The 56,489-nt window shown below is 71.7% G+C and carries 52 protein-coding genes, 1 tRNA gene and 3 pseudogenes (1 of these 56 cut by a window edge); 36 read left to right on the top strand and 20 right to left on the bottom strand.

From position 1 onward, the window contains the following. Nucleotides 1–253 carry the final stretch of a type VII secretion integral membrane protein EccD gene (gene eccD / locus AB0B76_RS31035; protein ID WP_360382101.1) on the top strand. The gene continues 1,079 nt to the left of window position 1, outside the view, so only the last 253 of its 1,332 coding nucleotides appear in the window; the start codon falls outside the window, past its left edge; its stop codon occupies nt 251–253. A 76-nt stretch (nt 254–329) separates the two neighbouring features. Here eccD and AB0B76_RS31030 read toward each other — a convergent pair whose 3' ends face one another. Further along, nucleotides 330–869, bottom strand: coding sequence for an inorganic diphosphatase (locus tag AB0B76_RS31030; protein WP_360382100.1), 540 nt, complete (start codon nt 867–869; stop codon nt 330–332). 81 nt (nt 870–950) lie between these two features. On the opposite strand from AB0B76_RS31030, the gene dacB reads away from it, so the two are divergent. The 7 genes and pseudogenes from dacB to folE all read left to right on the top strand — a co-directional run bounded on the left by dacB (nt 951) and on the right by folE (nt 10,638). Continuing rightward, nucleotides 951–2,354: a D-alanyl-D-alanine carboxypeptidase/D-alanyl-D-alanine-endopeptidase gene (dacB, locus tag AB0B76_RS31025; RefSeq protein ID WP_360382099.1), complete on the top strand. Its 1,404-nt coding sequence runs from the start codon at nt 951–953 to the stop codon at nt 2,352–2,354. Nucleotides 2,355–2,442: 88 nt separating this feature from the next. Further along, a pseudogene (locus AB0B76_RS31020) lies at nt 2,443–3,483 on the top strand (zinc-dependent metalloprotease); the annotation flags it as partial. A 1,033-nt stretch (nt 3,484–4,516) separates the two neighbouring features. Beyond that, a complete protein-coding gene (tilS, locus tag AB0B76_RS31015; RefSeq protein WP_360382221.1) occupies nt 4,517–5,416 on the top strand; it encodes a tRNA lysidine(34) synthetase TilS in 900 nt (299 codons plus the stop codon). A 48-nt stretch (nt 5,417–5,464) separates the two neighbouring features. Beyond that, a complete protein-coding gene (locus AB0B76_RS31010; protein WP_360382097.1) occupies nt 5,465–7,066 on the top strand; it encodes a gamma-glutamyltransferase family protein in 1,602 nt (533 codons plus the stop codon). Nucleotides 7,067–7,146: 80 nt separating this feature from the next. Beyond that, complete coding sequence (hpt, locus tag AB0B76_RS31005) at nt 7,147–7,722, top strand: hypoxanthine phosphoribosyltransferase (RefSeq protein WP_360382095.1); 576 nt, start codon at nt 7,147–7,149, stop codon at nt 7,720–7,722. Nucleotides 7,723–7,948: 226 nt separating this feature from the next. Continuing rightward, nucleotides 7,949–9,940 carry an ATP-dependent zinc metalloprotease FtsH gene (gene ftsH / locus AB0B76_RS31000; protein ID WP_360382093.1) on the top strand — a complete coding sequence of 664 codons (1,992 nt, stop codon included), beginning with the start codon at nt 7,949–7,951 and terminating at the stop codon, nt 9,938–9,940. A 62-nt stretch (nt 9,941–10,002) separates the two neighbouring features. Beyond that, entirely contained in the window at nt 10,003–10,638 is a 636-nt protein-coding gene (folE, locus tag AB0B76_RS30995; RefSeq protein WP_360382219.1) for a GTP cyclohydrolase I FolE, read from the top strand. A 37-nt stretch (nt 10,639–10,675) separates the two neighbouring features. Here folE and AB0B76_RS30990 read toward each other — a convergent pair whose 3' ends face one another. Then, nucleotides 10,676–12,637: a hypothetical protein gene (locus AB0B76_RS30990; RefSeq protein WP_360382091.1), complete on the bottom strand. Its 1,962-nt coding sequence runs from the start codon at nt 12,635–12,637 to the stop codon at nt 10,676–10,678. 479 nt (nt 12,638–13,116) lie between these two features. Here AB0B76_RS30990 and AB0B76_RS30985 point away from each other — a divergent pair, with 479 nt between their 5' ends. Further along, on the top strand, nt 13,117–13,491 hold the full coding sequence (locus tag AB0B76_RS30985; protein WP_360382090.1) for a hypothetical protein: 375 nt from the start codon (nt 13,117–13,119) through the stop codon (nt 13,489–13,491). A gap of 1 nt (nt 13,492) precedes the next feature. Here the strand turns inward: AB0B76_RS30985 and AB0B76_RS30980 are convergent, their stop codons facing one another. From AB0B76_RS30980 to AB0B76_RS30950, 7 genes are all read right to left on the bottom strand, one after another. Further along, the gene (locus tag AB0B76_RS30980) at nt 13,493–14,068 is read right to left on the bottom strand and encodes a hypothetical protein (RefSeq protein ID WP_360382217.1); all 576 of its coding nucleotides are present in this window, start codon (nt 14,066–14,068) and stop codon (nt 13,493–13,495) included. A gap of 32 nt (nt 14,069–14,100) precedes the next feature. Then, complete coding sequence (locus AB0B76_RS30975) at nt 14,101–15,120, bottom strand: M23 family metallopeptidase (protein WP_360382088.1); 1,020 nt, start codon at nt 15,118–15,120, stop codon at nt 14,101–14,103. A 175-nt stretch (nt 15,121–15,295) separates the two neighbouring features. After that, complete coding sequence (locus AB0B76_RS30970; protein ID WP_360382086.1) at nt 15,296–15,838, bottom strand: hypothetical protein; 543 nt, start codon at nt 15,836–15,838, stop codon at nt 15,296–15,298. A gap of 6 nt (nt 15,839–15,844) precedes the next feature. Then, complete coding sequence (locus tag AB0B76_RS30965) at nt 15,845–17,782, bottom strand: DMT family transporter (protein ID WP_360382215.1); 1,938 nt, start codon at nt 17,780–17,782, stop codon at nt 15,845–15,847. Between the two features lie 41 nt (nt 17,783–17,823). Then, nucleotides 17,824–21,399, bottom strand: a complete 3,576-nt coding sequence (locus AB0B76_RS30960) for an ATP-binding protein (RefSeq protein ID WP_360382084.1) — start codon at nt 21,397–21,399, stop codon at nt 17,824–17,826. A 98-nt stretch (nt 21,400–21,497) separates the two neighbouring features. Continuing rightward, on the bottom strand, nt 21,498–21,872 hold the full coding sequence (locus AB0B76_RS30955) for a hypothetical protein (RefSeq protein ID WP_360382082.1): 375 nt from the start codon (nt 21,870–21,872) through the stop codon (nt 21,498–21,500). A 12-nt stretch (nt 21,873–21,884) separates the two neighbouring features. Next, nucleotides 21,885–22,199: a hypothetical protein gene (locus AB0B76_RS30950; protein ID WP_350612348.1), complete on the bottom strand. Its 315-nt coding sequence runs from the start codon at nt 22,197–22,199 to the stop codon at nt 21,885–21,887. A gap of 330 nt (nt 22,200–22,529) precedes the next feature. On the opposite strand from AB0B76_RS30950, the gene folP reads away from it, so the two are divergent. From folP to AB0B76_RS30915, 7 genes are all read left to right on the top strand, one after another. Then, a complete protein-coding gene (gene folP / locus AB0B76_RS30945; protein WP_360382213.1) occupies nt 22,530–23,357 on the top strand; it encodes a dihydropteroate synthase in 828 nt (275 codons plus the stop codon). Then, entirely contained in the window at nt 23,354–23,728 is a 375-nt protein-coding gene (gene folB / locus AB0B76_RS30940) for a dihydroneopterin aldolase (protein WP_360382080.1), read from the top strand. The genes folP and folB overlap by 4 nt, the downstream gene beginning before the upstream one ends. Then, on the top strand, nt 23,725–24,246 hold the full coding sequence (gene folK / locus AB0B76_RS30935; protein ID WP_360382078.1) for a 2-amino-4-hydroxy-6-hydroxymethyldihydropteridine diphosphokinase: 522 nt from the start codon (nt 23,725–23,727) through the stop codon (nt 24,244–24,246). The genes folB and folK overlap by 4 nt, the downstream gene beginning before the upstream one ends. 47 nt (nt 24,247–24,293) lie before the next feature. Further along, nucleotides 24,294–24,833 (top strand): DUF3180 domain-containing protein, encoded by a 540-nt coding sequence (locus AB0B76_RS30930; protein ID WP_360382076.1) that lies wholly within the window; start codon nt 24,294–24,296, stop codon nt 24,831–24,833. A gap of 134 nt (nt 24,834–24,967) precedes the next feature. Then, entirely contained in the window at nt 24,968–26,356 is a 1,389-nt protein-coding gene (locus AB0B76_RS30925) for an ABC transporter permease (RefSeq protein ID WP_360382074.1), read from the top strand. 31 nt (nt 26,357–26,387) lie between these two features. Next, nucleotides 26,388–26,687, top strand: coding sequence for a hypothetical protein (locus tag AB0B76_RS30920; RefSeq protein ID WP_360382072.1), 300 nt, complete (start codon nt 26,388–26,390; stop codon nt 26,685–26,687). Between the two features lie 29 nt (nt 26,688–26,716). Further along, entirely contained in the window at nt 26,717–27,190 is a 474-nt protein-coding gene (locus AB0B76_RS30915) for a hypothetical protein (RefSeq protein WP_360382070.1), read from the top strand. A gap of 19 nt (nt 27,191–27,209) precedes the next feature. On the opposite strand, the gene AB0B76_RS30910 is transcribed toward AB0B76_RS30915, so the two are convergent. Continuing rightward, nucleotides 27,210–28,205, bottom strand: coding sequence for an ABC transporter ATP-binding protein (locus AB0B76_RS30910; protein WP_360382069.1), 996 nt, complete (start codon nt 28,203–28,205; stop codon nt 27,210–27,212). 2 nt (nt 28,206–28,207) lie between these two features. Here AB0B76_RS30910 and AB0B76_RS30905 point away from each other — a divergent pair, with 2 nt between their 5' ends. The 4 genes from AB0B76_RS30905 (at nt 28,208) to AB0B76_RS30890 (ending at nt 32,649) form a co-directional block, all read left to right on the top strand. Beyond that, entirely contained in the window at nt 28,208–28,891 is a 684-nt protein-coding gene (locus AB0B76_RS30905) for an ABC transporter permease (protein WP_360382067.1), read from the top strand. Further along, nucleotides 28,888–29,574, top strand: a complete 687-nt coding sequence (locus tag AB0B76_RS30900) for an ABC transporter permease (RefSeq protein ID WP_360382066.1) — start codon at nt 28,888–28,890, stop codon at nt 29,572–29,574. The genes AB0B76_RS30905 and AB0B76_RS30900 overlap by 4 nt, the downstream gene beginning before the upstream one ends. Before the next feature lie 191 nt (nt 29,575–29,765). Continuing rightward, nucleotides 29,766–30,758 (top strand): glycine betaine ABC transporter substrate-binding protein, encoded by a 993-nt coding sequence (locus tag AB0B76_RS30895; protein ID WP_360382065.1) that lies wholly within the window; start codon nt 29,766–29,768, stop codon nt 30,756–30,758. Nucleotides 30,759–30,888: 130 nt separating this feature from the next. Beyond that, the gene (locus AB0B76_RS30890; protein WP_360382063.1) at nt 30,889–32,649 is read left to right on the top strand and encodes a hypothetical protein; all 1,761 of its coding nucleotides are present in this window, start codon (nt 30,889–30,891) and stop codon (nt 32,647–32,649) included. Between the two features lie 139 nt (nt 32,650–32,788). On the opposite strand, the gene AB0B76_RS30885 is transcribed toward AB0B76_RS30890, so the two are convergent. From AB0B76_RS30885 to AB0B76_RS30865, 5 genes are read right to left on the bottom strand one after another with little or no spacing between them, the layout of a single operon-like run. Then, a complete protein-coding gene (locus AB0B76_RS30885; RefSeq protein ID WP_360382062.1) occupies nt 32,789–33,925 on the bottom strand; it encodes an NADH-quinone oxidoreductase subunit D in 1,137 nt (378 codons plus the stop codon). Nucleotides 33,926–33,934: 9 nt separating this feature from the next. Further along, entirely contained in the window at nt 33,935–34,225 is a 291-nt protein-coding gene (locus AB0B76_RS30880) for a type II toxin-antitoxin system PemK/MazF family toxin (protein ID WP_360382061.1), read from the bottom strand. Then, nucleotides 34,212–34,469, bottom strand: coding sequence for a DUF6364 family protein (locus tag AB0B76_RS30875; protein ID WP_360382060.1), 258 nt, complete (start codon nt 34,467–34,469; stop codon nt 34,212–34,214). Before AB0B76_RS30875 ends, AB0B76_RS30880 begins: the two co-directional genes overlap by 14 nt. 32 nt (nt 34,470–34,501) lie before the next feature. Further along, nucleotides 34,502–35,407 carry an SAM-dependent methyltransferase gene (locus tag AB0B76_RS30870; protein ID WP_360382211.1) on the bottom strand — a complete coding sequence of 302 codons (906 nt, stop codon included), beginning with the start codon at nt 35,405–35,407 and terminating at the stop codon, nt 34,502–34,504. A 17-nt stretch (nt 35,408–35,424) separates the two neighbouring features. Further along, nucleotides 35,425–36,618 carry an amino acid deaminase/aldolase gene (locus AB0B76_RS30865; protein ID WP_360382058.1) on the bottom strand — a complete coding sequence of 398 codons (1,194 nt, stop codon included), beginning with the start codon at nt 36,616–36,618 and terminating at the stop codon, nt 35,425–35,427. Between the two features lie 187 nt (nt 36,619–36,805). Here AB0B76_RS30865 and tmk point away from each other — a divergent pair, with 187 nt between their 5' ends. From tmk to AB0B76_RS30840, 5 genes are all read left to right on the top strand, one after another. Continuing rightward, complete coding sequence (gene tmk / locus AB0B76_RS30860) at nt 36,806–38,890, top strand: dTMP kinase (protein ID WP_360382209.1); 2,085 nt, start codon at nt 36,806–36,808, stop codon at nt 38,888–38,890. Nucleotides 38,891–39,622: 732 nt separating this feature from the next. After that, the gene (locus AB0B76_RS30855; RefSeq protein ID WP_360382057.1) at nt 39,623–40,822 is read left to right on the top strand and encodes a DNA polymerase III subunit delta'; all 1,200 of its coding nucleotides are present in this window, start codon (nt 39,623–39,625) and stop codon (nt 40,820–40,822) included. 86 nt (nt 40,823–40,908) lie between these two features. Beyond that, the gene (locus tag AB0B76_RS30850; RefSeq protein ID WP_360382056.1) at nt 40,909–41,229 is read left to right on the top strand and encodes a YbaB/EbfC family nucleoid-associated protein; all 321 of its coding nucleotides are present in this window, start codon (nt 40,909–40,911) and stop codon (nt 41,227–41,229) included. Between the two features lie 83 nt (nt 41,230–41,312). After that, a complete protein-coding gene (locus AB0B76_RS30845; protein ID WP_360382054.1) occupies nt 41,313–41,603 on the top strand; it encodes a hypothetical protein in 291 nt (96 codons plus the stop codon). Beyond that, nucleotides 41,600–42,280, top strand: coding sequence for a hypothetical protein (locus AB0B76_RS30840; RefSeq protein ID WP_360382053.1), 681 nt, complete (start codon nt 41,600–41,602; stop codon nt 42,278–42,280). The genes AB0B76_RS30845 and AB0B76_RS30840 overlap by 4 nt, the downstream gene beginning before the upstream one ends. 46 nt (nt 42,281–42,326) lie before the next feature. On the opposite strand, the gene AB0B76_RS30835 is transcribed toward AB0B76_RS30840, so the two are convergent. Next, nucleotides 42,327–44,147, bottom strand: a complete 1,821-nt coding sequence (locus AB0B76_RS30835) for a metallophosphoesterase (RefSeq protein WP_360382207.1) — start codon at nt 44,145–44,147, stop codon at nt 42,327–42,329. 85 nt (nt 44,148–44,232) lie between these two features. On the opposite strand from AB0B76_RS30835, the gene AB0B76_RS30830 reads away from it, so the two are divergent. The 3 genes from AB0B76_RS30830 to AB0B76_RS30820 all read left to right on the top strand — a co-directional run bounded on the left by AB0B76_RS30830 (nt 44,233) and on the right by AB0B76_RS30820 (nt 46,296). Next, nucleotides 44,233–44,305 (top strand) — tRNA-Thr (locus AB0B76_RS30830). Nucleotides 44,306–44,399: 94 nt separating this feature from the next. Further along, nucleotides 44,400–44,849, top strand: a complete 450-nt coding sequence (locus tag AB0B76_RS30825) for an EAL domain-containing protein (protein ID WP_360382052.1) — start codon at nt 44,400–44,402, stop codon at nt 44,847–44,849. A gap of 13 nt (nt 44,850–44,862) precedes the next feature. Further along, on the top strand, nt 44,863–46,296 hold the full coding sequence (locus AB0B76_RS30820) for a cellulose binding domain-containing protein (RefSeq protein ID WP_360382051.1): 1,434 nt from the start codon (nt 44,863–44,865) through the stop codon (nt 46,294–46,296). On the opposite strand, the pseudogene AB0B76_RS30815 reads toward AB0B76_RS30820, so the two are convergent. Both AB0B76_RS30815 and ricT read right to left on the bottom strand, forming a co-directional pair. After that, nucleotides 46,274–46,417: pseudogene (locus AB0B76_RS30815) on the bottom strand (LuxR C-terminal-related transcriptional regulator); the annotation flags it as partial. The gene AB0B76_RS30820 and the pseudogene AB0B76_RS30815 overlap by 23 nt on opposite strands. Nucleotides 46,418–46,537: 120 nt before the next feature. After that, nucleotides 46,538–47,374: a regulatory iron-sulfur-containing complex subunit RicT gene (ricT, locus tag AB0B76_RS30810; protein WP_360382050.1), complete on the bottom strand. Its 837-nt coding sequence runs from the start codon at nt 47,372–47,374 to the stop codon at nt 46,538–46,540. A 583-nt stretch (nt 47,375–47,957) separates the two neighbouring features. Between ricT and AB0B76_RS30805 the strand changes: the two genes are divergently transcribed. Beyond that, a complete protein-coding gene (locus tag AB0B76_RS30805; RefSeq protein ID WP_360382049.1) occupies nt 47,958–48,212 on the top strand; it encodes a hypothetical protein in 255 nt (84 codons plus the stop codon). Nucleotides 48,213–48,456: 244 nt separating this feature from the next. Here the strand turns inward: AB0B76_RS30805 and AB0B76_RS30800 are convergent, their stop codons facing one another. After that, a complete protein-coding gene (locus AB0B76_RS30800) occupies nt 48,457–48,696 on the bottom strand; it encodes a hypothetical protein (RefSeq protein ID WP_360382048.1) in 240 nt (79 codons plus the stop codon). Between the two features lie 186 nt (nt 48,697–48,882). On the opposite strand from AB0B76_RS30800, the gene AB0B76_RS30795 reads away from it, so the two are divergent. From AB0B76_RS30795 to AB0B76_RS30775, 5 genes are all read left to right on the top strand, one after another. Beyond that, complete coding sequence (locus AB0B76_RS30795) at nt 48,883–49,287, top strand: winged helix-turn-helix domain-containing protein (protein ID WP_360382047.1); 405 nt, start codon at nt 48,883–48,885, stop codon at nt 49,285–49,287. A 56-nt stretch (nt 49,288–49,343) separates the two neighbouring features. Then, nucleotides 49,344–49,865, top strand: coding sequence for a MarR family winged helix-turn-helix transcriptional regulator (locus tag AB0B76_RS30790; RefSeq protein ID WP_360382046.1), 522 nt, complete (start codon nt 49,344–49,346; stop codon nt 49,863–49,865). Further along, nucleotides 49,862–51,400, top strand: a complete 1,539-nt coding sequence (locus AB0B76_RS30785; protein ID WP_360382044.1) for an MDR family MFS transporter — start codon at nt 49,862–49,864, stop codon at nt 51,398–51,400. The genes AB0B76_RS30790 and AB0B76_RS30785 overlap by 4 nt, the downstream gene beginning before the upstream one ends. A 94-nt stretch (nt 51,401–51,494) precedes the next feature. Further along, nucleotides 51,495–53,129 carry a long-chain fatty acid--CoA ligase gene (locus AB0B76_RS30780; protein ID WP_360382042.1) on the top strand — a complete coding sequence of 545 codons (1,635 nt, stop codon included), beginning with the start codon at nt 51,495–51,497 and terminating at the stop codon, nt 53,127–53,129. Further along, a complete protein-coding gene (locus AB0B76_RS30775; RefSeq protein WP_360382040.1) occupies nt 53,126–53,656 on the top strand; it encodes a hypothetical protein in 531 nt (176 codons plus the stop codon). Before AB0B76_RS30780 ends, AB0B76_RS30775 begins: the two co-directional genes overlap by 4 nt. Here AB0B76_RS30775 and AB0B76_RS30770 read toward each other — a convergent pair. Continuing rightward, a pseudogene (locus tag AB0B76_RS30770) lies at nt 53,574–54,473 on the bottom strand (Ku protein); the annotation flags it as partial. The gene AB0B76_RS30775 and the pseudogene AB0B76_RS30770 sit on opposite strands and share 83 nt — an antisense overlap. A gap of 92 nt (nt 54,474–54,565) precedes the next feature. Here AB0B76_RS30770 and ligD (AB0B76_RS30765) point away from each other — a divergent pair. Continuing rightward, complete coding sequence (gene ligD / locus AB0B76_RS30765; protein ID WP_360382038.1) at nt 54,566–55,495, top strand: non-homologous end-joining DNA ligase; 930 nt, start codon at nt 54,566–54,568, stop codon at nt 55,493–55,495. Continuing rightward, nucleotides 55,488–56,375: a non-homologous end-joining DNA ligase gene (gene ligD, locus AB0B76_RS30760; protein WP_360382036.1), complete on the top strand. Its 888-nt coding sequence runs from the start codon at nt 55,488–55,490 to the stop codon at nt 56,373–56,375. Before ligD (AB0B76_RS30765) ends, ligD (AB0B76_RS30760) begins: the two co-directional genes overlap by 8 nt. Nucleotides 56,376–56,489: the final 114 nt, after the last annotated feature.

Genomic DNA, 56,489 nt, shown 5'->3' with positions numbered 1-56,489 from the left:
ACGGTTGCCGCTGATCGTGACCGGGGTGGCGGGTTTCGCGCTGCTCGCGCTGTTCGTCCGGTTCGACGTGCGGACTGTGGCGGCGGTGGTACCCGTGGTCGCGTTCGTGGTCGCGGTGGCGGGGGTGCGCGCGGCGGTTCGGCCGGTGTCGCCGTACACGGGGCGGGCGGCGGATCTGCTCGACACCTTGTGCGTGGTGGCCGTTGTGCCGCTCGCGTGCGCGGTGCTGGGCTTGTACGGCCTGTTCGGTTAACCTACCGATAAATCGGCTTTTCAATGCGAAAGCGCCCGGTGGACTACAAACCGGGCGCTCGCGGGGGGTTCGTTGGTCAGCTGAGCGGGCGGGCGATCGGGGCTACGCCCGGGTCGTGGTACGTGCCCTCGGCGATCGCCTCGGTGTAGCGGCGGCGGGACTCCTCGATCTCCGCCTCCGCCTCGACGCGGCCGACCCAGGTGGCGCCCTCGACGCTCTTGCCGGGCTCCAGGTCCTTGTACACCTCGAAGAAGTGCTGGATCTCGAGGCGGTCGAACTCGCCCAGGTGGTGGATGTCCCGCAGGTGCTCCAGGCGGGGGTCGTCGGCCGGTACGCACAGGACCTTGTCGTCGCCGCCCTTTTCGTCGGTCATGCGGAACATGCCGATCGCCCGGGAGCGGATCAGGCAACCCGGGAACGTCGGGGACTGCACGAGCACGAGCGCGTCCAGCGGGTCCTCGTCCTGGCCGAGTGTGCCCTCGATGTAGCCGTAGTCGGCCGGGTACTGCGTGGACGTGAACAGCGTCCGGTCCAGCCGGATCCGGCCGGTCGCGTGGTCAACCTCGTACTTGTTGCGCTGACCCTTGGGGATTTCGACCGTGACGTCGAAGTCCATCTGACGACTCCTCACCCTCGCACCGCTGCGCCGACCACTAGTCTCGCGTACGGCACGGCGGGGCGATACGGGGAGGGTCAGATGGCGAGGGAAACACCACAGCGGGGCGGCCGGGCCGGCTTGATCGCCGCCGTCGTCGCGCTGGTCGTGGCGCTCGGCGCGGCCCTGGGCTCGGTTTTCGCGGGTACCGAGATCGTCAACGGGCTCGGCCTGGCCGGTGGGCAGAAGACGCACTGGACCGGCGGGACGGAGCCGGCCGCGCCGTCGCCGGTGCTCGCCGCGATGGATACGCAGGCCCCGATGCCGAGTGAAGGCGGGGTCACCTCGGCGCTGAAGCCGCTGCTGACCGTGCCTCAGCTCGGGCCGCACATCACCGCGTCGGTCGTGGATGTCTCGACCGGGCAGACGGTGTACTCCTCCGAGCCCGACGCCGCGATGACCCCCGCCTCGACCACCAAGCTCGTGACCGCGGCGGCGGCGCTGGCGGCGCGCGGGCCCGCGTACCGGATCGCGACCAGGGTCGTCGCGGGTGCCCAGCCCGGCGAGGTCGTCCTCGTGGCCGGCGGCGACCCGACGCTCGCGGTCTTCCCGACGTCGTACTACCCCGGCGCGGCCCGCATCGACGACCTCGCCAAGCAGGTGAAGGAGGCGCTGGGCGGTCAGGCGCCGACGAAGGTGATCTACGACGTGAGCATCTACACCGGCTCCGGCATCGGGCCGGGCTGGGACGCCGACGCGACCACCGGCGGGTCCGGCGCCGTGATGACGCCGATCATGACCGAGGGCGGGCGGCAGAAGCAGCTGAAGTACGCGCAGCGGTACTCGAAGCCCGACCTGCAGGCGGCCCAGGCCTTCGCCAGCGCGCTCGGGGTACCGACGAATGCTGTGACCGCCGGCAGCGCCGCGCAGGGCGCGAAAGAACTCGGCAAGGTGGAGTCCGCACCCATGTCGCGCATGGTCGAGTTCATGCTGCAGGAGAGCGACAACGTGCTCGCCGACGCGCTCGCGCGCCAGGTGGCGCTGGCCAAGAACCAGCCTGCCTCGTTCGAGGGCGGGGCGGCGGCCACGAAGAGCGTGCTGGAGGAGCTCGGGCTGCCGGTCACCGGCTTCGGCCTGGCCGACGGCAGCGGCTTCTCGCGCAGCGATCGGCTCTCTCCGGCCCTGCTCACGGCCGTGCTGGCGATGGCCGCGCGGGCCGACCGGGCCGACCTGCACTCGATCTTCAGCGGGCTGCCCGTCGCCGCGTACTCCGGGACGCTCACCCTCCGCTTCCTCAAGCCCGACCAGGGCGGGGCGGCCGCCGGGCTGGTGCGCGCGAAGACCGGCACGCTGACCGGGGTCAACTCGCTGGCCGGCGTCGTGGTGGACGCCGACGGGCGGACGCTCGCGTTCGCGTTCATGGCCGACCAGACCACGAACGCCGACCAGGCGGTCGTCGCCCTTGACAGAGTTGCCGCAGCTCTAGCCGCATGCGGGTGCCGCTGAGCAGTGCCGCGGTCACGCTGCGTCGATCAGGGTGTACTCAGGGTTCGCAGCTCCCGCGGCGGTGGCCCAGCGCGGGTACGGTTGGTCCATGGCGCAGTTCGTCGATTGGGATCTGGCCGCAGCAACCGCCGCGGCGCTGGGCAAGAGCGGCCCCGCGGTTTCGTACGAGGCAGCCGCGGACGCCGTCACCGACCTGCGTGGCCTGGCTGAAGAGGCGTCCGGGCACGTCACCGAGTTCACCGGCCTGAAGGCCATGATCCAGGGTCCGCCCGTGCGCGTCGTGGACCGCCGCGACTGGGCCGCCACCAACATCGCTGGGCTGCGCGAGGTCATCCAGCCGCTGGCCGAGCGGCTCGCGGGCGGCAAGCCACCGGGCGCCATCGTCGGGGCCATCGGCTCGCGGTTCACGGGCGTGCAGGCCGGAACGGTGCTGGCGTACCTGTCCGGCAAGGTTCTCGGGCAGTACGAGGTCTTCTCCGCCGACCCCGGCCAGCTGCTGCTCGTCGCGCCGAACATCGTCGAGGCCGAGCGCAAGCTGGGCGCCGACTCGCGCGACTTCCGGCTCTGGGTGTGCCTGCACGAGGTCACCCACCGCGTGCAGTTCACGGCTGTGCCGTGGATGCGGGGGTACTTCCTGGGAGAGGTCGGCGCCTTCGTCGACGCGTCCCAGCTCAACCAGGACCAGCTCGCGGAGCGCGTACGCCGCGGCGTGAGCGCGCTCGCCGACGTGGTCCGCGACCCCGACAGCCGCGTCTCGGTGCTCGACCTCGTCCAGACGCCGGGCCAGAAGGCGGTGCTCGACCGCCTCACCGCGCTCATGACCGTCCTCGAGGGCCACGCCGAGTTCGTGATGGACGGCGTCGGCCCCGACGTGGTGCCGACGGTCGAGGAGATCCGCTCCAAGTTCAACCGCCGGCGCGAGGCCGGCAACCCGCTCGACCGCGTCCTGCGCAAGCTGCTGGGCGTCGACGTGAAGATGCGGCAGTACGCGGAGGGCCGCAAGTTCGTCCACGCCGTCGTCGAGCGCGTGGGCATGCAGAGCTTCAACCGCATCTGGCAGTCGCCGCTGACCATCCCGCGGCTCAACGAGCTCGGCGACCCCGACGCCTGGATCGTGCGCGTCCTGGGGGCGAGCGCGCTGAGCCGCTCGGTCGCCGTGACGCCGTCGGCCTCGCTCGCGGCCCCGATGCCGGGCGCGTCGTCGAGCGTCGAGGAGCCGCCGGGACCGGTGCCGACGGTGCCCGAGCCGCTGGAGGAGGCGCCGGCGGAGGCGGGCGTCGCGGAGCCGACCGAGGTGGCGGGCCTGACCCCGGAGGAGTCCACGGTTGTGGTGGCTCCTTCGGTTGTACCGCAAGAGGCTTCGGAGTCCGAGCCGTCCCCCGCCGCGACCTCCTCGGCCGCGACTGATTCGGACAGCGACGATTCAGCTGCCGGTTCGGACGGGGACGAGCCGGCCGAGATCGAGCCGGGTGCCGCGGCGGAGACGACGACCGGGCATGCGGGGGAGGCCCCCGAGCCGATCGGCGCCTTCGAGCCGGGCGAGGCCATGAGCGTCGCCGAGACCTCGGACCCGGAGGTGGCGGAGCACCTGACCGACACCGGCCCGACCCCGGTCACCGACGCGGCCGCGGCCGACGAAGACGACCAGGGGCCGACCAAGCCCGCCCCCGGCAGCGCCTGATCGGGTGGGGGCGCTGGCACCGGCGGTTGCCGCCGTACGCAATGCGGTGCGGCGCAGCCTTTCGGGCTCCGGCGTCCCCGATTCCGGCGGGTTGACTCCGGGCTCCCGGTCCGCGGCGTCCGGGGGTTCCCCGCGGGCCCTGTCCTCGGCCACGGCGATGGCCGCCCAGGACCACTCGCCGCCGGCCGGGAGCCCGGCTACCGCCGACTCGGTGCCTGTTTTCGAGGCCGAGGGCGGCGCTTTGTCGCGTCGCGCCGCCGGAACGCTGCCGGGCGGTAGGTCGCAGCCGGGCGGCGGGGCGCAGGACGGCGGACCGCGCTCGGGCCGTGAGGCGCAGGACAGAACGCGCTCGGGCCGTGAGGTCGAGGGCGGCGGGCCGTTGAGCGTTTCCGGGCCGGCGGATGCGCAGGGTGGCGCCGGTGGGGTCGGGGCGCTGCGGATCGGCGGGGAGTTCGCCGGGGCCGGGGTTGCCGCTGGGGACATGGTGCTCGTGGCCTGCTCCGGTGGGGCGGACTCGTTGGCGCTGGCGGCGGCGGCGTTGTTCGTTTCGCGGCGGATGGGGTTTCGCTGCGGGTTCGTGACCATCGACCACGGGCTGCAGGACGGGTCCGGGGAGCGGGCCGCGGACCTGGCGGACTGGGCCCTCGATCGCGGGTTTGCGCCAGTGCAGGTGCGCACGGTGCGGGTCGGGGGCGGCGGGGGGCCCGAGGCCGCGGCCCGGGAGGCGCGGTATTCGGCGCTCTCGGCGGCGGCCGTCGAGCTCGGGGCGGCGATGGTGCTGCTGGGGCATACGCGGGACGATCAGGCGGAGACGGTACTGCTGGCGTTGGCTCGTGGGTCCGGGCCGCGCGGGCTGGCGGGCATGCCCGAGCGGCGGGTGCGCAACGGGGTGCTCTTCGTCCGGCCGCTGCTCGATGTCGGGCGGGCCGAGACTCGGGCGGCCTGTGGGGCCGAGGGGCTTCCGGTCTGGGAGGACCCGCACAACGTCGATTCGGCCTTTGCGCGGTCTCGGCTGCGGCCGTTGGTGGCCGCGCTCGGTGACGGTGTTGTCGGCAACCTTGCCCGGACCGCGCGGCTCGTGGGGGCGGACTCCGCGTATCTCGACGGGCTGGCCGCCGAGGCGCTGGCGCGGGCGCTCGACGAGCGGGGTGGGCTGGCGGTCGGCGAGGTGGAGCGGATGCCCGGGCCGATCCGTACGCGGGTGCTGCACGCCTGGGCGCTCCGGCTCGGGGCGCCGGGGACGGATCTTTCGCATCGGCACGTCGATGCGCTCGACGCTCTGGTTGTGCGGTGGCATGGGCAGGGGGCGGTCGCGCTGCCCGGTGGACTGTTCGTGTCGCGAGCGGGCCCGGACTTGAGGGGTGTCGGCGGCGCCGGTTAGGTGATCTGCTGCTTGGGTCGCCGGAACCGGATGGTGGGGAGCGGGCTCATGGGGTACGACATCCAGCGCTCTTCGGTTTTTGCTCCTCGCGGTGTGGTCGCCACCAGTCAGGGGCTGGCCGCCGGGGCGGGGCTGGCCGTGCTGCGGCGCGGGGGGAACGCGATCGACGCGGCCATTGCCACGGCCGTTGCGCTCACCGTGGTGCAACCCGGGTCCAATGATATCGGCGGTGATCTCTTCGCGCTGGTCTGGGACGGGGAGCGGCTGCACGGGCTGAATGCGTCCGGGCGGTCGCCGGCGCTGCTCACCCGGGAGCTCGTGCTCGATCGGGGCGCCTCGGCGTCCGACGGGCTCGGTGGGGATCAGGGTGAGGCCGGGGTCGCCATGCCCGCGCGCGGGTGGTTGCCCGTCACGGTGCCGGGGGCGCCCGCTGGGTGGCGGGATCTGCATGCGCGGTTCGGGTCGTTGCCGTTCGCGGAGCTGTTCGCGGACGCCATAGCGTACGCCGAGCATGGTTACCCGGTGTCACCCCGCGTTGCCGCCGGGTGGCGGGTCGCGGCCGAGCGGGTCTTTCCGGGGCTCGACGGTCCCGAGTTCGCCGAGTGGGGGCGGGTGTTCACGGCCGGTGGGCGGGCGCCGCGCGCCGGGGAGCGGTGGCGGAATCGTGACGCGGCCAACACGTTGCGCCTGATCGCCGGTACCAACGGTGACGACTTCTATCGCGGGGCCATCGCGGACGCGATCGTCACGCACGCCGAGCGGACCGGCGGGCTGCTGCGCGCGGCGGACCTGGCCGCGCACGAGTCGCTCTGGGTGGAGCCGATTTCCGTGTCGTACCGCGGGCACGAGGTCTGGGAGCTGCCGCCCAACGGGCAGGGGATCGCGGCGCTCATCGCGCTCGGTGTGCTGGACGGCTACGAGGAGTCGTCGCTGCACGAGCAGATCGAGGCGATCAAGCTCGGGTTCGCCGACGCGCACGCGTTCGTCGGCGATCCGGGGGCGGGCGGGCCGGTTCGGGAGCTGCTCGATCCGGGCTATCTGGGCGGGCGGCGGGCGCTGATCGGGGGGACCGCCGGGCGGTACGGGGCCGGAGAGCCGGCGAGGGGCGGGACCGTGTACCTGTGCACGGCCGACTCGGCGGGGCGGATGGTCAGCCTGATCCAGTCGAACTACATGGGGTTCGGCTCGTACGTGGTGCCGCCCGGGACCGGGTTCGGGCTGCAGGACCGCGGGGCCGGGTTCGTGCTGGCCGGCGGGCACCCGAACGTGGTGGGGCCGGGGAAGCGGCCGTTCCACACGATCATCCCGGCTTTTCTGACCAGGGGTGGCGAGCCGGTGGGGCCGTTCGGCGTGATGGGCGGGCACATGCAGCCGCAGGGGCACGTTCAGGTGGTCCTTTCCACCGTGGACGGGCGGCTCGATCCGCAGGCGGCGCTGGACCGGCCGCGGTGGTACTGGCACCGGGGGATGGACGTGCTGGTCGAGCCGGGGCTGGCCGGCGAGGTGGACGGGCTGCGGCGGCGCGGTCACGCTGTGTCGGTGGCGGCGGAGCCGGACGTGTTCGGGATGGGGCAGGCGATCTGGCGTACCCCGGCCGGGTACGTGGCCGGTTCGGAGCCTCGCGCGGACGGGTCGGCGATGGGGTACTGACGGAAAAGCCGCAGGGAGACAGGTCTCTCATTGGGTGACCCCGCCTCGATCCGGCCGCGCCGATAGTGCACGCTTGTCGCATGGCCGACGGCACCACCTGGCATTCGTCCGACATCGACCACGTCATCGTCAGTGAGGAGCAGATCCGCGAGAAGACCGCGGAGCTGGCCAAGCAGGTCGCGGCCGATCACGCCGACGCCGAGTCGGTCCTGCTGGTGGGCGTGCTGAAGGGCGCCGTCATGTTCATGGCGGACTTCGCCCGGGCGCTCGGGCGGGTCGGTCCGCCGGTCGAGCTCGAGTTCATGGCCGTTTCGTCGTACGGCCAGGGGACGACCTCCTCGGGCGTCGTGCGGATTCTGAAGGACCTCGACCGGGACATCGCCGGGCGGCACGTCATCGTCGTCGAGGACATCGTCGACTCCGGGCTGACGCTGTCCTGGCTGCTCAAGTACCTCGAGAGCCGCTCCGCGGCCCGGGTCGACGTCGTCGCGCTGCTGCGCAAGCCCGACGCGCTCAAGGTCAACATCCCGGTGCGGTACGTCGGATTCGACATCCCGAGCGAGTTCGTCGTCGGCTACGGGCTCGACTACGCCGAGCGCTACCGTGACCTGCCGTTCGTCGGAGTGCTGAAGCCGTCGGTCTACGGACGCGGCTGACCAGCACTTTTGAGCACACTTTCCTGAGAGTCTGCTGAGAGCACCGCGTCCCCGGCCGACGCCGATCCGCGACTGTCGGTGTCACGGTGTACCGTCAAATGGTCGCAAGCGTCAACTGAGCCCATACCTTTGGCGGCGTTTTCGGCACCGCGTCGGAAAGTGGGTCCGACGCGGCAGACGGCCTTACGGATGGAGGGGCCGGGCGCCGTGTGCGTCCGACGACAACATGGAACGTACCCGTTTGTTCCGCCGGCCGGTGGTCTGGATCCTTCTGGTGATCATCGGTGCCATCGTGCTCAGTTCCTTCTTCACTTCCGGCCCGAGCTACACGAAGGCGGACACGTCCGTCGTGCTCGAGCAGCTTCGCAGCGGCAACGCGAAGAAGGCTGTGATCCAGGACAAGGAGCAGACGCTCAACCTCGATCTGCGCAACAAGATCAAGGTCAAGGGCACGGATACCAACAAGATCCAGGGCCAGTTCTCCTCGGAGAGCGCCGATGATCTGCAGAACGAGCTGAGCACGCTCAAGTCCGAGAAGAAGCTCGACGAGTACAACGTCAACGTCACCCAGGACAATATCTTCATCAGCCTGCTGATCAACCTGCTGCCGATCGCGGTGCTGGTGGTCCTGCTGCTGCTGTTCATGTCGCAGATGCAGGGCGGCGGCTCCCGGGTGCTCAACTTCGGCAAGTCCAAGGCGAAGCTCATCTCCAAGGACACCCCGAAGACGACGTTCGCCGATGTCGCCGGCTCGGACGAGGCCGTCGAGGAGCTCCACGAGATCAAGGACTTCCTGCAGGCTCCGGCGAAGTATCAGGCGCTCGGCGCGAAGATCCCGAAGGGCGTGCTGCTCTACGGGCCGCCCGGCACCGGTAAGACGCTGCTCGCGCGGGCGGTCGCCGGCGAGGCCGGTGTGCCCTTCTACTCGATCTCCGGCTCGGACTTCGTCGAGATGTTCGTCGGTGTCGGTGCCTCCCGCGTCCGCGACCTGTTCGAGCAGGCCAAGGCCAACGCGCCGGCCATCGTGTTCGTCGACGAGATCGACGCCGTCGGCCGCCACCGCGGCGCCGGCATGGGCGGCGGTCACGACGAGCGCGAGCAGACGCTCAACCAGCTGCTCGTCGAGATGGACGGCTTCGACACCAAGGGCGGCGTGATCCTGATCGCCGCGACCAACCGGCCCGACATCCTCGACCCGGCCCTGCTGCGCCCGGGCCGCTTCGACCGGCAGATCGCGGTCGACCGGCCCGACATGGAGGGCCGCAAGGCGATCCTGCGGGTGCACGCCAAGGGCAAGCCGTTCACGCCCGACGTCGACCTCGACTCGGTCGCCCGGCGCACGCCCGGCTTCACCGGTGCCGACCTGGCCAACGTGATCAACGAGTCGGCGCTGCTGGCCGCCCGTAACGACAAGCGGGCGATCACCAACGACTTCCTCGAAGAGGCCATCGACCGGGTCATCGCCGGCCCGGAGCGGCGCACGCGGGTGATGAGCGAGCATGAGAAGAAGGTCACCGCTTACCACGAGGGCGGTCACGCGCTCGTCGCTTGGGCGCTGCCCCACTCAGCGCCGGTGCACAAGGTGACGATCCTGTCCCGCGGCCGCTCGCTGGGTCACACGCTGGTCCTGCCGACCGAGGACAAGTACACCCAGACGCGCTCCGAGATGATCGACACACTGGCGTACGCGCTGGGCGGTCGCGCCGCCGAGGAGCTCGTCTTCCACGAGCCGACCACCGGCGCCGGCAACGACATCGAGAAGGCGACCGCGCTCGCCCGGTCGATGATCACGGAGTACGGCATGAGCTCCAAGCTGGGCGCCATCAAGTACGGCACCGGCGAAGGCGAGCCGTTCCTGGGCCGCACCATGGGCCACGAGCGGGACTACTCCGAGAAGATCGCCGCCGAGATCGACGGCGAGATGCGCTCCCTCATCGAGATCGCGCACGACGAGGCCTGGGAGATCCTGGTCGAGTACCGCGATGTCCTCGACAGCATCGTCGAGGAGCTCATGGAGAAGGAGACCATCTCCCAGGCGGACATGACCCGCATCTGCGCCCGCGTCGTCAAGCGGCCGCCGATGGCGCCGTTCAGCGGCAACGGGCGTCGCCGGCGGGCGTCGGCCGAGGCCGGCGCGAACGGTTCCGAGGTCAGCCAGCCACGTGGCGACGACCACGTCCGCATCGGCGGTGGCGAGATCCCGGACGGCACACACTGAGCGAGTACAGCGGCACCGAGCCCGACACCGAAAATGGTGCCGGGCTCGTTGTCGACCGGGAGCTGGATCACGTCGCGGCCCGCCTCGTCAGCGGCAGGCTCGGCGGGGTCGAGGTCGAGCACACCGTCGACCTGAGGCGCATCGAGGATGCGGTACGTGAGATCCTCATCGCGATCGGTGAGAACCCCGATCGCGACGGGCTGCGCAAGACCCCGGCCCGCGTCGCGCGGGCCTATGCGGAGCTCTTCGCCGGGCTGCGCGTCGACCCGGCCCAGGTGCTCAGCACGACCTTCGAGGCCGACCACGAGGAGCTCGTGCTCGTGCGCGACATCGAGGTCCAGTCGATGTGCGAGCACCACCTGCTGCCGTTCCACGGGGTCGCGCACATCGGGTACATCCCCGGCACCGACGGCCGCATCACCGGGCTGTCGAAGCTGGGCCGGCTGGTCGAGGTGTACGCGCGCCGGCCGCAGGTGCAGGAGCGGCTCACGTCGCAGATCGCCGACCTGCTGATGGGCCAGCTCAATCCGCGGGGCGTCATCGTGGTCATCGAGTGCGAGCACATGTGCATGTCGATGCGCGGCATCCAGAAGGGCGGCTCGCGCACGATCACGTCGGCTGTGCGGGGCCTGCTCCGTGACGACGCGAAGTCGCGCTCCGAGGCCATGGCGTTGATCATGCACAGCTCGGGTCAGTAGCTTCGGGGCCACGGCGGCCGATCATGCGCCGCTCGGGTCAGTAGAACAGGATTACGCCGCCGAACACCAGGATCGGTACCAGGGCCAGCAGGCTTATGACCAGGCCCAGTACCGGGGTTCGGGACGTGGACTTGCGGGTCATGGCGCCGATGGTGAGCCAGCCGAGGCCGAAGGACAGCGCCGGGAGTACCAACGCGCAGGGAAGGGCCAGGAGGCCGGCCCCGGTGAGCTCCTCGCTGGCCATCAGCGCGGGGATCTGGACCACCGCGGCCAGGAGCGCGAAGAGGAAGTAGACGCCGGCGTTGACCCAGACGCGGCGGTTGGACGCGGCCTGGCGGCCCGGCGCCGCCAGCTCCGCCTCAGAGCGCTTCAGGCCCGCCGAGGCCATCCGGAGGGCCAGCGACACCCTCCCTGGTACCGACTCCGGCACGGGCGGGCTCAGGGGGCTTACGACGCCCGTTCCGACGAACCCGCCCGGGCCCGACACGGGGATGCCGCTGACGCGGTTCGGCACGCCGCTGACGGGGACCCGCGGGATCGACCCGGTGTTGTGCAGGCTCGGCGGGATCGGCGGGGCACTGCGCGGTACAACCACCGGATAGCCGCCCGTGGAGGACCCTCCGGCCCTTGCCACGGCGGGTGTTCCGGGCATGGCCGACGTCGGCACTCCGGAAACGGGCGGCGCCCCGCCCGGCGGCCACGGCGGCGCGCTGACCGGGGTCGTGAGGATGCGCCGGCCCGGCGGCCACGTGCCGCCGGTGAGCGCGGCCGGCGGCGGGGGCGGGGCCATGGGCGCGCCGCGGCGCGGGTCGGCGGGCTGCGGGCCCGAGGTCAGCGCGGCCTGTGCGGCCTGGATCTCCGGCCACGCGGGGCGCAGCTCCAGGGGCCGCCCGCCCGCCTCGCCGGCGACCTCGGACAGGTAGGCCTCGTGGTGCGCGAGCTTGGCCCGCATGTTCGTGAGGTCCTGCTGGGCCGCCTTGAGCGCGGACTTGTGCTCGGCCACCACCGCGATCACCTCGCGGCGGACGGCGTCGAGGCGCTGGCCGGCCGCCACGTACTCGAGCCAGGCCGTGCGGCTCGGCTCGCCCACCGGCACCGGCGGCGCCGTCCACGGGCCGCTCAGCTGGGTACAGACGCGGCGGACGAGATCGACGGGCGGGTCGGGGTCGAGGTACACGGGGGCGTTGAGCCGGCTCGGACCCGTACCGGTGCCGGAGAACGTGGTGCCGGGCGGGTCGCCGACCCACGCGTGCGGGTTGCGGATCGCGATCTGGGTCGCGTGCGGCAGCGGCGCCTGGGTCGTCTCCTGCGTCAGCGGCGGCGGCGGCCACCCCGCGGCGATCAGGTGCAGCCGCCCGGCCGGCCCGGCGTGCGCGAGCTGGGCGATGCGAGCCAGGTCGCGGCCCTCGGTGAGCTCAGGCAGCGAGGCGATGACGATGAGCAGTGTCGGAGCCGGACCGTCGGTACGCGCGGCAATCCAGCGCTCGCCCTCGTCGAGCACCTTGCGCAGGCCCTCGGCGTCGGACGCGGGCCGCGGCATGATCGCATCGATCCCGGTGAACCAGTCGAAGGTGCCACCGTCGACCACGGCGTCGATCGCCCGGATCCGCACCGAGCCGGGCGGGGACGAGGAGAGCAGGCGCAGCACCAGACTCCGCAGCAGCCCGCCCACCCGAGCGTCCCGGGCATCGGCGTCGATCGCGATGTGGCCGGCCCGCAGCAGGGGCACGATCACGGGGAACCGCGCGTCATCCAGCGGGTGAGCCTGCCCCACCCGTACGAAGGTGGGCGGGAGGGGACCGCCGAGCGGGGTCGTGGGCGCCAGGGCATCGAGCTGCGCGCCGAGCCAGCCGGGCGCGAGCATCGCCGCGTTCGCACGGAGCCCGGCGGCCAGGTCGTGCTGCTCGGCGTACTGCTCGGCGGGGGCCGCATTCGGGGAGTACTGCTCGAGGATCGGCCCGGCGGCGGCGACCAGCGCAGCGGTGTGCCGATGTTGCACAGCCGCTCGCTCGATCCGTGCCCGCAGGCGTGCCACCGTGCCCCTTCCGATCCAAGCAGATGCGGGAACGGTAACGCAGACTGCCATTCCCGTCAGCAGGCGCCATGGGAGTCGTACGTTGTCGCAGGTAGCCGGGTCGCCGTTGATCTGCTGTTCGGGTGGGTCGGCGCGGGAGGGTGCTCGGGGGGCGCTGGGCGGCTAGCCTCTCGGGTGTGGAGCCATCGATTCCTAACGACCCGGGTGTGGAGCGGGGGCGGTCGATTCCGTGGTCTCGGTCTGGGTCGGGGTCGGATGAGGTTCTCGAGGGCGAGATCATTGAGAAGGGGGCGCCGATTGGGCGTCCGCGGACTGGGCCGCCTCCGCCACCGGATGCTCCGCCGCGAAAGGCTCGCCGGCCGGGTAAGGTTCGCCGCACGATCCTTTGGACGCTGCTGGGCATCGTCGTGTCGGCCTGTCTCGCGGGTGGCATTACGGCGTACGTGTTCTACAACAAGGCTGCCGAACCCGACCGGGGCAGCCCGACGGTCACTCTCGTGCAATATGTGGACGTGCGGTTCAACAGTCGGGACGCGATCCGAGCGTCTGACTTTGAATGCTCCTCTCCGAACCTGAAGGCGATCGATCAGGCGCTCGACGAAATCCGTGCACTGGAGGCGAAATACAGCATCGCCATCACAGTGTCTGCGTCGGATCTGGCGCCGTCGGTCAGCGGTGAATCGGCGGACGTCAAGGCAACCCTGAATGTGGCCATACCCGAGAACAATGGCGCCACTTCAGTCCAACTCCAGAAGTGGTCGTTCCACTTTGTCGACGCTCGTGGCTGGCGAATTTGCGGCGCGCAACGCCTGAGTTGAATCACTCCACCCAGAGGAGGTGTACCGGCACCTCCATGGTTTTCGGGGCCTGCCCACTCCACGCCCACCGATACCAGTCCACCTCCCGGCAGACCCGAACGCAGATGTCGCCCTCAACCCCGTTGTACGCCTCGGTCACGGCCCGCAAATCCCGCTGATCCCCGCCAGTCTTGTCGTCCGGCCCAGGTACTCGAACCATCCGCAACCCCGAGACGCGCGGAACCTCCCGAACCCGCCGAGGCACCCGAGCCGGCGGCGCGTCCAGCGAAACGAGGGCCAGGTCAGCCCCAGACGGCGGCGTCACCGAGGTCGACACGCGCTCGACCCACACGCGTTCCAGCGGCACGAGCGGCGCGAACACCTCGGTCTGCTCGGACTCGGCGCGGTACCACTCCTGCTCCGGCAACGCCGGCACAAAGGTCCGGCTCGCCTGCACGATGGCGTCGTCGACGCGCAGGTCGCCTCGCCAGCCCAGGCCCGGCAGGCCCACGACCGCGCGCAGGCCGCGCAGGCTGCGCACGCCGGCCGCGGGCACGAGCTCGATCCCCGCGGGCGTACGTTCGGCGCCTCCCGCCAGTAAGTCCCAGTCGGGAAAGTCCGAGTCCGAGCTCACGGTTTGACCCCCAGCGGCGCGCCCATGCGCTGCATGAACGGCACGGGATCGATGGCGCCATTGTTGCTCGGATCGCTGTTGATGTGCACCTCGAAGTGCAGGTGCGGCCCGGACGAGTGCCCGGTCGTGCCCGAGAGGCCGATTTCCTGGCCGGGCGCGACGTGCTGCCCGATTGTCACACTGGGCTGTTTGATCATGTGGCAGTACCGTGTCAGCAGCCCATTCGCATGCTGGATCTCCACGTACCAGCCGCACCCGAGCACGGAGGGCGAGCCGTCGCGCCAGCAGCCCCATTCGGTCCCGTTCGCGAGGTGGGCCTGGCAGCGGACTTTCACCACGAGCCCGGCGGACGCGGCGCGGATGACCGTGTTGCGCGGCACCATGAGGTCGACTCCCTGGTGGGTCGGGCGCGAGGCGGTACGGAATCCGGAACCCACCTCCCCGTTGACCGGCGCCGTCCACCCGGACGCCGCGATCTGCCCGGCCGCGGCGCACATGAGCTGGTTGGAGTCCCCGACCGCGCGCGCCGCCCCGCCGGTGAGCGAGTTGACGACGGTGCTCGCGAGCGCCTCGTGCTTGGCGTACGCGTTCGGGTACGCGCTGCGCTGCACCTTCTGCGCCGCGCGCGTGAGGCTCAGCTGCTGCCACCCGGGCACCTGGACGAGCTTCTCGTAGAACTTCCGCGTGGCGTACTGCGGGTCCATGATCTGCTCCGGCGTACCCCACCCGGTGCTGGGCCGTTGCTGGAACAGCCCGAGCGAGTCGTGGTCGTTGCGGGCCCCGAGATTCGGCAGGTTGTGCAGGCTCGACTCCTGCATCGCGGTGGCGACCGCGATCACCCACCCGCGCGGCGGCACCTTCAGCTCCTGCCCGACCCGGACAATGATTGCCGCATTGCGCACCTGCTCGTCGGAGAGCTCCCGATGATTCGGCAGCGACTTCGCCCCCGCATCGACGAGCTGCCCATTCCCGCACCCGGCGGCGTCATAATCCTGCGTGTTCCGCGCGGCATCCATGAAGAACGCGACCGCCCCGCCCCCGCAGCAGAGCAAAACCAGACCGACGCCGAGAGCGGCCAGAAGTGCCGAACGAAGCCGTTTCTTTTTCGCCGGTACCGCGAAATCGTCGTCGTCATCACCAAGAACGCTCACGACGCCCCCAGCCCCAGCGGCACCCTGTCCCGGAAAGTCGTCATGCGGTCTCCCAGTCCAGCGAGGTGACCAGCCACCGCCCGCCGGACGCCTGCAGCTCGAGCACGATCGTCCCGCCCTGCGCCGGAATCCGCGCAACGGTCGCCGGCCCGACGCTCTGCAGTTGTACCTCTCCGGTGACCGCGTCGGTCGGCACGTCCGCCGGGTCCGTCTCGGCGAGGTCGGCCATCAGCTCCGCCGAAGCGTCCGGCTTCAGCCCGGCCCGCCACTGCTCCCCGGTGATCCCAGGCTTGCGCAGCCACGCCTTGGCGAACCGCTTGGCCACCGTCGTGACGTCGGCGGCCCCCTTGCTCAGCGAGGGCCCAGGCTCGACCGACTCGTCGACCCCGTCATCGCCGAGCGAGGCGTACGGGTCCGCCGAGGTAGGTACCGCTGCAACGGTGGGCCCGAGCGCATCATTGGCCGACGACCCGTCCCCCCGATCGAGCACGGTCCGCCCGAGCCCGACAGCGACAAGAACGACGACAACGAGCACCACCGCGATGCCGTACCGCGTTCCGAGCAGCCGCAGGACCGTACGCATGCCCGCCTACCCGGGAAGACTCGCCGACTCAGGCCGCCGAGCCGGCGCCCGCTCGGACCCGCTCCGCTCCGACCCGGGCCGATAGATCGAGTAGGACGGCGCATTCTCCGAGGGCACGTCGGGCGCGTCCCAGGAGGGCTCCCGCCGCCGAGCGGGCCGAGCCGCACCGCCCGCCGCCCCAGCGCCGCGCCCACGCCCACCGCTTCCGGTCTCGGGCCGCTCAACGGGCGCAACTTCCCCGCCCCCAACGGAAACGGTGTCTTCACTACGAGACTCAGGCCGCTGCTGCGTCTGCAAAGTCTCCCCACCGCGCCGCTGCGAGCCAGGTTCCCGAGTACCGCCGGCATCAACAACCTTGAGCGCAGCGGCCTGCCGCACGTCCCGCATGAACAACCGATGCCAACTCCCGGCAGACGTAATCGTCCGCGTGGAGTCCTTCCCCCCGAGCTGCGTAATGCGCCGATACGGCCGCAGGAGCAACCATCCCACGACCCCGGTAAGCCAGATGAGCAACACCTGAAGCCAGGGCGCAAGCGAGGCAGTCTTGAGAATCAACGTCACGGCAAAGAGATAAATAGCCGACCCGGTGCCGAAGATTATGATGTTGAACATGGCTGCGATGACTGCGTTGCCGAGTCGCCGCAGTCCAGCATTTGCGGGCCGGAGCAGCCCAAAGGTGCCAAGCACCGGTGCGGCGATAACGGCCCATCGAAACAGCAGGAACCCGAGGATGACGAGGATCGAGGAAGTGAGATCGAAGAGCGCGAAGAATACTGCGGAGAGGATTGCCAAGAATCCTGCACCGATGCGGTCCATGCCCTTGCTGCCCTGGAGATGTTCGTACGCTTCCGGATCTTCGGTCTTGATCTGCTCGGCGATCTTCATCCAGCGCTGCTGCTTCTGTTCGATCATGACTTTGCGCATGCTTGATTCGACCGGTGGGCCGGGTCGCCCTTCGCGAATCCGCTGCTCCTCTTCGTCCGCGGCGCGACGTTCGTCCTCGCGAATGGTGTTGACTTCCTTCCAGGAGAACGATTTCGCGTCATAGAGGGCGGGACCGTACTTCTGGGCCGTTGCACTGGTCGCGGAGCCGAGCGTTCCGCGCAGCCAATTCTGGTAAAGGAGACCCTCTACCACTGTGTCGCTCGCCCGGACGGCGGGTGGACGTGGATCTTCGCAGGCCTGCTTGTCCGGGTTATGGCATTCATTCGGAGGAATCGCCTGCGACGGCGGTCCTACGGCCTCGTGAATGACTCCCAGACTCGATACCAGACCGTGGTCGGCAAGGCTCGCCGACCAGGTTGGCCAGCGGGCAATTCCAGTGATCAAGATCATGACAAAGATGGCCCAGCCAGCAGTTGTGACCGCACTGGAGAGGTCGGACTGCCGTGAGCGCCAAAGCAAATAGAGACCGACGATCGTCAGGGTCACCGCTCCGAATACGGTGAATACCTTCTCGTAGATCGCCTTGGTGGCCTGTTCCACGAGGGGGTCCGCCCAGCCCCACATGTAGGACGGATCCCAGGCGCGTTCACGTACCGCGTTCGAGGCGCCGATCACCGACGTGGCGAATAGGAACTCGCCGTTGGCGACGGTATTCTCGAACTCTGCGCTCGGGTTGGTGACCGTCGAAGCGCACTTAAGGTCGTAGGTTGAGAAATCGTAACCGGCATAGCCGTAACTGCTGTAGCGAAAGCGAAGTCTCGACACGTCCGGGATGTCCGGCTCCTTGGCAAACCAGCCGGCCATGCCCGAGTCCGGTGCACCTGGCGTCGGGGCATCGAGGCAACTGAGTCGACCCTGAATATCGACTTGGAGCCGGTCGGCACAACTTTGGAAGTTGCCCGGTACGCGCCAGGCGTCAACGGTGCAAAGCGGGTCGCCCGGGGCGTACGCCGGGGAGGCCGACGCCGGTGTTGTCGGGCCCGCGAACAGTGTGGCCATGGCCGCGACGAGGACCACGGCCACGTACACGGGCAGGCGTCTCACCGCTCATCCTCCGCCTCGTCATCATGGACGTCCACGACCTCGCCGCCCACGGCGTTTGCCGCCGGTGCGCCCCCCGGGGTCGTGTCGAGGTACCGCAGCAGCTCGGCAACGTAGGAAACGTCCACGCGCACCTTCTGGACGCGCCCGTCCACGTCGCGCATCACGAACTCGCGGAAGCCCAGGCGCGCCGACGAGCTGGTGTCCACCTGGGACAGGGCGGCCAGCGTCTGCTCGTAGCCCACGTCCGTCGGCACTCGCAGCAGGCGCAGCGCCTCGGCCGCGATCTCGGTGTCCTCGGCGATCCGGCCCACGAAGACGGTCGAGACGAGGTTTTGCACGTCCAGGCCCAGGATGTCCTTCGGGTTCTGCGAGGCCACCAGCGCGGCGAGGTTCCACTTGCGGGAGTCGCGGGCCAGGCGGACGAGGAACGAGCGGCCGGAGCGCCAGCCCTCCATGAAGTGGGCCTCGTCCAGGCCTACGAGCTTGCGCATCGACATGTCGCCGCCGTAGCAGCGACGTACGGCCAGGCGGTGGGCGGTGTGCAGCATCGGCAGGGCCAGGGACTCCTCGGCCGACCAGTACTCGCGCTCGATCTTGAGGTCGGGCAGGCGCAGGCCCGCCATGGTGATGACGGTCAGGGCCGCGTCCGCGCCCAGCAGGCCCGGGGGCGGGGAGCCGAAGAAGAGCATGGCCAGCGGCATCTCGGCGGTGTCGAGCAGGAGGTTGCCCAGCTCGGCGGCGTCGTGGTCGCCGGTGTCGCGCAGCGAGCGGATGACGTCCTCGAGCGTCGAGGACTCCTCGGCCGGCACCTGGCGTACGGCATGGCGCAGCATCGTCGCGGTCGAGGCCTCGCGGGCGACCTGGGGTGGCACGAGCATCATGCAGATGTCCTGCACGAGCATGCGGCGCTCGGCGCGGGCGTTCGACACGGAGATCTCGAACTCGCGGTCGCCGGCCGGGCCGTGGGCGTAGTGGGCGCGTTGCGGGGTCGGGATCAGGGCGTAGGGGGCGAGCGTGCCCTGCTCCGAGCCGGTCAGGTTGAGGACGCGGGCGTACGGCTTCAGCTCCGGCATGCTGCAGAGCCGGGCGAGCGGGCCGGACGGGTCGAGCAGCGTCACCTGTACCCCGCGCCGCGCGGCCAGGTAGCCCAGCGCGCCCATGAGGGTCGACTTGCCGCCGCCCGGCTCGGCCACGAAGACCGCCAGGCCGGAGCGCTCCCGGACCTCCATCGGGAAGTGCAGGTCGAGGAAGACCGGGCGGCGCGACGTACCCGCGGTGCGCCCGATGAGGTCGCCGCGGCGGTCGCCTACGGTCGAGGCGGCCTGGGGCAGCGCGGCCGCGAACAGCTTGACCGGCATGCGGCGCACGTACCCGGTGTTGGCCAGCGGTTCGCCCGGGATGAACTCGCGCGCGAGCCAGTCCTGGTTCTTCGGGTGCTGCAGGGCGACGCGCATCTCCCGCGAGTACATCTGGGTGATCCGCCGGGCCCGCTCGAGGCACTCCTCCCGCGTACGCCCGCCGACCGCGATGCGGTGCCAGCCGTGGGCGCGGGACGAGTCGACGGGCAGGCCGGTGCTGATCTCGTCGCCGATGGTGAGCGCGCGCTTGGCGAGGCGCTCGAGCTCGGGCGGGGCGTCGATGCCGTGCTCGGAGTAGTCGGCCTGCTGCGAGCGGATCAGCCGCAGCCGGTGCTCGAGGTTGCGGAACGAGTCGCCCGGGCCGAGGATGTCGATCCGCGACGACAGCTCCATCGGCCACGGCAGGCGCTCGTGGAAGTGCAGCCACGGCTCGTGCCGCTCGGGGATCTCCAGCGGCTCCATGCGCCCGACGGTCAGCACGGCGACGTGGCGCTCCTCGCCGGTCTGCCGGTTGACGAGCTTCACCGTGGAGCCGTACGGCGTGCGGTACCGCTCCACCGCCTCGGTCAGCGCGAGCAGGTCGCCCGAGCCCCACGAGCCGTCGAGCGAGGTGATGTTGCTGGGCGGCGACATGCCGAGGGCGACCGAGCGGTACAGCAGCCACTCCAGCTCGTACGCGGTGACCCGCCGGCCGCGCATGCCGAAGGCGCCCAGCACCTCGTCGAACTGCTCGACGGTGCGGGCCATGCGGCGGCGCTCGGCGTCGGCGACCCCGCGCTTGAACAGGGCCCCGAGGCGCTCCGACAGCGTGTCGCCGAGCGTTCGGCGGGCGAAGGCGATCCCGAGGTACGTCTGGCCCTCGGCGTGGTTGATCGACAGCAGGTGCTTCTGGGCCGAGACCAGATGGTCGGCCCACGAGGGCCCGCCGCCGACCGTCGGCAGCGGGTGCGGCGTGTTGCCGTCGACCACGCGCGCCCACTGGTCGGCCGGGAAGGGCCGCGTCGTACGCCGCAGGTGCAGCCGGAAGCCGGCCAGGCCCGCGTACTGCTCGGAGATCGCCGACAGCAGCGCCTCGCGCTCGGCGTCCGGGCGGAACGCCCAGCGGACCTCCGGCAGCCAGTACCACGCGGTGACCGTGTTCGGCGTGAACGTGAGGTGCCCGGCGATCTCGGTGATCGCCAGGTCGATCGACGCGGTGCGGTCCTTGTGCTTCGGCCGGGGCGTCTTGTCCAGCGGCGTCCTGCGGCCGCGCTGGGCCGGCGTCGGCTGGACGCGCGGCGGCCGGGGCGGCTGCTGGGCCGGGACACCGCGGGCGGGCGCACTGCGTCGCGCCGGTGGCGGCGGTGCCGTGGTTACGGCCTTTCGAGTTGTACCCGCTGAGCCGCTCCGTCCACCCGGCGCCCCGTAGCGTTCGGCGGCCCACTCGTCCGTGGGGGTGAGCCGTTCACCGTTGCGCCCGGGATACCCGTTCGGGTCGCGAAGGGGTGGGTGCTCGCCGGACGGGTCGCCGGGTCGCCCACGCAGTGCGGGCCGACCGCCGGACTCGGTCCAGTTGTCGTACGCGGGCCGCTCCTCGATCGCCGGCCGCTCACGGGCGGCGGACCGATCGCGGGCCGCAGCACGATCGCGTGCCGCGGACCGGTCAGTGGACCGGTCACCGGACGCGGACCGGTCAACGGACGCGGACCGGTCAACGGACGCGGACCGGTCAACGGACGCGGACCGGTCAACGGACGCGGACCGATCGCCGAGCGCGGGCCGGTCGCCCAGTGCGGGCCGGTCGGACAACGCCGGCCGGTCGCTCAGGGCCGGCCGCGTCCGGCGCCGCTCGCCGTTGGCGCGCGCCGGGTCGGTGCCCGGGTTGCGGGGAATCGCCCGTTTGGGGGCACGCAGGTCCTCGGGGGCCCGCGGCGCACCCGAGGCGGGCGCGGCCGAGATCGGGATGCCGGAGACCGGCTGGACCCGGTCGGCGCGGCTCGGGCTCGGCTCCAGTGCCCGCAGCCGGTCGCGCGGCGCGCCGCCGGGCGGGTCGTCGAAGAGCCCCAAGAACGGCGAGTCGACGTCGGGCGCCGGCTGGCCGCTCACCGGGCGCTGCGAGCCGCCGGAGCGACCGTTGGCGCCGTTCTCGGGCGGGCCGGGCGGCGTGCCGGCGCGCGGGCCGGTCGGCGTGGCGCCGGCGCCGCGGAACATGGCGACGCGACCGCCCTCGGCCACCGCGCGAAGTCCGCCATCGTAGTCGGTTGACTGCGCAGAGTCGTCATCGATGTCCGGGCGGTCCTGAAAGCCCCCGGTATTACGGGGAGGCGGAGTGGTCATGCGAGATCACCGGTGAGGTCCGGGCGGATACGCACCTTGGAGGCGACCAGGCGGGCGTCACGCTGCTCGGAGCTGGGCTCGCGAGTGTGACGCCAGTCGGTCAGGGCGGTGCGGACCACCATGCGGGCGGGTCGATCGGGGTCGACGTAACGGAAGATCAGCGACGTCGCCACGATCGCGAGAGCGATCTCGTAGGCGGGGAAGTAGTCGACGTGCAGCGTGATCAGGTAGCGGATGAACATGAACAGCGGCACCAGCAGTGCGAACACCCCGTACTGCGCGTACGGCAACTGAATGGGCAGCGTGTAGCCGGGCGGCCCCAGGTAGACCAGGCGGGCCCGGTAGATGTCGTCGTCGGTGCGCAGGCGCATGGGAGGCCAGGCCTACTTGAAGATGAGGCTGACCAGCGAGTCGCCGAAGAAGAACAGCGACGCGGCACCGGCGACGAAGGCCAGGCCGATGATGGCGATCGCCGAACTCGTCAGGACCCGTGAGACCTCACCCTTGCTGGCCCGGCCGATGAAGATCACTCCGAGCGCCGCGAGCAAAATCGGAACGATCTTGGTCGTGAAGAAGGTGAGGATGCCGTCGGTGTTGATCGTCTTCGGCTCGGGTGTTGGCGTCGGCGCGAGGGCGATCGCATCCACGGCGCGTGCGGCCGAGCCCCACATCGCCTGGCCGATCTCCATCAACATCATCAGACCTCCCCGGAGGCGCGACGGGCGCGGTGCGCGCCGCGCGTTAAGCCTCGCCGAAAAGACGACCCGGTGGTACCACCCCGGCTGCTGTGTCGTCCTCCAGCGGAACCTTATCCGGGCGTTTGCCCTGCTAAATGCCCATTGTCGGGTTTAACGGTCCGAATAACGTTCACTTGCAGAGAGTACGTTGCGGCCCTCTTTCCAACAAGCTGACCGAACCGTGGTCAGTGTGCACAGTGTGTCTCGTGAGACGCCTGAGCGCGCCCCCCGTAGGGTTGTCGCAGGTCGCCACCGGGCGGCCGCATTGAGTTGAGTACCTTCATTCAAGTGATGGTCTTGCCACGTTCAACGCCGCTCGTGATGGGCGTGCTCAACGTGACCCCGGACAGCTTCTCCGACGGCGGCCGCTACGCGGACCTCGACGCGGCCGTGGCCCACGCCCGGGAGATGACGGCCGAGGGCGCCGACATCGTCGATGTCGGCGGGGAAAGTACCCGTCCGGGCGCCGGGCGTGTCGACGCGCAGACCGAGGCGGCCCGCGTGGTGCCGGTCATCCGTGCCCTGCACGCCGAGGGCATCGCGATGAGCATCGACACCACCCGCGCCGCGGTCGCCGCCGCCGCGCTCGAGGCCGGCGTGGCGCTGGTCAACGACGTCTCCGGCGGCCTCGCCGACCCGGACATGGGCCGGGTCGTGGCCGAGGCCGGGTGCCCCTGGGTGCTCATGCACTGGCGCGGGCACTCCCGGCGGATGGCTGACCTCGCGGTGTACGACGACGTGGTCAAGGAGGTCGCCGCCGAACTGCTCGAGCGCGTGGAAGCCGCGGTCGCCGCCGGCGTGGCGCCCGAGCGGATCGTCCTCGACCCGGGGCTCGGCTTCGCCAAGCGGCCCGAGCACACCTGGAAGCTGGCCGCGCACCTGCCCGACCTGATCGCGCTCGGCCACCCGGTGCTGGTCGGGTCCAGCCGCAAGTCGCACCTGGGCCGCCTGCTGGCCGACGCCGAGGGTCACGACCGCCCGACCGAGGAGCGCGAGGCCGCGACAATCGCCACCACCGTGCTCTCCGTCGCCGCCGGCGCCTGGGGCGTGCGCGTGCACGACGTCCGTGGGAACGTGGATGCGATAAAGGTGTGGCAGGCGACGAGGGCGGCGCTGTGAGTTCCGGACGAAACGACCGTATCGCCCTGCGCGGGCTCACCGTCCGCGGCTTCCACGGCGTGTTCGACTTCGAGCGTCGCGAGGGCCAGGACTTCGTGATCGACGTGGAGCTGGAGCTCGACCTGCGCCCGGCCGCGGCCTCGGACGACGTCGCCGACACCGTGCACTACGGCGAGCTGGCCGAGGGCCTGGCGGCCGTCGTCGCCGGCGAGCCGGTGAACCTCATCGAGACCCTGGCCGACCGGCTGGCCGCGGCCTGCCTGGCCGACGGCCGGGTCCGGGCCGCGACCGTCACGGTCCACAAGCCGCACGCTCCCATCCCCCTCCAGTTCGCCGACGTCGCCGTCGTCATCCGCCGGGAGCGGTCGTGACCCGCGCGCTCCTCGCCCTCGGCAGCAACCTGGGGGACCGCGAGGGTCACCTGCGGGGCGCCGTCGCGGGCCTGCACGACCGGGTTCTCGTGGTTTCCGGGGTGTACGAGACGCCGCCGTGGGGCGATCCCGACCAGCCGCACTACCTCAACGCCGCCCTGCTCGCGGCGGATCCCGGCGCCACGCCGCACGACTGGCTCGCGGCCGCCCACCGGCTCGAGGACGAGGCCGGCCGCGTCCGCGATCCCGCGCGCCGCTTCGGCCCGCGTACCCTGGACGTTGACGTGATTGCCGTGTGGAACGACGACGGGGCGCCGGTGATCTCCGGCGATCCCGAGTTGACCTTGCCGCATCCGCGCGCCCACCTGCGGGCGTTCGTGCTCCGGCCGTGGCTGGAAATCGAGCCGTACGCCAAGCTGCCGGGGCATGGATGGGTCAACGACCTGCTCCGCGCCGACGTGGTCGCCGACGACCTCGCCGACCTGCGTCCAAGAGTTGACGTCCACCTCGATACGTGATCTGGAGCGGAAAGCCGATGGCCACGCCGTCACCCGAAGACCCCAACGTGAACGGACCGAGTGGACCCAAGGGCCGGATGGAGCCGACCCGCCCGGCCACGCTGGTGATCGCGGCGCTCGCCACCACCGCGCTGGCCTGGATCGCCATCAGCAACTTCTGGAACAGCCTGCCGACCCTGCCCTGGCTGCCGCCGCTGACGTTGATCGGCCTGGCGATCTTCGAGGGCATCGAGGCGTACTCCACCCGCAACCGCATCCTGCGCAAGGAGGGTGCCGGCCCGCTCCAGCCGCTCGTGATCGCGCGGTACGCGGTGCTCGGCAAGGCCTCCGCGCTGGTCGCGGCCCTGTTCGGCGGCATGTACCTGGGCATGTCCACCTGGCTGCTCACCCAGCGCGGCGTGCTGGCCAAGGTCTCGGAGAACCTGCCCCAGGCCCTGCTCGGCGTGGCCGGCTCGATCGTGCTCATCGCCGCCGCGCTGTGGCTGGAGCGCTCGTGCCGGGTACCCCCGACCGACCGTGACAAGGACGTGCCCCGGCAGAACCGTCAGGGCGGCAACGAGCGGGCGCCGGACGACCAGATCGCCTGATCCCGACGCCGGGCGCCGCGACGGGCGAAACCGGGCGGTTCGGCGCAGGATCGTCAGGAGGCAGGGTCTGTCGCTGGTCACCTTCCGCGGTTACTGTGCGACCCGTAACCGTCGGTTGGCAGGAGGCGAGCGCCATGGCGTACGACGACTCGCGGTTCCGCGGCGAGCCCGGATTCCGGGAGGAGCCCGACTTCCGGTCGGGGGGCGTCCCCGAGGACGCGCCGACCCTCGGGGTCTCCAACCAGTCCGTGTACACCCCCGGCGCCTTCCCGGTCTCGCCCGCCTACGGCACCCCGCCCGGCGAGAGCACGCTCGGCCTGGGCGCCGCCGGCCGCCGCCGGAGCCCGACCCCCCAGCAGCTCGGCGACGTCTTCGACGACCCCGAGCACGGCGAGCCCGGCCGCGACCGCTTCGCCGTGCACGCCCTCTGGGAACTGGTCCTACTGCTCGCCGCGGGCGCCCTGCTGTACCTCCTGCGCGACGCCAGCCCCGCCGCGCTGCGCGGGACCGAGCTGCACTCGCTGCTGCTCTCCGGCGCCGAGCTCGGCCTGGTCGCGCTGGCGATGGGCCTCACCCTGCGGGCCGGCGCGCCCAACCTGGCCGTCGGCCCGATCGCGTTCGCCTCGGCCCTGTTCTTCGCGAACAACTCCGAGCGCGGCCTGGTCATGACCGCCGCCATCACCGGCCTGGTCGCCGTCGGCGTCGGCGTGGTGATCGCGGTCCTGGTCGTCGCCTTCCACGTGCCCGGCTGGGCGGCCAGCCTCGGCGCGGCCCTCGCCCTCATCGCCTGGAACGCCAACCAGTCCGGCGAGAAGGTCGTCGCCGGCGCCTACGACCCGCACAAGCACGCGATGTGGTGGGCGCTCGGCGTGGCCGCGCTCGCGGTCGGCGGCGGTGTGCTCGGGCTCATCCGGCCGGTCCGCCGCGGGCTCGGCCGCTTCCGTCCGGTGCGCGACCCGGCCGACCGCCGCGGCGGCGGCGCGGCCACCTTCACCGGCCTCGCGATCGCCGGGTCGGGCCTGCTCGCGGCGGTCGCCGGGGTGCTGGTCGCCCTCGACGAGCGCACCGTGGCCGCGGGCGGCGCGGACACCTCCCTGGGCGGGTTCGCCGTCACCGCCGTCGCGCTCGGTGCGGCCCTGGCCGGCGGCACCTCCGCCTTCGGCCGGCGCGGCGGCGTCCTCGGCACGCTGCTCGCGGTCACCGTTGTCACGCTGCTGCTGCGGTACACGGATGCGGAGGGCTGGAAGCTCCAGCCGGTCGCCCTGGCCGCCGGCGCGATCGGCATCGGCCTGGTGGTGACCCGCCTGGTGGAGACCTTTGGCCGGCCGCGCACCGCCGCCGAGACGGCCCAGGAGGAGGCCTGGACCCCACCGTCGATCACCGCGCCGCAGCCCGAGCCCGAGGACAACTGGTCCCCGCCGTCGACGCGCACCGGCAGTTGGCCCGCCACCAGCGACTACGGCAACGACCCCGGCGAAACCGATCGCGGCTGGGGGCTCGAAGAGCGCTGGGGCACCCGGTAGGAGCTCTGATCCACCCGATAGCCTGGGACCCATGGCCGAAGTCACCCTGGAACAGCTCGACGCGCTGACCACCGAAGAGCTGCGCGACCGCGCGTTCGCCCTCGCGCGCCAGAAGCGGGACATCAAGTTCTTCTGGGACCTGTTCACGCACGTGACGCAGAGCGACAACGACACCCAGGACGGCTGGATCGGCTCGCTCGACGCCACAATCGACGACGCCGTCGCCCTGTGGCGCGAGGCCACCGGCCACAACTACGGCGAGAACGAGCCCCTGGTACGTGCGGCCTTCATCGATTATCTTCTTAAAAACGACAAATCGCCGTCGGTTTAGTTTTCGCGGCCGGGGGGCCTTATCCCGGCATGGCAATCACGCGATCCCGTTACCGCACCGCGACGAGTGCCGGTACCCTCGTCGCATTTCTCCTCGTGCTGATCTTCGGCAGTCCTTGGTACGTCGACTGGACCCAGAAGGCCGACCGGGGCATCTTCCTGGAGACGCTGGCCTGGCCGGCGTGGGACCTCGACACCAACGCCGCCGTTCGTGACGTGCTCGGGGCCGACCTCAAGGCGATCCTGCTGATCGTCTTCACGGCGCTGTTCATCACGCTGCTCGTGGGTGCGCAGCTGGCCGCCGCGCGGGGCACGATCTCGGCGATCTTCACCGGGTGGGCCGCGTACATCTTCGCCGCGGCGCTCGCCGCCTTCATCACGTCGTTCCTGCTCGCGAACCCGTCGTTCGGCCAGGCCACCGCGAACGCGGCCGGCGGCGCGGGCTACGGCCTGATCGTCGGCTGGATCATCGGCCTGGCGACCATGGCCGGGCGGCGGCCGTAGCCGCCGCCGGGAGCCATGATCACGCCGGCGTGTCCACCGCCGCGGACGCCAGGGCGACCTGGACGTCGGCGGCGGTGAGTGCGCCGATGGGCGAGTCGCCGTCGCGCACGACCACCGCGCCGCGCCCTGCCGCCAGCATCGCCCCGAACGCCTCCCGCAGCGTCGCGCCGGACGACACGACCGGCGCGCCGTCGCCCGCCTCCGCGACCGGCCGCAGCCCGTCGGCGGGGATGGGCGTCACCGAGAGGCGCATGATGCCCCGGTCCTCGCCGACGAAGCGCTCCACGAACTCGTTGCCGGGGCGCGCGAGCAGCTCGGCCGGGGTCGCGTACTGCTGCAGCTGGGCGTGGTCGGAGAGCACCGCGATGCGGTCCCCGAGCTTGATCGCCTCCTGCAGGTCGTGCGTGACGAGGATCGTGGTCTTGCGCACCGCCCGCCGCAGCCGCATGAACTCGTCCTGCAGCCGGCCCCGGTTGATCGGGTCGACGGCCGAGAACGGCTCGTCCATGAGCAGCACCCGCGGGTCCGCGGCGAGCGCGCGGGCGAAGCCGACCCGCTGGCGCTGGCCGCCGGAGAGCTCGTGCGGGTACCGCTTGCCGTACTGCGCCGCCGGCAGCCCGACGAGCTCGAGCAGCTCGTCGGTGCGCTCGGTGGTCCGGCTCTTGTCCCAGCCGAGCATCCGCGGCACGGTGCCGACGTTCGTGCGCACGTTCTGGTGCGGGAACAGTCCGACGTTCTGGATCACGTAGCCGATGGTCCGGCGCAGCTGCGTCGGGTCGGCGTTGGTGACGTCGGTGCCGTCGATGAGGATGCGGCCGCCGGAGGGCTCGATGAGGCGGTTCACCATCCGCAGTACCGTCGACTTGCCACAGCCCGACGGGCCGATCAGCACCGTGACCTCGCCGCTGCCGATCTCGAGACCGAGCTCCTCGACCGCGACCGTTGCGTCCGGATACACCTTGCGCAGCCGATCGAGGGTGATCGGCGCGGCATCGTGCTTCGCGGTAACGTCCACGCATGTCCTTCCTGGCTCGCGGTGAGGCGGGCAATCCCTGGTTCTCCTGGTCGTACGTCCGGGACAACGCCGACACGATCCGGGATGCGCTGCTCGACCACGTCGTCATCACGGTGTGGTCGGTGGCGATCGCGGTGGTCATCGCGATTCCGCTGGCGGTGCTGGCGTACTGGGTACGCCCGCTCGCCACGCCGATTCTGACATCAGCGGGCGTGCTTTACACGATTCCGTCGCTCGCCCTGCTCGCCTTCCTGGCCCCGTTCATGGGCACGGGGCGGTCCCCGGTCATTCTCGCGCTGACGTCGTACGCCCTCATCGTGCTCATCCGCAACGCCCTCACCGGCCTGCTGCAGGTGCCCGACGACGTGCGCGAGGCCGCCACCGCGATGGGGTACAGCCGCTCCGCCCGTCTCTGGCGCGTCGAGCTGCCGCTGGCCCTGCCCGGCATCCTCACCGGCCTGCGCCTCGCGACGGTATCGACAGTGGCGTTGGTCACTGTCGGCGCGATCGTCGGCTCGCACGGCGGCCTGGGCTCGCTGATCCTGGCCGGCTTCCGCAACAACTACTACAAGGCCGAGATCGCCACGGCCGCGATCGCCTGTGTCGTGCTCGCGCTGGTGCTCGATGTGGTGCTGATCCTGGTCAGCCGGGCGCTGACCCCGTGGACCCGGAGGCGTGCGGCATGAGCGTGATTGATGATGCGATCGTGTGGCTCAACGATCCCCTGAACTGGAGCAACCCGGGCGGGATCGAGGAGCGCCTGACGGAGCACCTGGAGATTTCCGTGGCGGCGGTACTGCTGGGCTGCATCGTCGCCTGGCCCGTCGGCATCCTGCTGGGCCGGCGCGGGGCCGCCTCCGGCGTCATCGTGCTGCTGTCCAACCTGACCCAGGCCGTTCCCGTGATCGCGCTGCTGACCATCCTGTCGCTGACCCCGATCGGGCTCGGCAAGACCGCGGTGATCATCGCGCTCGCCGTGTTCTCGCTGCCGGCGTTGCTGGCCAACGCGTACACCGGCATGCGCGAGGTCGACCCCGAGGTCCGCGACGCGGCCAAGGGCGTCGGCATGACCACGGTCCAGCAGCTCCTGCGGGTGGAGCTTCCTTTGGCGGTACCGTTCCTGGCCACCGGCCTGCGCATCGCCACGACCACGGTGGTGGCCACGGCGACCCTCGCCACCGCGGTCAACGGCGGCGGGCTCGGCATGATCATCTCGGCCGGCTTCGGCCTCGGCCCCGGACACGGCGGGCAGATCCTGGCCGGTGCGATTCTCGTCGCCGGCCTCGCATTGATCATCGACGGTGTGATGGCGCTCATTGAGCGCAAGCTCACACCGAAGGTATTGCGGCGGGCCGCGGGCCGTTCCTGAGCGTGAAAGGGTGACCTGCGCAACACTCCGGTGACCGGTCGTTACGAAAACGTGCCTGGTTGCGGTTGCCGAATTTCCATCGCCGGAGTTGCCTATTTGGAAGCGGGCGGGCTTTCTTGCCATTCAAGCGCCGTCCGTCGGACACGCGGCCGGTCACAGTGATCGCGCCGGGACACGGAAGGCGGGCCATTTTGCGAACTGCCATACGCGCCACCCTCGGGGTCGTCCTCGCCTTCGCCGGAGCAGGCCTCGCCGCCTGCGGCGAGTCGGGGTCCTCGGGCACGGAGGCGCCGGCGAGCGTCAGCGGTGCGGGTTGTGCCCCGGTGGCCGGAGAGAAGCTCGTCGTGCTCGACGACGACAAGAAGCTCCAGCTGGCGGACAACATCATCCCGGCGGTCAACACCAAGATCGCCGATCCGGCCCTCATCGCGGCGCTGGACAAGGTCTCCGACGCTCTCACGCCGGAGAAGCTGATCGCGCTCAACAAGGCGGTCGACGTCGACCGCAAGACGTCGAAGGTCGCGGCGGAGGACTTCGCCAAGACCGCCAACCTCACCACCGGCATCGAGAAGGGCAAGGGCGGGGCCATCAAGATCGGCGCCGCGGACTTCTCCGAGAGCGCCACCCTGGGTGCGCTCTACGAGCTGGTTCTCGACGCCGCGGGCTACGACGCCTCGGTGCAGACCATCGGCAAGCGTGAGGTGTACTACGGTCAGCTCACCAAGGGTGACATCCAGGTCGTGCCGGAGTACGCGGCGACCCTGACCGAGTTCATCAACCAGTCGGTCAACGGCAAGGACGCGAAGGCGCTGGCCTCCGGCGACGTCGACGCGACCGTGACCGCGCTGAAGGACCTCGGCGGCAAGCAGGGCCTCTCCTTCGGCAAGGCCTCCAAGGCGACGGACGGCAACGCGTTCGCGGTGACGTCGGAGTTCGCCTCGAAGTACGGCGTGAAGACGCTCAGCGACTTCGCGACGAAGTGCTCGGGTCAGGCCACCGTCCTGGGCGGTCCGGCCGAGTGCCCGCAGCGCCCGTTCTGCCAGCCGGGCCTGGAGAAGACGTACGGCATCCAGTTCGGCAAGGTCCTCAGCCTCGACGCCGGCGGCCCGCAGAGCAAGGACGCCCTGAAGAAGGGCACCGCCTCGCTCGCGCTGGTGTTCTCCTCCGACGGCTCGCTCGGCTAGCCGGTCGGCTTGACGACGTCCTCCCGTACGCCGCTTCGCCGGTGGTGCGGGAGGACGTTTCGTTTGTACTGAAGACGGGGTAAGTTCTCTGCTCATGCCGGCCGCGGAGACCACCGGACCCCCCGGGGCAATGCGGAGCACCAAGCTGCTCCAGCTGCTCTTCTGGGGTGGGGTCGGGCTGGCCCCGCTGGCCGCCCTGCTCCTGCTCGTCGGCAGCGGCTTCGTGCTGCAGTTCGCCGCCGTGCTCGGCCTGCTCGCCGTGGTGCTGATCGGCCTGTCGATCGCGCTGCGCCGCGAGGGCGAGACGGTCAAGGGCGAGGTCGAGGAGATGGTGTACGAGGAGATCGACACTCTTCGCGAAAATGTCCGCGCGGACATCACGCACGCCGCCCGCCAGACCCACGGCCAGCTCGTGGAGCGCATCGGCGGGCTGCACGAGACCGTCGACGCCCTGCGCAACCAGGTCGAGATGCTGCGCGGGCAGCTGGAGCGGGCGGCCGCCCAGCCGCCGCCCCAGGCGCACCCCACCGGTTCGGCGCCGGCCGCCCCGGGGGTGCTGCGGCACACCGAGACCGTGCAGGTCACCACCAAGACGATGGTCGTCGACCCCACCGAGTCGCGCTCCGGCACCGTGTACGGCGCCGGGCCGCGCGCGGACATCCCGCAGCAGCGCCGGCCGGACCGCTCCGAGCGCATGCCGGCGCGGCCCGAGCCCCGCGGCGAGGAGTACGGCCGCCGCCCGGAACGCCGCGACGACTACCCGCCGCGCGACGAGCGCCGTGACGAATATCCCGCGCGGGACGAGCGCCGTGACGACTACTCCGCGCGCGATGAACGCCCCGCGCGCGACGAACGTCGGCAGGAGCGTCCGCACGAGCGTCGCGACGCCTTCGCCGCCGCCGCTCGGGATGAGCGCCGCGACGACTACGGCCGCCGCGACGACCGCGAGGAGTACGGCCGCCGCGAGGAGCGCGGCCGGGACCAGGTACGGGACCAGGCCCGCGAGCAGACCTCCTGGACCGAGCAGCTGCTGCGCGAGCGGATGGCCCGGTCCGCGAGCGGTGAGTGGGAGCAGACGCAGTCCCGCGGGGCCGACCTCGAGCGCCGGAGCGGCGGCGGCCGGCGGCGGGCCGTCGAGGATGACGACGACGACAACGTGACCGGCATGCGCACCACCGACCGTTGGGCCTCGGTCCACAGCGACGAGCGCGGCGGTCGCGAGCTGCGCATGGGCGAGCGCCGCTCGGCCGTGCACGCCGACGAGACCGGCACGCACGTGCGCATCGAGGACCGCTGGGCGAGCGTGCGGCAAGAGGAGTACTACTCGGACGGGGGCGGCCACCGCGCCGGCGCCGACGACGACCGGCGGGGCGAGCGCCGCGGCGGCCGGCGCCGGGCCGAGCCGGACGACCGCGACGACGAGACGGTCGACCCGCGGACCGAGGGCCGCTACGACTCGGGCACCGAGAGCCCGCGCCGCTCCGAGGCCCGGCGGGAGCGCGAGCGCAACTGGGCCTCCGGCGAGCAGGCCCGGGTCGAGGTGGGGCGGCGGCCGGACGAGCACTGGGCGGAGACGTCCTACGAGGAGGCCCGGCGCGACGAAACCGGCGGGACCCGCTGGTCCGAGGTGCGCCGCTCCGACCGGGCCCTCGGCGGCCCGCAGGCGGCGCTGCCCGCCTCGCCGGCCGAGCCGGCGTCCCGCTGGACCGGGGGCGCGGCGCGCGACGAGGACCGCTGGGCGGGGCCGCGCGACGAGGAGCGGGTGTCGCGGCGGGCGCGGCCGGAGGACGACGAGGAGTACGGCTGGAACGGAGGCCGCGACGAGCAGCGCGGCGGCCGGGCGGCCCGGCAGATCGTGGACTTCGAGGGCAACGACGACCGCTGGCGCTGAGGGCTGGCTGTGTTTCGCGCTTCGCTCCCCATTGGGGGAGCTCCGCTCCACCCAAACCCCCTCCCACACGTGGGTCACCGTTCGGGGGCGGAAGGGGCCGGGGTCGTGTGGCTTCAGGCCTTCACGGACCGCACCATCTTTATTTGTCTATGTCGCCTACTACGAAGAACATTGAGCCGAGGATGGCGATCAGGTCCGGTACCAGAGTGCCGGGCAGCAGGGTGGAGAGCGCCTGCACGTTGGCGTAGGAGGCGGTGCGCAGCTTGAGGCGCCAGGGCGTCTTCTCGCCGCGGGAGACCAGGTAGTAGCCGTTGATGCCGAGGGGGTTCTCGGTCCAGGCGTAGGTGTGGCCCTCCGGGGCCTTGACGACCTTCGGCAGGCGTACGTTCACCGGCCCGGTCAGCTGGTCGACCCGGTCGAGGCACTGCTGGGCTAGGTCGAGCGAGACGTACACCTGATCCAGCAACACCTCGAAGCGCGCGTGGCAGTCACCCGACGTGCGGGTCACCACCGGCACCGACAGCTCGCCGTAGGCCAGGTAGGGCTCGTCGCGGCGCAGGTCCAGGTCGAGCCCGGAGGCCCGCGCGACCGGGCCCGACGCGCCGAACGCGGCCGCGTCGGCGGCGCTGAGCACCCCGACGCCGACCGTGCGGGCCAGGAAGATCTCGTTCTTGCGGATCAGCTTGTCCAGGTCGGGCATGCGCCGGCGGACCTGGTCGATCGCCGTCCGGGCGCGGCCGGTCCAGCCCGCCGGGACCTCCTCCTTGAGCCCGCCGACGCGGTTGTACATGTAGTGCATCCGGCCGCCCGAGGCCTCCTCGAGCACGGCCTGGATCGTCTCGCGCTCGCGGAAGGCGTAGAAGACTGGGGTGATGGCGCCGATCTCCAGCGGGTACGAGCCCAGGAACATCAGGTGGTTCAGCACCCGGTTGAGCTCGGCGAGGGCCATGCGCAGCCAGATGGCCCGCTCGGGGACCTCGATGCCCATGAGCCGCTCGACGGCCAGCACCACGCCGAGCTCGTTGCAGAACGCCGAGAGCCAGTCGTGCCGGTTGGCCAGCATGATGATCTGGCGGTAGTCGCGCACCTCGAACAGCTTTTCGGCGCCCCGGTGCATGTACCCGATGATCGGCTCGGCACTGATCACGCGCTCGCCGTCCAGCACCAGCCGCAGGCGCAGCACGCCATGGGTCGAGGGGTGCTGCGGGCCGATGTTGAGCACCATGTCGGCGGTGTCGAGCCCGGCACCCGTGCCGACGGTGACCTCGGACGTCATGGGGTAACTCTAGAGGTCCTGCAGGATCCGCAGGGCTCTCGATACGTTGTGCATGGTGCTGGTGTCGGCCACCGCCACCCGCTCCACGAACCACCGCTTCAGCGGCGAGGAGAGCCGGTCGGGCATGACCACGAGCTCGTCGAGCTCCACCGAGAGCGGCGAGTCGCGCAGCTCCTCGGCGTCGGTCACCTCGGCCACGATGACGACCGGGACGTCGGTGCTGTTGAACACGTCCGAGCTGATGATCAGACCCAGCCGCTCACGGGCACCCTTGATGAGCCAAACTTCACCGCGACGCACGGCGTCCACGGTATAGCTCGGCGTTGACGAGCGCGATCTCCTCCTCGTCGGCGAGTGCGGACGCGTCGAGGTCGATCTTGGCGCGGCGGACCGCCTCGGCGTGGGCCGAGAAGATCTCCCGCAGGGCGCGCTCCTGGGTCGCGCGGTCGATCCACGCGCTGAGCGACACCCCGTCGCGCTCGGCCCAGTGTCGGGCGTCGGCGATGGTCTGGTCGGAGAACGAGAGCGTCACTTTGGTAGTCATGCCATCGAGTGTACCGCTGGTATGACCATTGGTCATACCCAGTGCATGACCCAATGGTGGCCGCCCAGTCCGCCGGGGTCGGTGAGCTCGGCCGCGGCCGAGGCCCGGGCCAGGGCGCGCACGTAGCCGGCCGGGTCGGTGCTCGCGAGCGCGAGGGGCGGCCGGGCGCCGTCCACGCCGAGCAGGCGCAGCGCCTCGCGCTGGGGCAGGGCTGGCGCGCCCAGCGAGTCGAGCGCGACGTGCGCGGTCAGGTCCCGCTCGCCGTCCGCGACCGGCTCGACCTGGCGGCCGTCGCGGTACGCGGTGAGCGTGCCGAAGAGCGGGCGCTCGGCCGCGAAGTGCCCGTAGTCGACCGCCAGGGCCAGGCCGCGCTCGACGGTGGCCACCGCGGCCGACCAGGCCTCGTCGCGCGGCGTGCCGATCTCGGCGCGGGCCCCCGGCGGGGCGTCGTCCAGCGGCCACCAGCGGTCCAGCCAGGCCCGGTCCGATTGGGCGATGGGTTCGTCGGCGAGCGTGAGGTCGCTCAGGAGGTACCGAATCCGGCCGTTGACATCGAGCTCGACGATGTCCAGCGGGACGTTGTCGAGCCACTCGGTGGCGATCAGGAGCCCGTTGGTGCCCTCGGGCGGGGACGCGGTCCACCCGATCGGGGACGGCAGATCACCCGGCCGGGGCGCCCGCTCGACCCCGGTCGCGCGCACGCGGCGGCGTACGTCGTCCGGCAGGGCGGCCAGGATGCCGGTCAGCAGCTCGCCGCGGCCGGCCCCGACGTCGACGAGGTCGAGGCCGGCCGGGCGCTCCAGGGCCTCGTCGAGGCGGCCCAGCAGCGTGGCGATCGCGCCGGCGAACAGCGGGGAGGCGTGGACGCTGGTGCGGAAGTGATCCGCCGGTCGCTGCCTGCGGAAGAAGCCCTCCGGCCCGTAGAGGGCCGCGTCCATCGCCTGCCGCCAGCGGGTCACAGGAAGGCTTGGCCCTCGCCGCGGTACGTGGGGACGACGTCGACGATCCGGTCGCCCTGCACCAGGTGGACCTCGTTGACGTGCTCGCACAGCTCGCCGGCCTTGGAGTGGCGGAAGTACACCCGGTCGCCGGGGCTGAGGCCGGCCGCGCCCGGGCCGATCAGCGGGGTCTGCACCTCGCCGGCACCCTCGGTGCCGATGAGCTTGAGGCCCTCCGGCAGCCAGGGCAGCGGCTGGCGGCTCGGCGCCGTCTCGCCCGAGGCGATCCAGCCGCCGCCGAGGACGGTCGCCGTGTCCGCGTTGGGGCGCCGCACGACCGACAGCGCGAAGAACGCGGCCGGTTCCGGGCGCCATTGGCGGTACCCGTCGAAGAGCCACGGCCCGAAGAGCCCCGATCCGGCGGCGACCTCGGTCACGGCCGGATCCGCGGCCGTCGCGGCCACGCTGCCGGTGCCGCCGCCGTTGACGAACTCCAGCTCGGCGTGGCGGCGCACCTCGGCGACGACCGCGGCCCGGCGGGCGAGCAGCTCAGGCATCGAGCGCGCCTGGATGGCCCGGATCAGCGCGCCGCGCACCGGGCGCCCGGGCGGGGCGTCGCCGAGGCCGGCGATCTGGGCCTCGTACGACATCAGGCCGACCAGGCGGAACCCCGGCCGGGCGGCGATCGCGGCGGCCAGCGCGCCGGCCTGCTCGGGGCTGTGCACGGGGGAGCGGCGCACGCCGATGTGCACCTTGGACAGCGGGCGCCAGGAGGCGTCGAGGTCGACGCAGAGCCGCACCGTCTTGCGCTGCGCGGGCGGGACGAGGGCGTCGATGAGGTCGAGCTGGTCGATGCTGTCGACCATGACGGTGATGGTGGCGGCCAGCTTCTCGTCGGTGGCCAGGCGGCGCAGCGCGGCGCGGCCGGCGGTGGGGTACGCGACCAGGATGTCGTCCGCGGTGCCGTGCCCGGCCAGCCAGATGGCCTCCGGAAGGGTGAACGCCATGATGCCGCGCCAGCCGGGCCGGGCCAGGGTGCGGTCGATGAGGGCGCGGACGCGCACGGACTTGCTGGGCACCCGCAGGGGCTTGCCCGCCGCCCGGGCGATCAGGGCCGAGCTGTTGGCGTCGAAGGCATCCAGGTCCACGATCGCGAACGGCGGGTCGAGCTCGGCGGTGGCCCGGTCGTAGCGGGCACGGGCGTTGGACACGCCGTCACGGTAACTTGTGCTCCCCGAATATGAAAGAACCTCGCATACCCGGGCGCGGCTCAGAAATTGTCAGGGGTGGGCTGTAGCGTGAGGGCCGGAGATTTGAGGGGGTGTCGTCATCGCCAGCAGCGACCTCTCCGGATTCGGGGAGCTTCAGGCCGTACTGCGCATCCGGCCCTTCCGCCGGCTGTGGGCGGTGCTCGGGCTTTCATCCCTCGGCGACTGGCTCGGCCTGCTCGCCGCCTCGACGTTCGCCGCCGCGCAGGTGTCCAACGAGGCCGCCCAGGGCGTGGCGTTCGGCTCCGTCATCGCCGTGCGCCTGCTGCCCGCGCTGATCCTCGGCCCCGTGGCGGGCGTGTTCGCCGACCGGTTCGACCGGCGCTACACGATGGTCGTCTGCGACCTGCTGCGCTTCTTGTTTTTCGCCTCCATCCCGGCCGCGGCGCTGCTCACCGACGACGGCGCGCTGGTCATCACCTGGACCGCGATCGCCACGTTCGTGATCGAGACTGTCGCGATGATCTGGACGCCGGCCAAGGAGGCGTCGGTCCCCAACCTGCTGCCCCGCGCCCGGCTGGAGACCGCCAACCAGCTCACGCTGGCCACCACCTACGGCATCACGCCGGTCGCGGCCGCGCTCGTGCTGATCGGCCTGCAGCAGCTGGTGACCGCGTTCTTCGGCAGGGACGCGCCGGCCGGCGTGCAGCCGAGCAGCGTGGCGCTGTGGTTCAACGCGCTGACGTTCCTGGCCACCGCGGCCACCGTGTTCTTCGGCATCCGCGAGATCAGCGGCCGGCGCACGGCCGGGGTCGAGCGCAAGCCCGGCATGATCCACGAGTTCACCCAGGGCTGGGCCTTCGTCAGCAAGACCCCGCTGGTGCGCGGCCTGGTGCTGGGCATCTTCGGCGCCTTCGCCGGCGGCGGCGTGGTCGTGGGCACCGCCAAGTTCTACGCGGTCTCCCTCGGCGCCGGCACCGCCGCGTTCGCGCTGCTCTTCGCCGTGCTCTTCCTCGGCCTCGGCCTGGGCATCGCGGCCGGACCCAAGCTCGTCGGGGCGCTGTCCCGGCGCCGTTGGTTCGGCCTGTCGATCATCCTGGCCGCCGGCTCCGTGCTCATCCTCGCGCTGGCCACCCACCTCGCCGTCGCCGTGGGCGGCGCGCTGCTGGTCGGCGTCGGCGCCGGCATGGCGTTCCTGTCCGGCACCACGCTGCTGGGCGGCGAGGTCGCCGACGACATGCGCGGCCGCGCCTTCGCCTTCGTGCAGATGGGCACCCGCGTGGTGCTCATGCTCACCATCTCGCTCTCCAGCGTCATCGTCGGCCTCGGCGGCACCCGCACCATCAACCTGGGCTTCTACGAGTTCGACGTCTCCAGCACCCGCCCGCTGCTCGCGATCGCCGGCGTGCTCGGCGTCTTCGCGGGCCTGTTCGCCCTGCGCCAGATGGACGACAAGCGCGGCGTGCCGATCCTCGCCGACCTGATCGGCTCGGTGCGCGGCCGCCCGCTCAGCGCGGCCGACCCGCGGGCCGCGCAAGGGCTGTTCATCGTGTTCGAGGGCGGCGAGGGCGCCGGCAAGTCGACCCAGGTCGGCCGGCTCGCCGCGGCGCTGCGCGAGATCGGGCGCGACGTCGTGGAGACCCACGAGCCGGGGGCCACGCCGATCGGCGCGAGCATCCGCAGCCTCGTGCTCGACCGCCCGTCGGTGGGCGGCGACGTGATGACGCCCCGCGCCGAGGCGCTGCTCTACGCCGCCGACCGGGCCCACCACGTGGCGTCGGTGGTCCGGCCGGCGCTGACGCGGGGGGCGGTGGTCATCAGCGACCGGTACGTCGACTCGTCGCTGGCCTACCAGGGCGCCGGGCGCACCCTTCCCGTCGACGAGGTGTCGTGGCTGTCGAAGTGGGCGACGGGCGGCCTCAAGCCGGACCTCGTGGTGCTGCTCGACCTCGACCCGGCGGTCGGCCTGGCCCGCGCGGGCAAGCGGGGCGACGCGGACCGCCTGGAGAGCGAGTCGCTGGCCTTCCACGAGCGCGTGCGCTACGCGTTCCTCGACCTGGCGTCGGCCGACCCGAGCCGCTATCTCGTGCTCGACGCGTCCAACGGGGTGGAGGCGCTGGCGGAGGGGATCCTGCAGCGGGTGCGCCACCTCATCCCCGAGGCCGAGTCCTCCATCGAGACCGTCCTGCACGACGCGGCCGAGGTCGCTTCAACGCTGACGGGCAGCGCGGACGCCGACGACGAGACCGACTTACCGAAGGGCTCGCGCGTATGACGGGGCCGCTCTTCGCTTCGCCACCGCGCCGTGACGCCGCTTTCCTTTCCGCCCCCGAGCATGGTCGTGCTCGGCGGCGCGCCGCCGGGCGCGTGACCGCTTTCGGCCGCGTCGCGGTGCGCGGTCGTGGGCGGCGCGTTGCGGCCGTCGCGCCGCTTTTCGTCGCGCGGTCGAGCGTGGTCGTGCGCGGTTGCACGCGGCGCGTTGCTGGGTTCGCGACCGCTTTCGGCCGCGTGGCGGTGCGCGGTCGTGGGCGGCGCCTTGCTGGGCTCACGTCGTTGTTCGCCGTGCGGCCCTTCTTCGCTTCGCTTTCGCCCAGTCGTGGGCAGCGCGGGGCCGCCGTCGCGCCGCTTTTGGTCGCACGGTCGAGCGTGGCGGCGCGGGGCGCGTTGCTGGCCTTGTCGTTCGCGCCGGGCGGGAGCTTGCGGGTATGACGCCGCTTCCGGCTCTTTCGTCACCCGTCCCCACGCGCCGCGTTCTGGGTTTCGCGGCCGCGCGTGGGCATGCGTGGCGAGTCGCCGGGATCGCGACCGCTTTCCGCCGCGTGGCGGTGCGTGGTCGTGGGCGGCGCGGTGCCGGGTTCCCGTCGCCTTTCGCAGGGCGGCCGTTCTTCGCTTCGCTTTCGCACGGTCGTGGGCAGCGCGGTGCCGCCATCGCGCCGCTTTCCGTTGCGCAGGGCGTGTTGCCGTCCTTGCTGGTCTTGTTGTTCGCGCCGGGCGGGGGGTTGCTCGTATGACGCCGCCGATCTTTGATGAGCTCGTTGGGCAGCCCGATGCGGTCGCCACGCTCTCTCGTGCGGTCGAAGCGGCCGATGCGATCGTGCGCGGCGAGGCGCCCGACGTCGCCGGGCAGCAGGCTATGACCCATGCGTGGTTGTTCACGGGGCCGCCGGGTTCTGGTCGTTCGGTCGCCGCGCGTACGTTCGCGGCCGCGCTGCAGTGTCCGAACGGCGGCTGCGGCACCTGTCAGGCCTGCCACACGGCGCTGACCGGGACCCATGCCGACGTGCGGTTCGTGGTGCCGGAGGGCCTGTCGATCGCCGTCGGCGAGATGCGTGCGCTGGTGCTGCGGGCCGCCAGCTCGCCCACTCAGGGGCGCTGGCAGGTGCTGCTGGTCGAGGACGCCGACCGCCTGACCGAGGCGGCCGGCAACGCGTTGCTGAAGGCGGTCGAGGAGCCGCCGGCGCGCACGGTGTTCCTGCTGTGTACGCCCAGCACCCACCCCGACGACATCTCGGTCACGATCCGTTCGAGGTGCCGGGTCGTACCGCTGCGCCAGCCGTCCGCCGATGCCATCGCCGCCGTCCTGCACCGTCGCGACGGCATCGACGAGCAGACCGCCGCGTGGGCGGCCGCCGCGTCGCAGGGGCACGTCGGTCGCGCCCGTCGCCTGGCCCGTGACCCGCAGGCGCGCAGCCGGCGGGATGCCGTGCTGGCGGTACCGCGGCGGCTGACCGGCATCGGCGCGGCCTTCGACGCCGCGAGCGCGTTCATCGAGGCGGCCGAGGCGGAGGCGGCCGCGTCGGTGGCCGAGACGGACGCCAAGGAGCGTTCGGCCCTGGAGACCGCTCTCGGCGCGGGCGGCACCGGCAAGGGCGCGGCGGGGGCGGTCCGCGGCTCGGCGGGCCAGCTGAAGGAGCTGGAGCGCCGCCAGAAGTCCCGCGCGACCCGGACGCAGCGCGACTCGATGGACCGCGCCCTGGTCGACCTGGCCGGCTTCTACCGCGACGTGATCGCCAACTCCTTCGGCGCGGACGTGGCCCCGGTCCACGGTGACGTCGACGAGCTGGCAACGGCCGCGGCGGAGAAGTGGACGCCGGAGAGCGCGCTGCGGCGGCTGGAGGCGGTCCTGGACTGCCGCGTCGCCATCGAGGCGAACGTGAAGCCGCGGATCGCGGTCGAGGCCATGATGCTCTCGCTCTGGCGCGGCTGATCCGCTTTTCGCGGGGTTATCCACAGGGGTGGATTTGGTCTTCCGTGCGGGTGTGGGGGTGTCGTACGGTCGGCCCGGGAGGTCGAATGGGGCGCGAGATCGACGAGGCTTGGATCGAGGAGGCGGTCGAGCGCTACCGCCGGATCGAGGCCCTGCAGGCCAAGTTCGACAAGGCGGTGAAGACCGTCGAGGTGACCGTTCGATCGGCCGACGGGCTGGTCGAGGTCCTGGTCACCGCCGACGGGACGATCCGCGACGTCCGCATCGACGGGCCGCTGCACAACCGGTCGGGCGAGGCCTTGTCGCGTTCGGTGCGCGAGGCGGTGACGGCGGCGGCGGACGCGGCGGCGTGGGCGCGCAAGAAGCTCCAGGCTGAGACCTTCGGCGACTACCGCGACCTTCCATGAACGCGGCCAGGAGCGCAATGCCGGCGATGAGCGGGCACTTCGGTTCGAGTGGCCGGTGGGTCTCGGGCAAGGGTGGCGTGTAGATGCGACTCGATGACCTCGCGCAGCGGATCGAGGCGGCCGGTGACGAGCTCGCCGGGGCCGGCGCCACCATCAACGTCATCGATCCCGGGGCTCGGGCGCTCGGGGGTGACTTCGACGGTGCGCTGGGGCAGACCGGGCGGGAGCTGCATCGGCTGCTCGCGATCGCGTTGAGTGCCCGGGCCCACGAAGCCGTTGTGCACGGTGGGCGGCTCTCCGAGACGGCGCATGCGCTGCGGCGGGCCGCCGACGGGTACCGCGGGGCCGAGGCAGACATCCAGGGGCGGCCGTGACTGACGCGCTGGATCGGCTCGCCGTTGTTGGCAATGACCTGTTCCGGCGGGTTGATGTGCTGCTCGCCGGGGGCGGGGTCGCGCCCGGGAGTCGGGCCGCCGAACTGCTTCGGCGCGTCGGTGGGCTGCCCGCTGACGTGCTCGAGTACGCGCTGCGGCTCGACGTCGCCGGGCTGGTCGCCGCCGCGGAAGAGCTTCGGGGCGTCGGGGATCGGTTCCGGGGGCTGCCCGGGACGGTCGCCGTCGGAGTCCGGGGGAGTGCCTGGGAGGGGAGCGGCGCCGAGGCGTTCGGGGTCGCCTGGGCGGCGTTGGCGCAGCACATCGGGGAAGGCGGCGACGAGCGCAGCATCGTCGGGCGGGTCGACGCCACCGCCGACTATCTCGGGGCCGTCGCCGGCTGGGCCCAAGGGTTTCGGCACGAGCTCGCCGAGGCCGTCGCCCGGGTCGTGCAGTCCGCCGAGGCCGTTGTCGTCGTCACGGTGAAGGACGGGGTCGAGGCCGTCGCGGCGGCGGGGCGGATTGCCGAGCGGGTGCTGCGTACCGCCGGTGAGGCGCTCGATGCCGCCGACGAGCTGCGGCGGCGGTACGAGGGGCGGCTCGGCGAGCTCGAATACCAGCCGCCCGAAGTCCCCCGCGGGACGGCGGTCATCGCCGGCGTCACGCGGGTGACGATGTAGAGGTGGCGATCAAGAATGGGGAACGCCAGGAACTGCGCGTACGAGCTCACCGGATCTGGATCGGGTCGTCGATGAGGTGCAGCTCCATCGGGCGGCCCGGCTCGAACCAGGGCGCGGACGGGGCGGCGTCCGGGCGGGCGTGCCAGCGGCGGCCGGTGTGCCGCGTGCCGATCGGGTAGATGGTGAGTGCGCCGTCGGCGTGGAAATGCAGGCGCAGGAAGCCTTTGTACCCGGTGATGCCCTGCCCCGCGAAGAGCTCGTTGACGTTCACGTCGAACTTCGCCGCGACGAGCAGGTACAACGCGAAGAGCTCGCCCGCGGCGACGGCTGACAGCGGGAGGTACAACACGATGGAGATGAGCAGGGGCAACGGCCAGGCCAGGTCCACGAACGGAAGGCTGAGCCAGCCCCAGGTGCCGAGCGTCGCCAGTCCGACGAAGGCCAGGCCGTGCACGAGGCCGAGCACCCAGTGCCGGGGCCTTCGCTGGCCGGCCGAGCGGGGCATCGCCAGCAGGCAGGTGCCGAGGAGGTCGAGGACCACCATGAGCACGGCCGGCACGGTGACCAGGCGCTGCTCCACGCCCGACACCACGCGGTCGGCGGCGTTGACGAACGCGAGCATCGTGAGCAGCTGCAGCATGCCGAGCAGGCCCAGGAACATGGGGTTGCGCCAGGGCAGGCGCCAGAAGACGCCCAGGGCCAGGCCACGCGACTGGGACTTGGTGGGGAACGTGCGCCGCAGGTCGTACGACTTCGAGGGGGTCGCGTTGCGGACCAGCGAGCGCACCGGCGGGACCGAGATCTTGTCGGGCAGCTCGTGGGTCGGGTAGAGGTACGCCCCGCCGCCGCCCGAGGTGATGAGCTCGCGGCCCGGCCGGGAGTAGCGCGCGTAGTGGTGCAGGTCGCCGGAGATCATCGCGCGGACGTCGGCGCCGGTGGGGGCGACGATGGTGCGGACGAAGTAGTCGAGGCTGTCGTAGGCCTTGCGGTCGTCGGTCGCCTCCACCCAGCTCGGCGACGGCGGGCAGATGATGACCTTGTCGCCGGGGCCGAGGCGGGCGGCGACCGAGCGGAAGTACCGCAGCTGCGGGTCGTCGATGTAGGCGCCCGCCTGCACGTCGAGCCCGAGCAGCCACCAGCGGTTCGGCAGCTCGATCGCGAAGTACGACCGCGACTGCCGGGTCCGCCAGCCGCCGACCGAGCCCTCGTCGCCGCGGACGAAGAGCCGGAGAAAAGCGGTGAGCCCGTCGTACCAGTCGTGGTTGCCCGGCACCGCGTACATCCTCGGCCGCGGGCCCTCCTCCGGCGGCTCCGGCAGCGCCGCGCGGAACGGGCCCTTGAAGCGGTCCTCGTACTGCTGCCCGCTCGCCGTCGGGTAGACCTGATCCCCGCCGAGGACCAGCACCTCGCCCCGCGGCAGCTCGTGGCCGTCGACCGTCAGGCTCGGCTGGGCCAGCAGGTACGCCACCGAGTAGGTCGCGTTGAAGCCGTCGCCGGTGTCGGCCGCGTAGTCCAGCCACAGCTCGCCGGTGTCGGGCCAGTCCGTCTCGTCGGTGACCTCGCCGGCGTAGTTCGCGCCCTCGCGCAGGATGCGTGCGGAGAGCGCGTCCTGCAGCTCGCGCTTGTCGAGGTACGCGCCGAAGAGGTCGGCCAGCAGCACCCGCACCGCCGTCCCGCTCAGCAGCACCGGGCTCAGCCAGGGCACCCCGCGCCGCGGCGTGAAGCCCGTCTGGTCCGGGTCCAGCGCGGTCGGCCGGCCGCCGGGCGCGGTCGGCGGGGCGTCGCCGTCCTCCTGGGGGATCGGCAGCAGCGGCTCGCCCGGGTCGGCGGACAGTTCCCCCGGTGCGGGCGGCATATCGTCGGGCATCACGCGCGGGACGTTACCGGGGCCGCGAGGGCGGGGAAACCCCTCGCGCAAGCGCCCGGGGCGTGCCGTACACTAGGGAACCGTTGCCGCCTTAGCTCAGTCGGCAGAGCGATTCACTCGTAATGAATAGGTCGACGGTTCGATTCCGTCAGGCGGCTCCGAAAAGGGCCCGGGAGGCAGCTCCCGGGCCCTTTCCACGTCTCCGGGCCCGCGAACGGTCAGGTTCGCGGCGCCCCGGCCGATGGGGACGGGGTGAAGTCGGGACGCCGGGATGCGTGGGGCCGTGGCCGCGGCGCTCAGCCGGGGTGCGCGCGAGGGCCGCAGCACCGCGGTGCCGCTCGTCGGCCCCGAACGGCCCGGCGGCGCGACGCTCGACGGCTTCGACGAGCTCATGCGCCGCAGCGTGCTGCGCGACGACCCGGTCGGGCGCATCGGCGACGAGTTCGCGGCGGTCCTGCAGGACATCCGCAGCGTTGCGCGGTCGCCCAGGCGGTGCTGCGCCTCGGCCAGATCCCGCACCTGGACACGGTGGCCGAGGGCGTGGAGAGCGAGGCCCAGGCCCGGGAGCTGACACTCCTGGGCTGCCACGAGGCCCAGGGATTCCATTTCGCCCGCCCGGTCACCGCGCTCGAGCTGCAGCGATGGCTCCCCGCAGGCGACCTGTCACGCTACGAGGCGGAGGTCTGGGGCCCGGAGGTGTGATACTGCACGGGCCATGCGTGCCGATCTTCGCCTCCGCCTCGGTGTGTCACTCGTCGTGGCCGTCGTGGCCGCGACCGCCGCGACGGCGCTCGCCGCACTGCCCGCCGCGATCCTGCTCATCGCCGCCGCCGCGCTGGCCGGCGCCCTGCTCGGCTGGCCCGGCGCGGTGTTCGGGCTCGCCCTGTTGGTCTTCGCCGACGGGGGCGCGGCCAAGGTCGCGGTCGGCCTCGCCGGGGCGCTGCCGTGGGTCGCGATGGAGGCGTGGCGGCGCTGGTCGGCCCGCGGCCGGCGGGTCCGCGCGGCGGCGGCCGCGGCCGAGCGGGAGCGGCTGCAGCGGGAGATGCACGACTCGCTGACCCAGACCCTGGAGATGGCCGCGATCCGCGATCCGGACCCGGCCGCCGCCGCCCTGCCCGACCTGGTCGCCGCGATCACCCAGGAGTGGTCGGCGCGGACCGGCATCGGGGTCATCCTGCACAGCGCCGGCCTCGACGCGGCGGGCGACGCGGCGCCCGAGGCCGGCATCGAGCTGTGCTGGATTTTGCGCGAGGCGCTGCGCAACGTCGCCACCCACGCCAAGGCCGAGACGGTGGCCGTGACGCTCGAGCGCGACGGCGACGGGATCACGCTGGAGGTTCGCGACGACGGCGCCGGGTTCGCCGAGGGGCCGCCGGGCGGTCGCGGCATCGCCGGGATGCGGGAGCGGGCCCGCGTGTGCGGCGGGCAGCTGACGGTCTGGTCGCGCCCGGGCGGTGGCACCCGGATCACCGCCACCGTGCCGGCCTCGATGGCCGTGGGGGCCGCTCAGCCCTCGTGGCGCGTCCGGCTGGGCGCGGCTTTGGCGGCTGCGGCGGTACCGCTGGCGCTGGTTGCTCTTCCGACCGCCCCCGGCGGCCTCACCTCGCCGCTGGTCGCCGACGACGGGCGCCTGCCCTTCGATCCGAACGCGACCGGCGGCCCGGCCACCGCGCGGGCCGCGGCCGAGGTCTCGCCCGGGCGCTCCGGCGCGACGGCCACCGGCAGCCCGGCCGCGGGCCCGTCGCGCACCCCGCCGGCCCGCCCGTCCGGGACGGTCACCAGCGGGGCCGCCGCGCCGCCGCCGCCCACCGCCGGGACGACCGTCGCCGAGCAGCGCACCTGCCGGGTCACGTACGTCAAGCGCAGCGAGTGGAGCCCGGGCTTCGTCGCCGACGTGACGGTCACCAACCTCACGGCCGCGCCGATGACGGGCTGGTCGCTGCGCTTCGACTACACGGCCGGGCAGAAGGTCACGAGCTACTGGAACGCGGTCGCCGCGCAGAACGGCGCCGCGGTCACCGCGCGCCCGACCGGGGACCAGCCGTCGCTGGCCGCCGGCGCGTCGCTGACCTTTGGCCTGCAGGGCGTGTGGCAGGGCAGCAACCCGAGCCCGGGCGCCTTCACGCTCAACGGATCGCCGTGTGGCTGAGCCAGTGCACGATCGCCTCGGTGCGGTTGTGGACCTGCAGCTTCAGGTAGATCTGGCTGACCCGGTTGCGGACCGTCTTCTCGGCCGGCGCCAGGCGTTCGGCGATGGCCGCGTTGGGCTGGCCGGCCGCGAGCGGCGTCCATGATGTCCAGCTCCCGGCGGGTCAGCGGCTGGCGCTGCGGCCCGTGCTCCGGCGTCCGGCGCTGCAACGGTTTCCGAAACTTATGAGCTCCGGGTCGGTCTAGCCGTGCCGCTCCTCGTAGGCCTGGCGCGATCCGCACACCGACGCGCGGCTGCAGGAGCACCGGGAGCCGTCGGCGTCCATGCGGACGATGACGGAGTCGCGGGGCACGCTGTGGCCGACCACGCGGCCCTCACCGTCCGGGGTGCTCACCCGCGCCCCGACCGCCGGGGCCGTCGCCTGGAAGGAGGCGTACAACGGGTGCTCGTACTTCAGGCAGCACATGAGCCGCCCGCAGGCGCCGGAGATCCGCAGCGGGTTGAGCGGCAGGTCCTGGTCCTTGGCCATGCGGATGGTGACGGGCTCGAAGTCGTTGAGGAACGTGGCGCAGCACAGGTCGCGCCCGCACGAGCCGATGCCGCCCTGGACGCGGGCCGAGTCGCGCGCCGAGAGCTGGCGCAGCTCGACCCGGCAGTGCAGCGTGGCGCCCAGATCCCGCACCAGGGAACGGAAATCCACCCGATGGGGTGCGGTGAAGTAGATGGTCGTCCGCGCGCCTTGCCCGCCCGCGGAGTCGAGCACGTGATCTACTGCGACGACCTTCATCGGCAGCTCGTGGTCGCGGATCAGCCGCTTCGCCGCGACCTTGGCCTCGGCCTTGCGCTTGCGCAGCAGCTCGTCGCGGCGCAGGTCGTCGTCGCCGGCCAGCGCCACCAGGCGCGGGAAGCCCTCGGTCTCCTCGGTGACCCACTGGGCGGCCCAGACGCACTCGGCCACCTCGGGCCCGTCGTCGGTCGGCACCAGCACGCGGTCGCCCACCTGGGGGCGCAGGTCACCGGGGTCGAAGTAGAACAGCCGCCCGTAGCGATTGAAGCTCACCGCGCACAGCATGCCCATGGCGCTCACAGTAACGCGGGTCACGCGGAGCGCCTACGGCTCGGTACGAGATGCCAGGAAGAGTAGGTAAAAGTCCGACTCGACACTTTTGAGGGACCACGTACCTACTTCGTAGCTTTCGTCAGCACTAGTGCGGATGAATCCGGAAAAATCGGCGTAAATCCGGCCGGAAAGGCCTCGTTGGGCGCAGCAGTGGCACGCCCCGACGGGCCTGCACTCGTACTCCCCGGTCTCGGAGGATCTCATCACCATGACGGCACCAGCAGCTTCCGCGCGCCCAAAACAGCCCGACTCATCGTCGCCCTCGCCGCCGCGGGGGTCCTCGGAGCAGCGAGCCCGGTCGCGTCAGCGGCACCCTCCTCGGCGGGCGCACCGGAGACCGCGACCGGCGTGGACAAGCTCGACGGCAAGACGGCCGCGAAGGCCACCGCCACCGGCGACATCGCCGGCTTCACGCTCCTGGCGGGCGGCCCGTCCGCGATCGGCGTGCGTGTCGTCAGCCCGCCGAGCCTGACGATGGCGGCCGGGGCCAAGAAGTCCGTCGACTACAACGGGCATCTACGCGAAGGCCTACTCGGTCCGCGTGAAGCTCATCGTGCGCACGAAGTGGAAGTCGGGCGGGTACGGCGACCAGTCCGACCAGACCACGATCCTGGACCTGGGCGTGTGCGCCCTGGAGGCGGCCGCGGCGTCCCCGTCGGCGGGCGGCGGCTACTACGGGGGCGCGGGCGGCCGCTCGCACGGCGGCTACGGCGGCGTGAGCGGCGACACCGGCGGCGTTTTTCGGGATGTGCGCGACCTGGGCCCACGGCTGCTCGCGTGCACCGGTGCGTCGTAGTGCCTGGTGCCGACCGGGCGAGTGAGCTGCACACGTCGGTCGCCGCTATCACGAAGGAGGCGTGGTCCCCTCCCCGACGGGTCCGTCGATCGAGGAGCTGAGCGGGAAGGCCGACGCCGGCGATGCCAACTCCACGCGCCGCCTGCTCCGGAGTGCCGGCGCGCGAGTTGTGGGCTGCAAAACAAAAATCCGCCTCTGGAACTCCAGAGACGGTGCGGTGGTGCGGGGGCTGGGCGGTTCTGCGCTATTGGGGGATCGGGCGTCTGCGGAGGATCGCGGCGAACTCGAGGGACGCGGAAGCCACCCGCTGGGCGCCGATTATGGCGTGCTCCCAGCTGCCGTTCATGCCCGTCGTGAACTCGATCTGCACGTCGCCGTCGTCGATCAGGAGGATCAGGTCGCCGTCGTCCTCTGTTATCACCGCGTTGATGGCTCGCAGGTCCAGGGACACGACCGGGCTCAGCTCTTCCTCGTCGTCCAGCATGTCGGGCCTCCAAAGGGCCTGCTCAGGGGGTGCGGCGACCGCGCGGCTCGCAGCGTGTGGACGGCCGCCGCACCCCGGTTCCGGGAGTGCGCGAGGCCTGACCGCCCAGCCCGGCCTCGCGCTACGCTAAATAATAGTGGCCGTTGGGCCATAAGGCCAGTATCAGTTGCGCCGATAGACCTTCGTATGGTCGCGAGCATGATCTCCCGGAGTTCCGGCCTGTCGCTGTATCGGCAGGTCGCGGACGCGATTCGGCAACAGATCATCAGCGGTGAACTGCCGCCGGGAAGTCTGCTGCCCTCGGAAAAATATCTCGCCGAGGAGCACGATGTCGGTCGCGACACCATCCGCGACGCGATGGCGCACCTGCGCAGCGAGGGTCTTGTCGAGAGCAAGCGCGGGTACCGCAGCCGCGTCCGCGCCGTCCAGCCGCGCGAACGCGTCTGGCTGCACGCCGGCGAGCTCGTGACCGCGCGCATGCCCACGCCGGCGGAGAAGAAGGAGTACAGCATGCAGGAAGGCGTGCCCGTACTCGTCGTCGGCGACAAGGCCTACCCCGCGGACCGCTACGAGTTCGGTCCCGCCGAGTAAAGGTGCCGCGCATCACGCGTAAATAGGTTGTAGTCGGCCGCCCATGATACCGATGCTTGTGGCAAGCAAGTATCAACACGGGGGAGCCGGAGCGCGTGTACGAGCACAGTGAGCACGCCGCCATCGGGCGGCAGGTCGGCCGGTTCATCCGGCTGTCCGAGCGGCTCTTCGCCACGCTCAAGTGGAACGAGGCCGGTCGCGGCCTCGAGCGCCCCGCGTACGTACTGCTGAGCCGGATCGCGGTCGACGGACCCTTCCGGTTGTCAGCCCTCGCCGCCGACGTCGCCCTCGACCTCTCCACCGTCAGCCGGCAGGTCGCGGCGCTGGAGAGTGCCGGCCTGATCGGCCGGTACCAGGACCCGCACGACCGGCGGGCCAGCCTGGTCGAGGTGACCGAGCTCGGCCGTGAGGTCTTCGCCGAGAACCGGGCCCGCTGGCTGGCCATCTGGGAGGACCTGCTCTCGGACTGGACGCCGCACCAGCGTGCGGAGTTCGCCGAGCTCTTCACCCGGCTGAACGAGTCGATCGCGGAACGCTTGCCGAACGCAGCGCCGTCTACCGAAAAGGACCCTCGATGACTACCGCGCCACCTGAGCAACAGACCCGGCCCACGCTCTCCCATCAGCAGATCCTGCTGCTGATGGGCGGCCTCATGACCGGGATGCTGCTCGCCGCGCTCGACCAGACGATCGTGGGCACCGCGCTGCCGACGATCGTCGGCGACCTCGGGGGCCTCGACCACTACTCGTGGGTCGTCACCGCTTACCTGCTGGCCTCCACCGCGTCGACGCCGCTGTACGGCAAGATCAGCGACCTCCTCGGCCGCCGCCCCGTGCTGCTGTTCGCGATCGCGACCTTCCTGGCGGGCTCGCTGCTGGCCGGCCTGTCGCAGAACATGACCCAGCTCATCGCGACCCGCGCCCTGCAGGGCATCGGCGCCGGCGGTCTCATGACGCTCGCGTTCACGATCGTCTCCGACGTCGTCGCGCCCCGCGAGCGGGCCCGTTACCAGGGCCTCTTCGGCGCCGTGTTCGGCATCTCCTCGGTCGCCGGGCCGCTCGTCGGCGGGTACTTCGCCGAGCACGACTGGCGCTGGATCTTCTACATCAACGTGCCGCTGGGCATCTTCGCCCTGTTCGTCTGCGCCCGCGTGCTGCGGCTCGTCCCGCACACCCGCCGCGAGCACCGCATCGACTACCTCGGCGCCGTGCTGATGGTCGCCGGCTCCAGCGCGCTGCTGCTGGCGCTGTCGCTGGGCGGCAGCGACGGCTACGCGTGGAACTCGGCCAAGATCCTCGGCCTGCTCGCCGCGTTCGTGGTGCTGGCCGCGCTGTTCGTGTTCGCCGAGGGCCGGGCCCAGGAGCCGATCCTCCCGCTGCGGCTGTTCAAGCGGGCCACGTTCTCGCTGGCCAACACGGCCACGTTCATCCTCGGCTTCGCGATGTTCGGCTCGATCATCTACGTGCCGCTGTACCTGCAGATCGTCAAGGGCGCCACCCCGACCCGCTCGGGCCTGCTCATGCTGCCGATGATGGCGGGCGTCATCGTGACGTCGATCGTGTCCGGCCGCGTGATCTCGAAGCTCGGTCGCTACAAGTGGTTCCCTGTCGCCGGTACCGTCGTCATGGGCTCCGGTCTGTTGCTCTTCACGACCCTCCAGGTCGACACGCCGCTGTGGCAGGCGTTCATCTACATGACCGTCATCGGCGTGGGCCTGGGCCTGGCGATGCAGCCGCTGATCCTGGCCGTGCAGAACGCGCTGGACCTGCGGGACATGGGCGCCGGTACCTCCGCCGCGACCTTCTTCCGCTCGCTCGGCGGCTCGGTCGGCGTCGCGGCGCTCGGCGCGGTCATGAACAGCAAGCTGAGCGGCGGCGGCGGTGGCGTCTCGATCAACGCGCCGGCCCAGGTGCGGGCGCTGCCCCCGGCCCAGCTGCAGATGGTCGAGCACCTCTTCGTGAACGCCCTGCACCCGGTGTTCCTGTCGGCCGCGATCGTCGCGCTGGTGGGCACCCTGATCACCGTGGCGCTGCCGGACCGGGCGCTGCAGGGCGGTGCGCCGGTGGAGACCGCCGAGGCCTCGGACATGGAAGCCAAAGTCGCCGCGTTTTAGGTAAATCGCGAAATGTCCGGACGTCGAACGGCGTCCGGACATTTTGTTACCCGTGGGTTTTCAATGTGGTGCACGACACATTAGCTTTGGCGTCATGCGCAGCACGATGATGAATACACCCCTCCTGATCTCCCGCATTCTGCAGCACGGCAGCTCCGTCCACGGCGACTCCGAGGTCGCGACCTGGACCGGGGAGGGCGCGCGGCGCACCAGCTACGCCGAGGTCGGCCGTCAGGCCGCGCGGCTGGCCCACGCGCTGCGCGGGCTCGGGGTCACCGGCGACGAGCGCGTCGGCACCCTGATGTGGAACAACGCCGAGCATCTGATCGCGTACCTCGCGGTGCCGAGCATGGGCGCCGTGCTGCACACGCTCAACCTGCGTCTGTTCCCCGAACAGCTCATCTACATCGCCAACCACGCCGAGGACCGCGTGGTGATCGTCGACTCGACGCTGATCCCGCTGCTGGCCGGCGTGCTGCCGCACCTGAGCACCATCCGGCACATCGTGGTGGTCGGCGGCGGCGACACGGCGAAGCTCGCCAAGGACGGCGTCGAGGTGCACGCCTGGGACGAGCTCCTCGCGGGCAAGCCGGAGACGTTCGAGTGGCCCGACGTGGACGAGAACGACGCGGCGGCGCTGTGCTACACCAGCGGTACCACCGGCAACCCCAAGGGCGTCGCGTACTCCCACCGCTCCATCTACCTCCACTCGATGGAGGTCTGCATGGCCGAGAGCTTCGGCCTCGGCCCGCAGGTGCGCGACCTGTGCATCGTGCCGATGTTCCACGCGATGGCCTGGGGCCTGCCCTACGCCGCGCTGATGAGCGGCGCCCAGCTCGTCATGCCCGACCGCTTCCTGCAGGCCGCCCCGCTGGCCCGGATGATCGAGGTCGAGAAGCCGACGTTCGCCGGCGCGGTGCCCACGATCTTCACCGATCTGCTGGCGTACCTCGACGCGAACCCGACCGACGTCTCCTCGCTCAAGGAGGTCGTCATCGGCGGCTCGGCCTGCCCGCCGGCCCTGATGCACGCGTACGCGGAGCGGTACGGCATCCAGGTCATCCACGCGTGGGGCATGACGGAGATGTCCCCGCTCGGCTCCATCGCCCGGGCGCCGTTCGGCGTCGAGGGCCCGGAGGCGTGGGCCTACCGGTACACCCAGGGCCGCATCCCGGCCGGTGTCCAGGGCCGGATCGTCGGTCCCGGCGGCGAGGCGATGCCGAGCGACGGCAAGGCGGTCGGCGAGCTGCAGGTGCGCGGGCCGTGGATCACCGCGCAGTACATCGGCGAGGACGGCCCGGACCCGGAGAAGTTCGAGGACGGCTGGCTGCGCACGGGCGACGTCGGCACGCTCACGCCCAACGGGTACCTCACCCTGACCGACCGCGCCAAGGACGTCATCAAGTCCGGCGGCGAGTGGATCAGCTCGGTCGACCTGGAGAACGCGCTGATGGCCCACCCGGCGGTGCTCGAGGCCTGCGTGGTCGGCGTGCCCGACGACAAGTGGGGCGAGCGGCCGCTCGCGACGGTCGTGCTCAAGGACGGCCAGAGCGCCGACGCCGAGACCCTGCGCGAGTTCCTGTCCGCGAAGGTGGCCCGGTGGCAGCTGCCGGAGCGGTGGTCGTTCATCGAGGCGGTGCCCAAGACGAGCGTCGGCAAGTTCGACAAGAAGCGGGTCCGTTCCGACTATGCGGGCGGCACCCTCGAGGTGGTACAGATCAACGGGTGACGCGCCCGGCCAAGATTGCATTGGTGATCACCGCCGCCCTGTCGGCCTGCGTGATCGCGCTGTGCGGCGTGGCCCTGGCACTGCGGGACTGGGTGCCGGGGCTCGCGGGCTGCCCCGACCCCACCCGGCCCGCCAAGACGTCCGTCTTCACGGAAAAGGCCAGGATCGAGCAGCAGTACCCCGAACTGAGGCCGATCCGTTCCGTGCACTGGCAGGAGCGCGAGGCCCGGGCCCGCAGCTGCCCCGAGATCGGCCCGATGGACTACGTGATGAACGGCTTCGTGCTCATCACGCCCGAGCGCGCGGCCGCCGCGCCCGACGGGCCGGCCGCGGCCGACCCCGAGGTGCCCGCGGACCTGCGCCCGTTCGCCCCGCCGGCGCCGCACTGGCTGGACGTCGGCGGTGGCCTGCTGCTCGACCGGGCGTCGGCGACCGTCTACTTCACGCGGATTTCTTCGCGGCCGTCTTCTTCGCCGGGGCCTTCTTGGCCGGCGTCGCCTTCTTCGCCGGGGCGGCCTTCTTCTTGATGGGCGTGGGCCCGGAGTCCTCGTCCGGCGCCTCCTCGCCCCGGGCGGCCCGGGCGCGCTCGACCGACGCGCGCAGGGCGGCCATGAGGTCCACCGCCGCCGCCGGGGCCTCCTCGGCCTCCTCCGGCTGCACGACCTCGCGGCCGGCCACCTTGGCGTCGATGACCTCCTGCAGCGCCTCGCGGTAGTTGTCGGTGTACGAGTTCGGGTCGAAGTCGGCCGCCATCGACTCGATGAGCGAGCCGGCCATCGCGAGCTCGGCCGGGCGGGCGGTCACGTCGTCGTCGAGGATGTCGAACTTGGCCGTGCGGATCTCGTCCGGCCACAGCATGGTGTTGAGCACCAGCACGTTGTCGCGCACGCGCAGGGTCGCGAGCTGCTCGCGCTGGCGCAGCGCCACCTTCACGATCGCGACGCGGTCGACGTTGGTGAGCGCGTCGCGCAGCAGGGCGTACGGCTTGGCCGCGGTCTGCTCCGGCTCGAGGTAGTAGGCCTTGTTGTACAGGATCGGGTCGACCTGCTCGGTCGGCACGAACTCCAGGACCTCGATCGCGCGGCTGCTGGTCAGCGGCAGCTCGGAGAAGTCGTCGTCGGTGAGGATCACCATCTCGCCGCCGCCGAGGTCGTAGCCCTTGGCGATGTCGTCGTAGGCGACCTCCTCGCCGTCGACCGAGCAGACCCGCTTGTACTTGATCCGCCCGCCGTCCTCCCGATGTACCTGGTGGAAGCGGATGTCCTTCTCCTCGGTCGCCGAGTAGAGGCGGACGGCGATCGAGACCAACCCGAAGGAGACCGCGCCCTTCCAGATCGCGCGCATGAAGATCCTTTCCCCGGCGGACCACGCAAACTTCAGCTTCCCATCGTTTTGACCTGGGCGCGAGCAACTCCTAGGCGAACTATCGTGTGGCTATGGCCGGCCCGCCCGCTCCGATGCTCGCCTCGCCCGGCGTGCTGCCGGCCGGGCCGGGCTGGGCGTTCGAGTTCAAGTGGGACGGCATCCGCGCCATCGCGGTCGTCCAGGCGGGCGTGACCAGGCTCTTCGCCCGCAGCGGGGCGGAGGTGACGGCCGCCTATCCCGAGCTCGCCGGCATCGGCCGGGACCTGTCCGACTCGGTGCTCGACGGCGAGGTGGTGGCCATGGACGAGGCCGGCCAGCCGTCGTTCCAGGTGCTCGCCGAGCGCATGCACGTGCGCGAGCCCAACCGCGCGGCGCGGCTGGCGGCGACGGTCCCGGTGACGTACCTCGTCTTCGACGCCCTGCGCGCGGAGGGGCAGGAGCTCGTCGGGCTGCCGTACCGCGGCCGCCGCGAACGCCTGGAGCGCCTGCCGCTCGGCCCCCGCGCGATGGTGCCCCCTTCCTTCGACGACGGCCCGGCGACCGTGGCCGCGAGCCGCGAGAACCGCCTCGAGGGCGTGGTGGCGAAGCGGGCCGAGTCGCTGTACCACCCGGGCGTGCGCACCTCCGACTGGATCAAGGTCAAGCTGGAGGAGAGCAGCGAGTTCGTGGTCGGCGGCTGGCGGCCGGGCAAGCGCGCCCTGGGCGCCCTGCTGGTCGGCGTGCCGGTGCCGGGCGGCCTCGCCTATCGCGGCCGGGTGGGCGGTGGCATCTCCGGCGCGGCCGAGCGGTCGCTGCTGTCGGCGCTCGAGCCGTTGTCGGCGACCCAAAATCCCTTCGGCGCATCGGTACCGCGGGAAGACGCTCGCGGCGCCGTCTGGGTCGACCCGCACCTGGTGGTGGAGGTCAAGTTCAGCCACCGCACGCGCGACGGCCGCCTGCGCTTCCCGCGCTTCCTGCGCATCCGCCCGGACCTCTCCGCCGAGGAGGTGACCGATGCCTGACCGCATCCCGGTGGAGGTCGACGGCCGCCGGCTGGAGATCTCCAACCTGGACAAGGTGTTGTACCCGCGCGCCGGCTTCACCAAGGGCGAGGTGCTCGACTACTACACCCGCATCGCGCCGACGATGCTGCCGCACCTGCGGGGCCGCCCCCTCACCCGCACCCGCTACCCGAACGGCGTCGAGGGCGCCGGCTTCTTCGAGAAGAACGCGCCGGCCGGGACGCCGGAGTGGGTGCGGACGGTACCGCTGCCGGTCCCCGGCTCCTCCAAGGGCCGCGAGAAGATCGACTTCATCCTGGTGGACGAGCTGGCGACGGTCGTGTGGCTGGCCAACCTGGCGGCGCTGGAGCTGCACACTCCCCAGTGGCGCGTCGACGCCGAGGGCCGCGCGCTCGACCCCGACCAGCTGGTCGTGGACCTCGACCCGGGCCCGCCGGCGGGGCTGCCGGAGTGCTACGAGGTGGCCCTGATCCTGCGCGAGCGCCTGGCCGCCGACGGCCTCGAGGGCGCGGCGAAGACCTCCGGCAAGAAGGGCATGCAGCTGGTCGTCCCGCTCTCCGGCGCCGAGACGGCCGACGAGGTCAGCGGCTACGCGAAGGAGGTCGCCGAGGAGCTGGCGCGCGCCCACCCGAAGCTGATCGTGGCGAAAATGGCGAAACAGCTCCGGCCGGGCAAGATCTTCATCGACTGGAGCCAGAACAACGCGTTCAAGACGACGGTCGCGCCGTACTCGCTGCGCGCCGGCCCGTCCCCGACGGTGAGCGCCCCGCTGACGTGGGAAGAGGTCGAGACCGGCGAGCTGACCGCGGCCGACCTGACCCCGGCGGCCGTGCTGGAGCGCGTCTCAACACGCGGCGACCTGCTGCGGCGCGGGTCGTGAACCGATAAGTCGGGCGCCGCGCGGGTCGTGAACCGATAAGTCGGGCGCCGCGCGGGTCGTGAACCGATAAGTCGGGCGCCGCGCGGGTCGTGAACCGATAAGTCGGGCGCCGCG

The sequence above is a fragment of the Dactylosporangium sp. NPDC049140 genome, from assembly GCF_040648435.1.
This window is presented reverse-complemented; position numbering and strand designations above follow the sequence as displayed.

Excerpts from the sequence above, each read along its gene's own strand:
- AB0B76_RS30850 (WP_360382056.1), top strand. The coding sequence starts at position 40,909 with ATGGGGCGCGAGATCGACGAGGCTTGGATCGAGGAGGCGGTCGAGCGC.
- AB0B76_RS31010 (WP_360382097.1), top strand. The coding sequence starts at position 5,465 with ATGGGGTACGACATCCAGCGCTCTTCGGTTTTTGCTCCTCGCGGTGTG.
- ligD (WP_360382036.1), top strand. The coding sequence starts at position 55,488 with ATGCCTGACCGCATCCCGGTGGAGGTCGACGGCCGCCGGCTGGAGATC.
- AB0B76_RS30955 (WP_360382082.1), bottom strand. The coding sequence starts at position 21,872 with ATGCGCCTGCGCACCGACGACGACATCTACCGGGCCCGCCTGGTCTAC.
- dacB (WP_360382099.1), top strand. The coding sequence starts at position 951 with ATGGCGAGGGAAACACCACAGCGGGGCGGCCGGGCCGGCTTGATCGCC.
- AB0B76_RS30975 (WP_360382088.1), bottom strand. The coding sequence starts at position 15,120 with ATGGATGCCGCGCGGAACACGCAGGATTATGACGCCGCCGGGTGCGGG.
- ligD (WP_360382038.1), top strand. The coding sequence starts at position 54,566 with ATGGCCGGCCCGCCCGCTCCGATGCTCGCCTCGCCCGGCGTGCTGCCG.
- AB0B76_RS30795 (WP_360382047.1), top strand. The coding sequence starts at position 48,883 with ATGGTCGCGAGCATGATCTCCCGGAGTTCCGGCCTGTCGCTGTATCGG.
- AB0B76_RS30900 (WP_360382066.1), top strand. The coding sequence starts at position 28,888 with ATGAGCGTGATTGATGATGCGATCGTGTGGCTCAACGATCCCCTGAAC.
- AB0B76_RS30950 (WP_350612348.1), bottom strand. The coding sequence starts at position 22,199 with ATGATGTTGATGGAGATCGGCCAGGCGATGTGGGGCTCGGCCGCACGC.
- ftsH (WP_360382093.1), top strand. The coding sequence starts at position 7,949 with ATGGAACGTACCCGTTTGTTCCGCCGGCCGGTGGTCTGGATCCTTCTG.
- AB0B76_RS30800 (WP_360382048.1), bottom strand. The coding sequence starts at position 48,696 with ATGCTGGACGACGAGGAAGAGCTGAGCCCGGTCGTGTCCCTGGACCTG.
- AB0B76_RS30970 (WP_360382086.1), bottom strand. The coding sequence starts at position 15,838 with ATGCGTACGGTCCTGCGGCTGCTCGGAACGCGGTACGGCATCGCGGTG.
- AB0B76_RS30835 (WP_360382207.1), bottom strand. The coding sequence starts at position 44,147 with ATGCCCGACGATATGCCGCCCGCACCGGGGGAACTGTCCGCCGACCCG.
- AB0B76_RS30785 (WP_360382044.1), top strand. The coding sequence starts at position 49,862 with ATGACTACCGCGCCACCTGAGCAACAGACCCGGCCCACGCTCTCCCAT.
- AB0B76_RS30890 (WP_360382063.1), top strand. The coding sequence starts at position 30,889 with ATGCGGAGCACCAAGCTGCTCCAGCTGCTCTTCTGGGGTGGGGTCGGG.
- AB0B76_RS30905 (WP_360382067.1), top strand. The coding sequence starts at position 28,208 with ATGTCCTTCCTGGCTCGCGGTGAGGCGGGCAATCCCTGGTTCTCCTGG.
- AB0B76_RS30845 (WP_360382054.1), top strand. The coding sequence starts at position 41,313 with ATGCGACTCGATGACCTCGCGCAGCGGATCGAGGCGGCCGGTGACGAG.
- AB0B76_RS31030 (WP_360382100.1), bottom strand. The coding sequence starts at position 869 with ATGGACTTCGACGTCACGGTCGAAATCCCCAAGGGTCAGCGCAACAAG.
- AB0B76_RS30920 (WP_360382072.1), top strand. The coding sequence starts at position 26,388 with ATGGCCGAAGTCACCCTGGAACAGCTCGACGCGCTGACCACCGAAGAG.
- AB0B76_RS30965 (WP_360382215.1), bottom strand. The coding sequence starts at position 17,782 with ATGGCCACACTGTTCGCGGGCCCGACAACACCGGCGTCGGCCTCCCCG.
- ricT (WP_360382050.1), bottom strand. The coding sequence starts at position 47,374 with ATGGGCATGCTGTGCGCGGTGAGCTTCAATCGCTACGGGCGGCTGTTC.
- AB0B76_RS30925 (WP_360382074.1), top strand. The coding sequence starts at position 24,968 with ATGGCGTACGACGACTCGCGGTTCCGCGGCGAGCCCGGATTCCGGGAG.
- AB0B76_RS30780 (WP_360382042.1), top strand. The coding sequence starts at position 51,495 with ATGCGCAGCACGATGATGAATACACCCCTCCTGATCTCCCGCATTCTG.
- AB0B76_RS30870 (WP_360382211.1), bottom strand. The coding sequence starts at position 35,407 with ATGGACGCGGCCCTCTACGGGCCGGAGGGCTTCTTCCGCAGGCAGCGA.
- AB0B76_RS30915 (WP_360382070.1), top strand. The coding sequence starts at position 26,717 with ATGGCAATCACGCGATCCCGTTACCGCACCGCGACGAGTGCCGGTACC.
- tilS (WP_360382221.1), top strand. The coding sequence starts at position 4,517 with ATGGTGCTCGTGGCCTGCTCCGGTGGGGCGGACTCGTTGGCGCTGGCG.
- AB0B76_RS30820 (WP_360382051.1), top strand. The coding sequence starts at position 44,863 with ATGCGTGCCGATCTTCGCCTCCGCCTCGGTGTGTCACTCGTCGTGGCC.
- AB0B76_RS30855 (WP_360382057.1), top strand. The coding sequence starts at position 39,623 with ATGACGCCGCCGATCTTTGATGAGCTCGTTGGGCAGCCCGATGCGGTC.
- hpt (WP_360382095.1), top strand. The coding sequence starts at position 7,147 with ATGGCCGACGGCACCACCTGGCATTCGTCCGACATCGACCACGTCATC.
- AB0B76_RS30875 (WP_360382060.1), bottom strand. The coding sequence starts at position 34,469 with ATGACTACCAAAGTGACGCTCTCGTTCTCCGACCAGACCATCGCCGAC.
- AB0B76_RS30885 (WP_360382062.1), bottom strand. The coding sequence starts at position 33,925 with ATGACGTCCGAGGTCACCGTCGGCACGGGTGCCGGGCTCGACACCGCC.
- folP (WP_360382213.1), top strand. The coding sequence starts at position 22,530 with ATGGTCTTGCCACGTTCAACGCCGCTCGTGATGGGCGTGCTCAACGTG.